The organism is Methylobacterium sp. Leaf104 (genome assembly GCF_001422885.1).
In the GTDB taxonomy this organism is placed as follows: Bacteria; Pseudomonadota; Alphaproteobacteria; order Rhizobiales; family Beijerinckiaceae; genus Methylobacterium.
Genome location: NZ_LMMZ01000034.1, coordinates 111,628 through 167,423, shown reverse-complemented (window position 1 = coordinate 167,423; position 55,796 = coordinate 111,628). Strand labels below are relative to the sequence as shown.

General features: G+C 71.0%; 53 protein-coding genes and 1 tRNA gene (2 of these 54 only partly in view). 31 read left to right on the top strand and 23 right to left on the bottom strand.

Annotated elements, in window-relative coordinates:
- From ASF49_RS16025 to ASF49_RS16015, 3 genes are all read right to left on the bottom strand, one after another.
- Positions 1-300 carry the 5' portion of a GlcG/HbpS family heme-binding protein gene (locus ASF49_RS16025; protein WP_056474923.1) on the bottom strand. Its footprint begins 135 nt before the window's first position, so only the first 300 of its 435 coding nucleotides appear in the window; the start codon lies at positions 298-300; the stop codon falls past the left edge of the window.
- Positions 301-370: 70 nt separating this feature from the next.
- Positions 371-1,354, bottom strand: a complete 984-nt coding sequence (locus ASF49_RS16020; protein ID WP_056474914.1) for an alpha/beta fold hydrolase — start codon at positions 1,352-1,354, stop codon at positions 371-373.
- Between the two features lie 415 nt (positions 1,355-1,769).
- The gene (locus ASF49_RS16015) at positions 1,770-3,644 is read right to left on the bottom strand and encodes an ABC-F family ATP-binding cassette domain-containing protein (protein ID WP_056474911.1); all 1,875 of its coding nucleotides are present in this window, start codon (positions 3,642-3,644) and stop codon (positions 1,770-1,772) included.
- A 183-nt stretch (positions 3,645-3,827) separates the two neighbouring features.
- Between ASF49_RS16015 and ASF49_RS16010 the strand changes: the two genes are divergently transcribed.
- From ASF49_RS16010 to ASF49_RS15995, 4 genes are read left to right on the top strand one after another with little or no spacing between them, the layout of a single operon-like run.
- On the top strand, positions 3,828-4,520 hold the full coding sequence (locus ASF49_RS16010; RefSeq protein WP_055952878.1) for a Crp/Fnr family transcriptional regulator: 693 nt from the start codon (positions 3,828-3,830) through the stop codon (positions 4,518-4,520).
- A 16-nt stretch (positions 4,521-4,536) separates the two neighbouring features.
- Complete coding sequence (locus ASF49_RS16005; RefSeq protein WP_056474908.1) at positions 4,537-5,619, top strand: ABC transporter ATP-binding protein; 1,083 nt, start codon at positions 4,537-4,539, stop codon at positions 5,617-5,619.
- A gap of 2 nt (positions 5,620-5,621) precedes the next feature.
- Positions 5,622-6,509 carry an ABC transporter permease gene (locus ASF49_RS16000; RefSeq protein WP_056474906.1) on the top strand — a complete coding sequence of 296 codons (888 nt, stop codon included), beginning with the start codon at positions 5,622-5,624 and terminating at the stop codon, positions 6,507-6,509.
- Positions 6,506-7,279, top strand: coding sequence for an ABC transporter permease subunit (locus tag ASF49_RS15995; RefSeq protein ID WP_056474904.1), 774 nt, complete (start codon positions 6,506-6,508; stop codon positions 7,277-7,279). Before ASF49_RS16000 ends, ASF49_RS15995 begins: the two co-directional genes overlap by 4 nt.
- A gap of 10 nt (positions 7,280-7,289) precedes the next feature.
- Here ASF49_RS15995 and ASF49_RS15990 read toward each other — a convergent pair whose 3' ends face one another.
- Positions 7,290-9,164, bottom strand: a complete 1,875-nt coding sequence (locus tag ASF49_RS15990) for an AsmA family protein (RefSeq protein WP_056474901.1) — start codon at positions 9,162-9,164, stop codon at positions 7,290-7,292.
- A gap of 348 nt (positions 9,165-9,512) precedes the next feature.
- On the opposite strand from ASF49_RS15990, the gene ASF49_RS15985 reads away from it, so the two are divergent.
- From ASF49_RS15985 to ASF49_RS15975, 4 genes are all read left to right on the top strand, one after another.
- On the top strand, positions 9,513-10,241 hold the full coding sequence (locus ASF49_RS15985; protein WP_056474898.1) for a CoA transferase subunit A: 729 nt from the start codon (positions 9,513-9,515) through the stop codon (positions 10,239-10,241).
- 23 nt (positions 10,242-10,264) lie between these two features.
- A complete protein-coding gene (locus tag ASF49_RS15980; protein WP_056474894.1) occupies positions 10,265-10,924 on the top strand; it encodes a 3-oxoacid CoA-transferase subunit B in 660 nt (219 codons plus the stop codon).
- Positions 10,925-11,073: 149 nt separating this feature from the next.
- The gene (locus ASF49_RS24260) at positions 11,074-11,247 is read left to right on the top strand and encodes a hypothetical protein (protein ID WP_200930070.1); all 174 of its coding nucleotides are present in this window, start codon (positions 11,074-11,076) and stop codon (positions 11,245-11,247) included.
- Between the two features lie 180 nt (positions 11,248-11,427).
- Positions 11,428-11,724 carry a hypothetical protein gene (locus ASF49_RS15975; RefSeq protein WP_056474891.1) on the top strand — a complete coding sequence of 99 codons (297 nt, stop codon included), beginning with the start codon at positions 11,428-11,430 and terminating at the stop codon, positions 11,722-11,724.
- 171 nt (positions 11,725-11,895) lie between these two features.
- Here ASF49_RS15975 and ASF49_RS15970 read toward each other — a convergent pair whose 3' ends face one another.
- On the bottom strand, positions 11,896-12,390 hold the full coding sequence (locus ASF49_RS15970) for an HD domain-containing protein (protein ID WP_056474889.1): 495 nt from the start codon (positions 12,388-12,390) through the stop codon (positions 11,896-11,898).
- A 210-nt stretch (positions 12,391-12,600) separates the two neighbouring features.
- On the opposite strand from ASF49_RS15970, the gene ASF49_RS15965 reads away from it, so the two are divergent.
- A complete protein-coding gene (locus tag ASF49_RS15965; protein WP_056474887.1) occupies positions 12,601-13,014 on the top strand; it encodes a hypothetical protein in 414 nt (137 codons plus the stop codon).
- A 329-nt stretch (positions 13,015-13,343) separates the two neighbouring features.
- Positions 13,344-13,697, top strand: coding sequence for a DUF3140 domain-containing protein (locus ASF49_RS15960; RefSeq protein WP_056474885.1), 354 nt, complete (start codon positions 13,344-13,346; stop codon positions 13,695-13,697).
- 76 nt (positions 13,698-13,773) lie between these two features.
- Here ASF49_RS15960 and ASF49_RS15955 read toward each other — a convergent pair.
- Positions 13,774-13,849, bottom strand: a tRNA-Ala gene (locus tag ASF49_RS15955).
- 121 nt (positions 13,850-13,970) lie between these two features.
- Here ASF49_RS15955 and ASF49_RS15950 point away from each other — a divergent pair.
- Positions 13,971-14,273 carry a YggT family protein gene (locus ASF49_RS15950; RefSeq protein WP_056474884.1) on the top strand — a complete coding sequence of 101 codons (303 nt, stop codon included), beginning with the start codon at positions 13,971-13,973 and terminating at the stop codon, positions 14,271-14,273.
- 92 nt (positions 14,274-14,365) lie between these two features.
- Positions 14,366-15,412, top strand: coding sequence for a MaoC family dehydratase (locus tag ASF49_RS15945; protein WP_056474880.1), 1,047 nt, complete (start codon positions 14,366-14,368; stop codon positions 15,410-15,412).
- 57 nt (positions 15,413-15,469) lie between these two features.
- On the opposite strand, the gene ASF49_RS23810 is transcribed toward ASF49_RS15945, so the two are convergent.
- The 3 genes from ASF49_RS23810 to ASF49_RS15935 all read right to left on the bottom strand — a co-directional run bounded on the left by ASF49_RS23810 (position 15,470) and on the right by ASF49_RS15935 (position 17,166).
- Positions 15,470-15,640 (bottom strand): hypothetical protein, encoded by a 171-nt coding sequence (locus ASF49_RS23810; protein WP_156653054.1) that lies wholly within the window; start codon positions 15,638-15,640, stop codon positions 15,470-15,472.
- A 79-nt stretch (positions 15,641-15,719) separates the two neighbouring features.
- Positions 15,720-16,520, bottom strand: coding sequence for a TSUP family transporter (locus ASF49_RS15940; protein ID WP_056474877.1), 801 nt, complete (start codon positions 16,518-16,520; stop codon positions 15,720-15,722).
- Between the two features lie 73 nt (positions 16,521-16,593).
- Positions 16,594-17,166: a L,D-transpeptidase gene (locus ASF49_RS15935; RefSeq protein ID WP_056474874.1), complete on the bottom strand. Its 573-nt coding sequence runs from the start codon at positions 17,164-17,166 to the stop codon at positions 16,594-16,596.
- Between the two features lie 270 nt (positions 17,167-17,436).
- On the opposite strand from ASF49_RS15935, the gene ASF49_RS15930 reads away from it, so the two are divergent.
- The 3 genes from ASF49_RS15930 (at position 17,437) to ASF49_RS15920 (ending at position 22,678) form a co-directional block, all read left to right on the top strand.
- Complete coding sequence (locus ASF49_RS15930) at positions 17,437-17,862, top strand: hypothetical protein (RefSeq protein WP_056474871.1); 426 nt, start codon at positions 17,437-17,439, stop codon at positions 17,860-17,862.
- A gap of 343 nt (positions 17,863-18,205) precedes the next feature.
- Entirely contained in the window at positions 18,206-19,510 is a 1,305-nt protein-coding gene (locus ASF49_RS15925) for an efflux RND transporter periplasmic adaptor subunit (protein WP_243214573.1), read from the top strand.
- 3 nt (positions 19,511-19,513) lie between these two features.
- Positions 19,514-22,678 (top strand): multidrug efflux RND transporter permease subunit, encoded by a 3,165-nt coding sequence (locus ASF49_RS15920; RefSeq protein WP_056474867.1) that lies wholly within the window; start codon positions 19,514-19,516, stop codon positions 22,676-22,678.
- 153 nt (positions 22,679-22,831) lie between these two features.
- Here the strand turns inward: ASF49_RS15920 and ASF49_RS15915 are convergent, their stop codons facing one another.
- From ASF49_RS15915 to sseA, 9 genes are all read right to left on the bottom strand, one after another.
- On the bottom strand, positions 22,832-23,635 hold the full coding sequence (locus tag ASF49_RS15915) for a succinate dehydrogenase iron-sulfur subunit (protein ID WP_056474864.1): 804 nt from the start codon (positions 23,633-23,635) through the stop codon (positions 22,832-22,834).
- Between the two features lie 62 nt (positions 23,636-23,697).
- Positions 23,698-25,518, bottom strand: coding sequence for a succinate dehydrogenase flavoprotein subunit (gene sdhA, locus ASF49_RS15910; RefSeq protein WP_056474860.1), 1,821 nt, complete (start codon positions 25,516-25,518; stop codon positions 23,698-23,700).
- 29 nt (positions 25,519-25,547) lie between these two features.
- Positions 25,548-25,961, bottom strand: a complete 414-nt coding sequence (gene sdhD / locus ASF49_RS15905) for a succinate dehydrogenase, hydrophobic membrane anchor protein (protein ID WP_056474848.1) — start codon at positions 25,959-25,961, stop codon at positions 25,548-25,550.
- Positions 25,962-25,973: 12 nt separating this feature from the next.
- The gene (sdhC, locus tag ASF49_RS15900) at positions 25,974-26,375 is read right to left on the bottom strand and encodes a succinate dehydrogenase, cytochrome b556 subunit (RefSeq protein ID WP_056474844.1); all 402 of its coding nucleotides are present in this window, start codon (positions 26,373-26,375) and stop codon (positions 25,974-25,976) included.
- A 168-nt stretch (positions 26,376-26,543) separates the two neighbouring features.
- Complete coding sequence (locus ASF49_RS15895) at positions 26,544-27,863, bottom strand: SLC13 family permease (protein WP_200930069.1); 1,320 nt, start codon at positions 27,861-27,863, stop codon at positions 26,544-26,546.
- Positions 27,864-27,963: 100 nt separating this feature from the next.
- Positions 27,964-30,189: a glycosyltransferase family 2 protein gene (locus ASF49_RS15890; RefSeq protein ID WP_056474837.1), complete on the bottom strand. Its 2,226-nt coding sequence runs from the start codon at positions 30,187-30,189 to the stop codon at positions 27,964-27,966.
- Positions 30,190-30,309: 120 nt separating this feature from the next.
- On the bottom strand, positions 30,310-32,115 hold the full coding sequence (gene atzF, locus ASF49_RS15885) for an allophanate hydrolase (protein WP_056474835.1): 1,806 nt from the start codon (positions 32,113-32,115) through the stop codon (positions 30,310-30,312).
- 219 nt (positions 32,116-32,334) lie between these two features.
- Positions 32,335-33,189, bottom strand: a complete 855-nt coding sequence (locus ASF49_RS15880; RefSeq protein WP_056474832.1) for an urease accessory protein UreD — start codon at positions 33,187-33,189, stop codon at positions 32,335-32,337.
- 9 nt (positions 33,190-33,198) lie between these two features.
- Positions 33,199-34,047: a 3-mercaptopyruvate sulfurtransferase gene (gene sseA, locus ASF49_RS15875; RefSeq protein WP_056474829.1), complete on the bottom strand. Its 849-nt coding sequence runs from the start codon at positions 34,045-34,047 to the stop codon at positions 33,199-33,201.
- A gap of 192 nt (positions 34,048-34,239) precedes the next feature.
- On the opposite strand from sseA, the gene ASF49_RS15870 reads away from it, so the two are divergent.
- From ASF49_RS15870 to ASF49_RS15850, 5 genes are all read left to right on the top strand, one after another.
- Positions 34,240-34,521, top strand: coding sequence for a hypothetical protein (locus ASF49_RS15870; RefSeq protein WP_056474826.1), 282 nt, complete (start codon positions 34,240-34,242; stop codon positions 34,519-34,521).
- A 145-nt stretch (positions 34,522-34,666) separates the two neighbouring features.
- Positions 34,667-34,921 (top strand): hypothetical protein, encoded by a 255-nt coding sequence (locus ASF49_RS15865; protein ID WP_243214571.1) that lies wholly within the window; start codon positions 34,667-34,669, stop codon positions 34,919-34,921.
- A gap of 15 nt (positions 34,922-34,936) precedes the next feature.
- Positions 34,937-35,290 (top strand): hypothetical protein, encoded by a 354-nt coding sequence (locus tag ASF49_RS15860; protein ID WP_056474823.1) that lies wholly within the window; start codon positions 34,937-34,939, stop codon positions 35,288-35,290.
- 38 nt (positions 35,291-35,328) lie between these two features.
- Entirely contained in the window at positions 35,329-35,718 is a 390-nt protein-coding gene (locus tag ASF49_RS15855; RefSeq protein WP_056474820.1) for a tautomerase family protein, read from the top strand.
- 203 nt (positions 35,719-35,921) lie between these two features.
- Positions 35,922-36,698, top strand: coding sequence for a prephenate dehydrogenase (locus ASF49_RS15850; protein WP_279292601.1), 777 nt, complete (start codon positions 35,922-35,924; stop codon positions 36,696-36,698).
- Positions 36,699-36,714: 16 nt separating this feature from the next.
- Here ASF49_RS15850 and ASF49_RS15845 read toward each other — a convergent pair whose 3' ends face one another.
- Together ASF49_RS15845 and ASF49_RS15840 are read right to left on the bottom strand one after the other, a co-directional pair.
- Positions 36,715-37,938, bottom strand: a complete 1,224-nt coding sequence (locus ASF49_RS15845) for a GNAT family N-acetyltransferase (RefSeq protein WP_056474816.1) — start codon at positions 37,936-37,938, stop codon at positions 36,715-36,717.
- Complete coding sequence (locus ASF49_RS15840; protein ID WP_056474813.1) at positions 37,935-39,353, bottom strand: lipopolysaccharide biosynthesis protein; 1,419 nt, start codon at positions 39,351-39,353, stop codon at positions 37,935-37,937. The genes ASF49_RS15845 and ASF49_RS15840 overlap by 4 nt, the downstream gene beginning before the upstream one ends.
- 400 nt (positions 39,354-39,753) lie before the next feature.
- On the opposite strand from ASF49_RS15840, the gene ASF49_RS15835 reads away from it, so the two are divergent.
- From ASF49_RS15835 to ASF49_RS15820, 5 genes are all read left to right on the top strand, one after another.
- A complete protein-coding gene (locus ASF49_RS15835; RefSeq protein ID WP_056474811.1) occupies positions 39,754-41,244 on the top strand; it encodes a DEAD/DEAH box helicase in 1,491 nt (496 codons plus the stop codon).
- Between the two features lie 160 nt (positions 41,245-41,404).
- Positions 41,405-41,590 (top strand): YegP family protein, encoded by a 186-nt coding sequence (locus ASF49_RS15830; protein WP_056474807.1) that lies wholly within the window; start codon positions 41,405-41,407, stop codon positions 41,588-41,590.
- Between the two features lie 149 nt (positions 41,591-41,739).
- Entirely contained in the window at positions 41,740-42,033 is a 294-nt protein-coding gene (locus ASF49_RS15825) for a hypothetical protein (protein WP_056474805.1), read from the top strand.
- A 188-nt stretch (positions 42,034-42,221) separates the two neighbouring features.
- Positions 42,222-42,350: a hypothetical protein gene (locus tag ASF49_RS24750; RefSeq protein ID WP_272481510.1), complete on the top strand. Its 129-nt coding sequence runs from the start codon at positions 42,222-42,224 to the stop codon at positions 42,348-42,350.
- Positions 42,351-42,416: 66 nt separating this feature from the next.
- The gene (locus tag ASF49_RS15820; protein ID WP_243214569.1) at positions 42,417-42,824 is read left to right on the top strand and encodes an acyl-CoA thioesterase; all 408 of its coding nucleotides are present in this window, start codon (positions 42,417-42,419) and stop codon (positions 42,822-42,824) included.
- A 30-nt stretch (positions 42,825-42,854) separates the two neighbouring features.
- On the opposite strand, the gene ASF49_RS15815 is transcribed toward ASF49_RS15820, so the two are convergent.
- A complete protein-coding gene (locus ASF49_RS15815) occupies positions 42,855-44,003 on the bottom strand; it encodes a zinc-binding metallopeptidase family protein (RefSeq protein ID WP_056474802.1) in 1,149 nt (382 codons plus the stop codon).
- A 442-nt stretch (positions 44,004-44,445) separates the two neighbouring features.
- Here ASF49_RS15815 and ASF49_RS15810 point away from each other — a divergent pair, with 442 nt between their 5' ends.
- The 3 genes from ASF49_RS15810 to ASF49_RS15800 are packed head-to-tail and all read left to right on the top strand — an operon-like array spanning position 44,446 to position 51,160.
- On the top strand, positions 44,446-47,730 hold the full coding sequence (locus ASF49_RS15810; protein WP_200930068.1) for a transglutaminase family protein: 3,285 nt from the start codon (positions 44,446-44,448) through the stop codon (positions 47,728-47,730).
- Entirely contained in the window at positions 47,727-50,246 is a 2,520-nt protein-coding gene (locus ASF49_RS15805; protein WP_056474798.1) for a circularly permuted type 2 ATP-grasp protein, read from the top strand. Before ASF49_RS15810 ends, ASF49_RS15805 begins: the two co-directional genes overlap by 4 nt.
- Positions 50,243-51,160 carry a transglutaminase family protein gene (locus ASF49_RS15800; protein WP_056474794.1) on the top strand — a complete coding sequence of 306 codons (918 nt, stop codon included), beginning with the start codon at positions 50,243-50,245 and terminating at the stop codon, positions 51,158-51,160. Before ASF49_RS15805 ends, ASF49_RS15800 begins: the two co-directional genes overlap by 4 nt.
- A gap of 27 nt (positions 51,161-51,187) precedes the next feature.
- On the opposite strand, the gene mntR is transcribed toward ASF49_RS15800, so the two are convergent.
- On the bottom strand, positions 51,188-51,640 hold the full coding sequence (gene mntR / locus ASF49_RS15795; RefSeq protein WP_056474791.1) for a manganese-binding transcriptional regulator MntR: 453 nt from the start codon (positions 51,638-51,640) through the stop codon (positions 51,188-51,190).
- A 105-nt stretch (positions 51,641-51,745) separates the two neighbouring features.
- Entirely contained in the window at positions 51,746-52,633 is an 888-nt protein-coding gene (locus tag ASF49_RS15790; RefSeq protein ID WP_243214567.1) for a LysR substrate-binding domain-containing protein, read from the bottom strand.
- A 78-nt stretch (positions 52,634-52,711) separates the two neighbouring features.
- Here ASF49_RS15790 and ASF49_RS15785 point away from each other — a divergent pair, with 78 nt between their 5' ends.
- The 3 genes from ASF49_RS15785 to ASF49_RS15775 all read left to right on the top strand — a co-directional run.
- Positions 52,712-53,023 (top strand): FtsB family cell division protein, encoded by a 312-nt coding sequence (locus tag ASF49_RS15785; protein WP_056474790.1) that lies wholly within the window; start codon positions 52,712-52,714, stop codon positions 53,021-53,023.
- A gap of 142 nt (positions 53,024-53,165) precedes the next feature.
- On the top strand, positions 53,166-54,260 hold the full coding sequence (gene pdhA / locus ASF49_RS15780) for a pyruvate dehydrogenase (acetyl-transferring) E1 component subunit alpha (protein WP_056474786.1): 1,095 nt from the start codon (positions 53,166-53,168) through the stop codon (positions 54,258-54,260).
- Between the two features lie 100 nt (positions 54,261-54,360).
- Positions 54,361-55,796: the 5' portion of a pyruvate dehydrogenase complex E1 component subunit beta gene (locus ASF49_RS15775; RefSeq protein ID WP_056474777.1), read on the top strand. Its footprint extends 7 nt past the window's final position; only the first 1,436 of its 1,443 coding nucleotides appear in the window; it begins with the start codon at positions 54,361-54,363; the stop codon falls past the right edge of the window.

The window sequence follows — 55,796 nt, the reverse complement described above, 5'->3', positions numbered from 1 at the left end:
CGGCACCGGCACCAGGGCGGCGGGGCCGACGAGATGGCTGACGGCGGCGACGAAGTAGGCCTGTTCCTCGGCGCGCTTGTGGATCGCCCGGCCGCCGAGTCCGAGGGCGAGGCAGCCATTGGCCTTGCCCATCGCCACCTCCGCCCGGCGCAGCGACGTCCCGTCCTCGGCGCCCAGCGCCTTGAGGGCGCCGCGCGCGTCGTAGACCACCACCGCCAGGGGCTTCAGCTTGTGGGCGCGGGCGGTCTCCAAGGCGGTGGCGACGATGGTCTGGGCGGCGGCGAGGGTGAGGTCGGACATCGGGGCTCCGGGTTCTTGTCGAGCGGGCGTGCCCCTCGACTAACCCGGCGCGGTGCGGGCGACCAGGGGCTCAGCGCGCCAGCCCCGCCAGGAAGGCGTCGTAGCGGGCGGCGACCTCGGGCAGGCGCTCGAAATGCGGGAAGGCGCCCGTCTCCAGAACGTCGATGGTCCAGCCCGGATCGCCGCGGAAGCGGTCGGCGTGGCGGTAGTCGACGAAATCGCCCCGGGTGCCGTGGATCATCCAGACCGGCCGGTCGAGGCGGGGATAGACCCGGCCCGTCTCGGTGGCGAACAGGTGTCCGGCCAGGAACGAGAACGGGGCGAACTCCGCTCCGGGCTGGTGGGCCGCGATCTGGTCGTATTCGAGAAGCCCCTCGTCGATGGCGCGCGACCCCCAGGTCTTCTCCAGGAAGAAGCGCATGCTCGGGCGGCTGACGAGGAGGTCGAACAGCGCCCGGCCCCAGAGCGGATAGGCCGCCACCGCCCGGGCCGTGTCGCTGCCGGACGGGTTGCGGCGCTCGAAGCGCTTGTCGAATCCGGTCGGGCTGATCAGGCCGAGGCTGCGATAGTCGCCCGGCCGCGCCAGGGCGGCCCGGGCCAGGAATTCGGACGACAGGGAGAGCGCCACCGCGTCGATGGCGGCGCCCCCGTGCCGGTGCCGGATCTCCGCCGCCATGGCGTGGACCGCCGCCGTCATCAGCTCCGGCGTGTAGACCCGGTCGCTGCGCTCGGAGAAGCCGAAGCCCGGCAGGTCGAGGGCGTAGACCGGGCGCGTCTTCGCGTAGTGGAGATAGAGCGGCCGGACCTCGTAGGCGTTGGCCGCCGCGTTGACGGAGTGGATCAGCAGGAGCGGCACGCCTGCCTCCGGTCCGCTCGCGTAGTAGGACAACCCGCCGGCCTCGCTTCCCAGGCAGGCCTGCCGGCCGGGTAGGGCGGGCGGCATCCGGCGATGATGGTCGATGCCGAGGCGGCTGTAGGCGATCCAGGCCCCGGCGGCGCCGAGCGGCAGCAGCGCCAGCAGGGGCGCGAGCCGGCGACGGTGGGCATCGGGCATCGTCGGGGTCCCCTCGGGTTGCGCGCGGTCGGAAACGCCCCGGGGCGAAGGATGTTTCCCATTCGGGGCCGGCGGTGTCAGGGGGATCGGGCCGGCGCGGGTTCCGCCGCCTGGAGAGCCTTCGATCGGCGCTCCGGCCTTTCCGGGACCAGACCGCGTTCCGTTCCCCCTTGCGGGGAGAGGTCCGGAGTGGGGGTGGTCGGGTGCCCCTCGACCGGGTCAGGCCGGCAGTGCCGCCCCCACCCCCGTCTCCTCCCCGCCAGGGGAGGGAGGGCCGCGTCGCGGTGGACCGGGGGCATGCGAGATTGTTCGGCCCGTCCGCTCCTTGGACGGGAGCCTGCGCCATGAGCCCGCCGAGCGATGGATCATGGCATCGCGGTTCTCCAGCCCTGCCATCATCGCGGCGCGACCGCGCTCAGGCCGTCGCGCCCTCGATCTCGCCGCTGAGCTCGAGCCACTCCTCCTCGGCCGCTTCCAGGGCCGCGGCGGCGTCGGACCGCATCTTGGCGAGTTCGCCGGCCTTGGCCGGGTTCGCCTGGAAGGCGGTGCCGTCGGCGAGCGCCGCGTCGATCTTGGCCATGGCGTCGGTGAGCTTCTTCATCCGCGCCTCGACGCCCTCGAGCTTCTTGCGCAGGGGCGCGAGGGCGACGCGGCGGTCGGCGTTGGAACGGCGCTCCACCGCCTTGGCGCCGCCGGTCGATTCGGGGACGGCCTTCTCGGCCTCGCGCTCCGGCCCGGCGAGCACGTAGCGGCGGTAATCGTCCATGTCCCCGTCGAAGGCCTTCACGCTGCCGTTCGAGACGAGCCAGAGACGGTCGGCGCAGGCCTCCACCAGGAAGCGGTCGTGGCTCACCAGGATGACGGCGCCCTCGTAGTCGTTGATCGCCTCCACCAGGGCCTGGCGGCTCTCGATGTCGAGGTGGTTCGTCGGCTCGTCGAGGATGAGCAGGTGCGGACCGCGGAAGGCCGCGAGGCCCATGAGCAGGCGCGCCTTCTCGCCGCCGGAGAGCTGGGAGACCGGCGTCTCCGACTTCGTGCCCGAGAAACCGAGGCGGGCGGCCGCGGCGCGAGCCTTCGATTCGGGCACGTCCGGCATCAGGTCGCGGACATGGGCGTAGGCGCTTTCGGCCGGGCGCAGCTCGTCGAGCTGGTGCTGGGCGAAGTAGGCGACCTCCATCTTGGAGGAGCGGCGGAGCTCGCCGCTCAGGGGAGGCAGGCGCCCGCCGATGAGCTTGCAGAAGGTCGACTTGCCGTTGCCGTTGGCGCCCAGCAGCGCCACCCGGTCGTCGGGGGCCAGGCTCAGGTTGAGGCCCGAGAGCACGATCCGGTCCGGGTAGCCCGCCTGCACCCGCTCCATCGCGACGATGGGCGGCGAGAGCGGCCGCTCCGGGCTCGGCAGGCGGAAGGCCGGCACGTCGTCCTCGATCACCGAGGCGATGATCTCCATCTTGGCGAGGCGCTTGACGCGGGACTGGGCCTGGCGCGCCTTGGTCGCCTTGGCCTTGAAGCGGTCGACGAAGCTCTGGAGATGCGCCCGCTCGGCATCCTGCTTGGCCTTGGCCTTGGCCTGGAGCACGCGCTTCTCGGCCACCTGCCGGGCGAAGCTGGTGTAGCCGCCCTTGTAGATGCCGAGCTTGCCCCGATCGAGATGCAGGATGTGGTCGACGCACTCGTCGAGGAGGTCGCGGTCGTGGCTGATGATCACGGCCGTGCGGGGATAGCGCTCCAGGTAGTCGTAGAGCCAGATCGTGCCCTCGATGTCGAGGTAGTTGGTCGGCTCGTCGAGGAGCAGCAGGTCGGGCTCGGAGAACAGCACCGCCGCGAGCGCCACGCGCATGCGCCAGCCGCCGGAGAAGTCCGAGCAGGGGCGCCCCTGCGCCTCGGCGTCGAAGCCGAGGCCGTGCAGGATGGCCGCCGCGCGGGCCGGCGCCGAGTGCGCCTCGATGTCCACGAGCCGGGTCTCGATCTCGGCCCGCCGGATGCCGTCCGCGTGCTCGGCCTCGGCCATCAGCCGGGCGCGCTCGGTGTCGGCGGCCAGCACCACCGCGTGCAGGGTCTCGGGTCCGGCCGGCGCCTCCTGGGCCACCGCGCCGATGCGCATGCCCTTGGGCATCGACACCGTGCCGCCCTCGGTGGGCAACTCGCCGAGGATCGCCTTGAACAGGGTGGTCTTGCCGGCGCCGTTGCGCCCGACGAGGCCGACGCGGGCGCGGTCCGGGATGACGAAGGTGGCGCCGTCGAGGATCAGGCGCTCGCCGATGCGGTAGGTGAGATCGTTGACGCGGAGCATGGCGCGCTTTTGCGGGGTCGGCGCCTCACTGGCAAGCGGCCCCGGGCGCCGACCCGCCACCGGGGCGGAACGTTGGCGCGGACTTCGCATCCACGCCTATCGGCGGGCGAGCGATCGGGAACGCTTGACCCAGGAATTGCACGGCGTATCGATCAGCTTCGATTCGCGACGGGGGCAGGACGCGTGACCACAGGACGGCTGACGACCATCCCGTTCTTCAAGGAGCCGGGAATCGAGCTGTCCGTCTACGAGACGCGCTGCCACTGGCGTCGCTTCGACGAGAACGAGGTGCTGGTCGATTACGACGACGTCTCCACCGACGTCTACTTCCTGGCCTCCGGCGAGGTGCGCATCCTCAACCGCTCGCAATCGGGCAAGGAAGTGATCCTGGGCGAGATGCGCGGCGGCGCCTTCTTCGGCGAGCTCGCGGCGCTCGACGGCATCGGCCGCTCGGCCAACGTCACGGCGCTGACCCGCGGCGAGGTCTGCGTCGTGCCCGCGCCCGTGTTCCGGCAGATCATCTTCGCCTCCGAGGCCATCGCCGACCGGCTGTTCCGCCTGCTCGCCAAGCGCGTGCGCGAACTGAACACCCGCCTGATGGAGCACGCGCTCCTCGACCTGCGCCACCGCCTCTATGCCGAGCTGCTGCGCCTGTCGGTGCCCCGCGCTGGCGGCGACGGCGAGCGTGTGGTGACCCCGCCGCCCTACCACCACGTGCTCGCCGCCCGCATCGGCTGCCGCCGCGAGCAGGTGACGCGGGAATTCACCGTGATGGCCGCCGACGGCCTGATCGACCGGACCCGCGGCGCCCTGGTGATCCGCCGGCCCGACCTGCTCGAGGCCCGCGTCGCGGAAGCGTTGCGCGAGGACAGCTGAGATCCCGGCACCCGCGATGGCGTCGACGCATGGCCCCGACCCGGCCGGCCTCCTCACCTGCGCCGGCCTCGGCAAGCGCTTCGGCGCGCACGCGGCTCTGGCCGACCTCGACCTCACCCTGCAGGCCGGCGAGTTCGTCTGCCTGCTCGGGCCGTCGGGCTGCGGCAAGAGCACGCTGCTGCGCCTGATCGCCGGGTTCGAGACCCCGAGCGCCGGCACGATCCGCCTCGGCGGGGCCGACATCACCGCAGACCCGCCGCATCGCCGGCCGGTCAACATGATGTTCCAGTCCTACGCCCTGTTCCCGCACATGAGCGTGGCCGCCAACATCGCCTACGGCCTCTCCGGGCTCAGGCGGGCGGCGCGCCAGGCGCGGGTGGACGAACTCCTGCGCCTGGTGCGCCTCGACGGATTCGGCCCGCGCCCGCCCGACACCCTGTCGGGCGGGCAGCGGCAGCGGGTGGCCCTGGCCCGCGCTCTCGCGCGCTCCCCACGGGTGCTCCTCCTCGACGAGCCGCTCGGCGCCCTCGACCGCGCCCTGCGCGAGGAGACGCAAGGGGAGCTGCGCGCCCTGCAGCGGCGCCTCGGCACGGGCTTCATCGTGGTCACCCACGACCCGGCCGAGGCCCTGGCGCTGGCCGACCGCATCGGCGTGATGGACCGCGGCCGCCTCGTGCAGATCGGCGACGGGGCGAGCCTGTACGAGCGCCCGGCCAACCGCTTCGTCGCCGGGCTCCTCGGCGACGTGAACCTGATCCCGGGCCGGGTCTCGGCGCGCGACCCGGCCGGCCTCGCCCGCCTCGACACCGCCCTCGGCCCCCTGCGCGCCGGCGGCGCGGCCGAGGGGGAGGGGATCATCGCCCTGCGGCCCGAGCGGATCGCGCTGGCCCGCGTCCCGTCCGAGGATGGCCCCGACCTCGCCGGGCAGGTGGTCGAGACGACCTTTCTCGGCGACCGGATCCGGATCCAGGTCCGGCTCGCCGACGGCACGGTCTGGCGGGTGAGCGCGCCCACCGACGCGGACGCGCCCGCCGTCGGAGAGACGGTCCACCTGTCGTATCCGCCGGAGCGGGCCTGGCTGATGCCGGCGGAGGCGTGAGCATGCGGCGCCTGCTTCCGGTCCTGCCCGCCCTCTGGCTCGCCGCCTTCGTGCTGCTGCCGGTGATCCTGACCCTGAAGATCAGCCTGTCGACGCCGGCCACCGCGCAGCCGCCCTACCTGCCCGTGCTCGACTGGAGCGCCGGGATCGAGGGCTGGGGCAGCTTCCTCGAAGCCCTGGACTTCACCAATTTCGAGACCCTGGCGGGCGACGCCCTCTACCGCGACGCCGCCCTGTCGTCCCTGACGCTCGCGGCCATCGCCACCGCGATCCTGGCCCTGATCGGCACCCCGATCGCCCTGGCGATGGCCCGTGCCCCGGAGCGCTGGCAGCCGCTCCTCGTGGCGCTCCTCATCGTGCCGTTCTGGACGAGCTTCCTGATCCGCATCTACGCCTGGATCGCCATCCTGAAGCCCGAGGGCCTGCTCAGCGCCGGGCTGATCAGGCTCGGGCTGATTTCGCAGCCCCTGGAGATCCTGAACACGCAAGGAGCGGTGCTGATCGGGCTGACCTACGCCTACCTGCCCTTCATGGTGCTGCCGCTCTACGCGGTCCTCGCCAAGCTCGACCCGCGCCTGCCCGAGGCCGCGGCCGATCTCGGCGCCGGGCCGGTGCGGGTGTTCTGGAGCGTGACCCTGCCGCTGGCGCGGCCGGGGCTGAGTGCGGGGGCGCTGCTCTGCTTCGTGCCGATGGTCGGCGAGTTCATCATCCCGGACCTGCTCGGCGGCTCGGACACCCTGATGCTCGGGCGCGTGCTGTGGAGCGAGTTCTTCTCCAACCGCGACTGGCCGCTCGCCTCGGCCGTGGCGATCCTGGTCCTCGTCCTGGTGGTCGGCCCGCTGGTCCTGTTTCGCGAGGACGAGGCGGCCGCACGGGAGGCGGGCCGGTGAGGGCGCTCGACCGCCTCGCCCTGATCCTCGGGCTCGGCTTCCTCTACGCGCCGATCCTGATCCTGGTGGTCTACTCCTTCAACGCCTCCGCCCTGGTCACGGTCTGGGGGGGATTCTCGACCCGCTGGTACGGGGTGCTCGTCGCCGACGTTCCCTTGCGCGAGGCGGCCGGGGTCTCCCTCGCGGTGGCGCTCGCCTCGGCCGCGCTCGCGACGGTCTTCGGGACGCTCGCGGCCCTGGCCCTCGACCGGGGCGGGCGCTTTGCCGGCCGCCGGCTCTTCACCGGGCTGATCTACGCGCCGCTGGTGATGCCGGAGGTGATCACCGGGCTGTCGCTGCTGCTGCTCTTCGTCGGCTTCGGCCTCGATCGCGGCCTCCTCACCCTCGTCGTCGCGCACGCGACCCTCGGGCTCGGATTCGTCGCGGTGATCGTCGGCGCGCGCCTGCGCGGGCTCGACCGGTCGCTGGAGGAGGCGGCGGCCGATCTCGGGGCGCATCCGGGCCGGGTCTTCGCCACCGTCACCCTGCCGCTGATCGCCCCCTCCCTGGCGGCGGCCTTCCTCCTCGCCTTCACCCTGTCCCTCGACGACCTCGTCATCGCGAGCTTCGTCTCCGGACCGGGCGCCACCACGCTGCCGATGCGGCTCTACAGCCAGGTTCGGCTCGGGGTGAACCCGGAGATCAACGCCGCCTCGACGCTCCTGGTCGGCACCGTCACCGCCCTCGTGCTCACGGCCTCCTGGCTGACCGGGCGCAAAGGCGTGGCCTGACCCATCCCGGTCACGGCGCGTAGGCGCGGACCCCGGCGGGAAGCGCCAGCCCGGCAGCCGGCAGGCGCAGGGGATTGGCCGGCGTGACCCTGCCGCCGCGCAGGTCCGGCGCGGCGTCGGGGGCGAGGCTGCGCACGTCGAGGCTGCCGAACGGCCCTGCGATCAGGAAGCGCATCGGGAAGCGCCGGTCCGAGGCCGAGCCCCGGGCGACGACCTCCGCGAGGGTGTCGCAGCGACGGTCCGGCAGCGACAGGGTCCCGCGCAGGGAGGCGGCGAGGATGGTGCCCTCCAGCGCGCCCTCGGTGATCTCGCCGACGCCGTCGCGGAAGCGAAGGTTCAGGGTCGCGCGATCGAAGGCGGTGCGTCCGACTCGCGGGGCCGGCATGCGGCTGCGCAGGGCGGCCTCGGCGAGGTCGATCCCCAGGAGGGTGCCGCCATCGACCGTCATCGCCGCGTGTCCGTCGAGGTGCCGCAGGAACCCGTGCAGGTCGGCCCCGGTCCCCTCGGCCTGGAACTGTCCCTGCGCGCCGCCGAGGACCCAGGTCTCCGGCCGCAGTTCGGCGGGGAGCACCGCGAGGTCGAGCCGGTCGAAGGCGCCCTGGACCTTGGCCTCGGTCACGGATGCGTCCCGCGCCGACGCGGCCAGGGCGAGGCGGCCCTTCAGGGTGCCGCCGCCCAGGGAGGCGCGGTTCAGGGACGCCTCGATGTTGCCGTCCCGGACGAGGACGCTGGCGGCGAGATCCTCGGCCAGGATCGGGCCGAACCGGACCGCGCCCGCCGAGATCCGCAGGTCGAGGTCGCCGCCGGTATAGGGGGCGAGGGCGATGTCACGGGTGCGCCAGTCCGGGGCGCCGGGCCGCGCGGGGGTGACCCCGAAGGTCCTCAGCACGTCCGCCAGCATGGGGGCGAGATTGAGCGTCTCGGCGGCCAGGGTCGCCTGGACGGCCGGGCGGTCGCGCCCGAACGAGACGGCGCCCGCCCCCTCGAGGCGGTTGTCGCCGAAGGCCACCCGGACGTTGGGCAGCAGGAGCTGGCGCCCGTTCATCTCGAAATTGCCGGTCATCCCGAACGGACCGACGAAGGGCGACAGGGCGACGCTGCCCCCGGCCCAGGCCAGGGTCTCGGGCAGGGAGCGGGTGTCGAACTGGCCGAGCCCGGTGAGCGTCAGCCCCTCGGCCCGGACCAGGCCGCTGCCCTCGGCGGTCAGGGTCCCGCCGGTCCAGCTCGCGCTGAGGGAGAAGGGCGTCGTGCCGCCGTCGAGGAGATCGGCCACCCGCAGGCCCGAGATCGCGAAACGCGTCGGCATGGCGCTCCACTGGAAGCTGCCGAAGATCTCGGCCTGGGCGCTCCAGAGGGGCCAGGACAGGGTCAGGTCGAGGTCGCGCGCGGTCTGGGGCGAGCCGTCGCGGGGGTCGAGGCCCGTGGCCGTGGCCCGCGACAGGGTGATGCGGCGCGGATGCGAGCTGCCGTCGGCGCCGAGCCGCGCGTTGAGGAGGCGGATCGGCTCGGCCCAGCGCGTGTCGTCCTCGCCCGAAGCCAGGTGCAGGGTCGCGCCGTCGAGGCCGAGGGCGCTCACGTCGATGCGTCCGGTGAGCAGGGCGATCAGGCTGAGCTGGAGCGAGAGCGCGCCGCCCTCGGCCAGGACCGGCCCGTCCCGGCGTCCCGCGGTGAGCCTGACCGCGCGGAAGCCGAGGCGGGGCAGCGGCAGCAGCGTGATCTCGGTCGGTCCCTCGGCGGTCATGGCCAGCCCGTAGGTGCGGGCGAGTTCGCGCGCGACGGCGCTCCGCAGGCGCGGCGTCCCGACCGACCAGGGCAGGCAGGCGGCCCAGAGGGCGGCGACGAAGGCCCCGAGGCTCAGGAGCGAGAGGAGGCGGCGCAGCGGCATTCCACTCCGTCCGGCGGGAGGGACGCGCGGCGGAGCGCGCGATCGACGATGGGATGGGCGCGTCGGGCCCCGGCGGCCGCGACGCGCGGAAGAACCGGCGACCCATCCCTGATAAGCCTCGGCGCCCGGCTTGTCTCCCCGGCCCCTCGGGTGCACCCCGAGCCATCCACGGCCCGTCGCGGCGGATCGCTCACGCGGACCCTGGAGTGTCCGGCCCGCTCGGGCCGGCCCGGGGCTGTGCCGCGCAGTGCAAAATGTAACGGCCGCATCGCGACAAGGGCTTGGCAGGACGCCGCTTTCGCGTGACGGTCGCGCCGACCAAGAACAGAACCATACAGGAGGGCATCCATGAAGAAGGTTTATCCCGACGCCACGGCGGCGCTGGCCGGCGTGCTGAAGGACGACATGATGATCATGTGCGGCGGCTTCGGCCTCTGCGGGATCCCCGACGCCCTGATCGAGGCGATCCGCGCGTCGGGCGTGAAGGGCCTCACCGTGGTGTCGAACAATGCCGGCATCGACGGCGTCGGCCTCGGCAAGCTCCTCGAGACCCGCCAGGTCGCCAAGATGATCTCGTCCTATGTGGGCGAGAACAAGGAATTCGCCCGGCAGTACCTCGGCGGCGAACTGGCCATCGAGTTCAACCCGCAGGGCACCCTGGCCGAGCGCATCCGCGCCGGCGGCGCCGGCATCCCGGCCTTCTACACCAAGACCGGCGTCGGCACCCTGATCGCCGAAGGCAAGGACGTGCGCGCGTTCGACGGCGAGGACTACGTGATGGAGCGCGGCCTCTTCGCGGACCTCGCCATCGTCCATGCCTGGAAGGGCGACACCGAGGGCAACCTGATCTACCGGAAGACGGCGCGGAACTTCAATCCGATGATGGCGACCGCCGCCGCGATCACCGTGGCGCAGGTCGAGCATCTCGTGCAGCCCGGCGAGATCGATCCGGACACCATCATCACCCCCGGCATCTTCGTGAAGCGCATCGTCCACGTGCCGGAGCGCGAGAAGCGCATCGAGCAGCGCACCACCCGCAAGCGCGGCGAGCCCGCCGCGCCCGCCGCCGCCGTCTGAGAGCCGAGCTAAGGAGAACCATCATGGCCTGGACCCGCGAACAGATGGCCGAGCGCGCCGCGAAGGAGCTGCAGGACGGCTTCTACGTGAACCTCGGCATTGGCATCCCGACCCTCGTCTCGAACTACATCCCGGACGGGATGTCGGTGCAGCTGCAATCCGAGAACGGCATGCTCGGCATGGGACCCTTCCCGTACGAGGGCGAGGAGGATGCCGACCTGATCAACGCCGGCAAGCAGACGATCACCGCGCTGCCGACCACCAGCTACTTCTCCTCGGCCGAATCCTTCGGGATGATCCGCGGCGGGCACATCAACCTGTCGATCCTCGGCGCCATGCAGGTGGCCGAGAACGGCGACCTCGCCAACTGGATGATCCCGGGCAAGATGGTGAAGGGCATGGGCGGCGCCATGGACCTCGTGGCCGGCGTCAAGAAGGTGGTGGTGGTGATGGAGCACACCGCCAAGGGCAAGGACGGCTCGGAGAGCCCCAAGCTGCTGGCCGCCTGCGACCTGCCGCTCACCGGCACCCACGTGGTCGACATGGTCATCACGGATCTGGGCGTCTTCACCATCGACAAGAAGGGCGAGGGCGGCATGACCCTGGTCGAGCTCGCCGACGGCGTCACCGAGGACGAGGTCCGCGCCAAGACCACGGCCCGCTTCACCACGCAGCTCGCCTGAGGATCGCCGCCGGGCGGCGCCCGCGCCCCCCGCTCGGCGAAACCGAGACCCGCCCGGCTCCGGCCGCGGCGGGTTTTTGCTGCCCCGAGGGTCCCCGCCGGCCGGCGCCGCCCTACCGTAAGGCGCGGGTCCTCACGGGAGCGAACGACATGGCAGTGGTATCCAAGCAGGTGATGGAGGAAGGCCGCGCGGCCAAGCAGGCCGGCCAGCCGGATTCCGTCAATCCCTATCCGGCCGGTTCGCAGAACAGCGCGGACTGGCTCGAGGGCTACACCTACGACGAGGACGAGCAGAACACCGACCGCGCCGAGAGCGACACCTGAGCGCCACGCGGGGCCGGCGCTGCTGGCCCTGCACGGATGCGACCGACGTCCATCGCCAGTCAAGCCCCACACGAGCCGGCGTAACACGACCGGCCGGATGGTATTCCCCGAAGAATTTGAACAATCGATCGGGGCTCCGCGTTGGTCGACCAGATATCAATGACTGGGAGACAACGCAGCATGTCTATCAAGATCCTGGCTTTCGCCGGCTCCATCGCCCTGGCCCTCACGGGTTCCGCCTTCGCGCAGACCGGCACCGGTGCCGGTTCGAGCGAGCGCAACATGAACAATCCGGCCAGCGTGAAGAGCAACGGCGAGAAATCGATGGACCGGATGGGCGGCCCCGCCTCCACTGGGTCCACCATGGCGCCGGCCGGCACCTCCGGCGGCCCGAGCACGGCCACGGTCGGCGCGCCCGGCGGCAGCACCGGCGGCAACGGCGTGACCGGCAGCGGCGCGGCTCCCAGCGGCAAGTGATTCTTCGAGACTTCGAGACTAAGTGATTCTTCGAGACCAAGTGATGTCCCGGGACCGAGTGATGTCCCGGGACTGAGCCTCCCGAAGCCACCGCCTCCGGCCGATCGGGCGGGAGGCCGATCCCGAAATCCGAGCCCCGCAGCGACGCTGCGGGGCTTCTTCATGCCCCGCCTACGCCCCGGTATAGCCGAGGCGGCCGGCGGCCTCCCTCAGGCGGCCGAAGGCCAGGGCGTAGCGCTCGCGCAGGGCCTCGCCGCCGGGCAGCGTCCGGTCCGGGCTGAGATTGTCCTCGGTATCGGACATCTTGATCAGCAGCGCCCCGAGGTGATCCTTGGCGATCAGGGCCGAGATCCGCGCATCGTAGGGCACGCGCTCCGCCGGCTTCGTCAGCATCGTCACCATGGCGATCACCGCCTCGGAGAAGCCCTCGGCCCGCAGGGCGATCGGCGTGGTCGGGGTGTCCTCGAGGACGTCGTGCAGGATCGCGGCCTGCATCACCTCCATCGGCTCGATGGCGAGGCGATCCACCGATTTGGCGTGGCCGGCCCGCCCGACCGCCGCGTTGGCGACCCGCTCCAAGTGGCGGATATAGGGTTGCCCGCCCTTATCGATCTGCCCCGCATGCGCGATCATCGCGAAGCTGTGGGCCTCGAAGATGGATGCCATGCCGCGCGTTCCTCTCGGGTCGGGTCTGCCGGCCGGGTAGACCATCCCGAGCCGCGAGTCACAAGCATTTGCGCGCCCGGGCCGGACGGCCCGGAAACGGGACGGCGCCGGCCGGTAACGTTAGCTGCCCGTTAAGCGGAACCGTCGAAATCAGGGGACGTGCCGGGGCGTTCGCCCGGCCGTTCGAGTGCAGCGTGAGGACAGTGGCGTATGGGCAGCGTTCCGGCGACGATGGACAATGTGGTCCCCTTCCGACGCACCCTCCGCCCCCAGCCGTCGGCCGCGGCTCCGTCGGTCCCGCGCGGCGGCCTGGCGGCCCGGCGCAGCGAGCAGCGCGCGCTGATGGATTCGGTCTACGCGACGGGCAGCCTCGCGGTGGCCGCGGGCGACCGGGAGACCAAGCTGATCGCGGCCCGCCTCCAGGTCTACGGCTTCGTGCTGATCGAGGAGATCGGCGCCGACGGCACACCCCGGCGCCTGCGTCCTTCGGAGGCCATCCGCGCCCGGACCGACTCGCCCTGGCGCCTCTCGAAGGCGAGCTACGGCGCGGGCGCCGGCCTGGCGGTGACCATCCCCTCCGTCGACGACTTCCTGTTCGACCAGCCCACCGACCGTCCGGCCTGACCGGGCGCTCCGTCACGGGGCGGCCTGTGGCCGCCGGGAGACATCGGCAGTTTCCTCATCCGGGCCGTAGTTCTGATCATCGAATTCTTAGGCCGGGCATGAGATGAAGGATCTCGTTCCACTCCCGGCCATACCGCCATGCTGACCGCTTCAGAAAACATCGTCATCCAGCACCGTGAGATCGTCGCCGTCCTGGTGACCTACGGGATATTCCTGGCCGGCGTGATGGGCGTGGCCTGGTTGATCGCCTGAGCGGACGCGCCGTCGCGGGGCCGGAACCCCGCGGCCGACGGCCCGGTTTTCCGCCCGAGATTTCGGGAGAGAACCGCATGGCAGCCAAGGCCGACGACCACGCCGAGACCTACGAGGCGTTCCACGATGCCGTGAACATGACCGCGGCCAAGCTGGAAGCCTTCCTGGAGACCGACGAGAGCCAGTCGGTCGGCCAGAAGACGAAGGGCGGCGAAGCGACGGGCCACCGCGAGGGTCGGCGAATCGTGGAACTCCTGCGCACCAAGAAGACCGATCTCAGCGACGACGACTACGCCCACATGGCCAAGGTCGTCGGCTACGTGCATCGTCACCTGAAGCAGGGCGGCCCCAAGGAGGCCGACAAGGTGAAGGATTCGCCCTGGCGCCTGTCGCTGATGAACTGGGGCCACGATCCGCTGAAGGGCGCGTGAGGGGAGCCCGCGCGGGCTCCGCATCCTGTCGGTCGTCCGGATGAAACCACCGGCGTTCCCGCATGCTGGGGAAACCTGGTGGAGCTGAGCGGGATCGAACCGCTGACCTCCGCAGTGCGATTGCGGCGCTCTCCCATCTGAGCTACAGCCCCGTTCCGGGGTGGCGGCCTTTTAGGCTCGCGCACGCCGACCTGTCAATTCCAGAAATCCTGCTGCTTTGCGTGCGCGTGATGCGCCTCGCGGGCGCGGGTCACGAGGACATCGTTTCCGCGCATGAACGCCTTCATCTGGCTCTTCGACACCGTCGTGCAGCTCTACATCTACGTCCTCATCGCCAGCGCCGTCCTGAGCTGGCTCGTGGCATTCAACGTGGTGAATGTCCGCAACCCGATCGTCTCCCAGATCGGCGAGGTGCTCTACCGCCTCACCGAGCCGGTGCTGCGCCCGATCCGCAACATCCTGCCCAATCTCGGCGGCGTCGACCTGTCGCCGATCGTGCTCGTCCTGCTGCTGCTCTTCGCCAGCCGTCTGCTCCACGAATTCGTGCCGACGCAGACCTACGTCTACACGCGCTGAGCCGAGGGGCTCCCGAGGGGCGGGACGCAACGACGACCCGCCCGACACAAGAAACCGACGCGCAACCGCGCCGCCCTGGGAACGAGACCGTCATGAAGACCAATCCCGGCCGCTTCTTCGAGGATTACCGCCTCGGGGAGACCATCCGCCATGCCACGCCCCGCACGGTCACCCAGGGCGACGTCGCGCTCTACACCGCGCTCTACGGCCCGCGCTTCGCCGTGCAGTCCTCCGACGCTTTCGCCCGCGCCATCGGCTATCCGCAGAGCCCCCTCGACGACCTGCTCACCTTCCACGTGGTCTTCGGCAAGACCGTGCCGGACATCTCCCTCAACGCCCTGGCCAATCTCGGCTACGCCGAGGGCGGCTTCCGCCGGCCGGTCTATCCGGGCGAGACCCTCTCGACCGTCTCCGAGGTGATCGGCCTCAAGGAGAGCTCGAACCGCCAGACCGGCGTGGTCTATGTCCGCTCCACCGGCTCGGACGCCAACGGCGAGACCGTGCTGAGCTACTGCCGCTGGGTGCTGGTGAAGAAGCGCGATCCGGAGGCGACGATCGCCCGGGAGCACGTGCCGACCTTCGCCAAGGTGGTGGACCCGGCCGACCTCGCCGGTGCCCTGCCACCCCTGAACGCCGGTGCCTACGACTGCGCGCTCGCCGGCTCGCCACACCGCTTCGGCGACTACGTCGTCGGGGAGCGGATCGACCACGTCGACGGCATGACCGTCGAGGAGGCCGAGCACCAGATCGCCACGCGCCTCTACCAGAACACCGCCAAGGTGCATTTCGACGGCTACGCGGCCAAGGACACGCGCTTCGGCCGCCGGCTGATCTACGGCGGCGTCGTGATCTCGCTCGCCCGGGCGCTGAGCTTCAACGGCCTCGGCAACGCCTTCGCCCTGGCGGGCATCAATGCCGGGCGCCACGTCGCCCCGCTCTTCGCCGGCGACACCGTCTATGCCTGGAGCGAGGTGCTGGAGACCGCCGAGCTGCCGGGCCGCAGCGATATCGGGGCGCTGCGCCTGCGCACGGTCGCCACCAAGAACCAGCCCTGCGGCAACCACCCCGACAAGGTCGGCGACGCCTACGACCCGGCCGTGATCCTCGACCTGGATTACTGGGCCTTCATGCCGCGCTGAGGGGCCTCACCCCGGGACCCGCGGCCGCGACCGGCCGGCGGCTCGGCGACACCCAAGTCAGCGCCGGACGATCTCGCGCAGACCATCGGTCAGGATGGGGGTGCCGATCGCGCCCAAGGCCAGCCCGAACACAGCCTCCGGGGTTCGCGCGAAGCGCTCCCGGATCCGCCGCACCGGTCCGGTCGCGACGGGATCCTCGACGATGTTCGGCTTCGTCCGAAGCCGCACGCCGCGCCTCCGAACGGCCGGCCCCCTTGAAACCAGGAACCGGATGGCGGGTCGTCGCAGGCGGACCGGTGATCGGCGATCAGCCGCCGAACCATCCGAGCACGGCGCGCCGCAGCGGGTTGGCCGGGTCGGAGAGGAGGCGCAGCGCCATCACGCAGGCGATGGTGACGAGGAGGGGGCGGATCAGCCGCGCGCCCATGCGGATCGCCAGGCGCGAGCCGATCTGCGCGCCGAGGAAGGCGCCCACCGCCATCGTCAGGCCGATCGCCCAGACCACGTGGCCGCCCAGGGCGAACAGGGCGAGGCTGCCGAGATTGCTCGCGGCGTTGGCGAGCTTGGTGTGGGCTGTGCCCCTGACCACGCCGAGGCCGAGCAGGGTCACGAAGCCGATCATGTAGAAGGCCCCCGCGCCGGGGCCGAACACGCCGTCGTAGAAGCCGACGGCCGGTGCCCAGGTCAGGGCGAACCAGTTCGGCGTGATCCGCGCGGTGGCGTCCTCGTTGCTCATGCGCTTGGCGGTCGCGAAGTAGATCGCGATGGCCACGAGCAGGATCGGCACCGCGGCGTCGAGGACGGCGCGCGGCAGCAGGCTGACGCAGAGCGCACCGGCGACGGAGGCGCAGCCGGCGCTCACCGCGATCTTCCAGGCATCGGGCCAGTGGATCAGGCGGCGGCGCGCGAAGGCGAGGGTCGAGGAGACCGCGCCGGCGCTGCCCTGGAGCTTGTTCGTCGCGATCGCCGAGACGGGATCGAGCCCCGCGAGCAGCAGGGCCGGGACGGTGAGCAGGCCGCCGCCGCCCGCGATCGCATCGACGCAGCCGGCCGCCACCGCGACCGCGAACAGGCCCGCGATCAGGCCGATATCCACCCCGAAGATCATCCCGTCCTCACGTCATGGTCCAGTGAAGACCGACTGGAGGCGGGATGGAGGATGGGAGCGCCGGAGGCGCGGCTCAGTTGCGGACGACGACCCTCGTGCCGACCTTGGCGCGATCGTAGAGGTCGACGATGTCCTTGTTGGTCATGCGGATGCAGCCCGAGGAGACGGCGGCGCCCATGGTCTCGGGCTCGTTCGAACCGTGGATACGGTAGAGCGAGGAGCCGAGGTAGAGCGCCCGCGCGCCGAGGGGGTTGTCCTGGCCGCCGGCCATGAAGCGCGGCAGGTCGGGGCGGCGCGCCAGCATCTGCGACGGCGGGCGCCAATCCGGCCATTCCTTCTTCATGGTCACGCGCTTCTCGCCGGACCACGAGAAGCCCTGGCGACCGACGCCGACGCCGTAGCGCACGGCCTGGCCGGCGCCGAGCACGTAGTAGAGCCGGCGCTGGCTGGTCGAGACCACGATCGTGCCGGGCTTTTCCGTGCCCTTCCAGGCGACGGTCTCGCGGGGGATCGCCTGCTCCTTGAAGATGTTCATGAAGTCGGCGATGGGCCCGCTGTCGAACGGGTTTCCGGCGAAGGCCGGTCCGGTCGATACGGTCAGGGCCGCCGCCAGGGCGGATGCGGCGAGAACGCGGCGCGTCTGCATGGTCTGTCCTCCTGCCGTGAACCGGCAAAGGGCGGGCGCGGAGGCCCGGCTTTCCCGGAGGCATGTGGTCGGGGGCGAGAGCCTTGGCGGGATGGAGCGGGGTGGTCAACCGAGCCTCGGCGGAACGGGCCGCCCCTGTGTGATCCCGGCAACGCCTCGGATCCGCGGGTCCCGGGGAACGGCCCGGGGCACCTGACACAATGCCGCAGGAACTTGCGGCCCAGGCTGGCCAGCCCCAGACTCGTGACCGTGAGCAGCCCAACAAGCCATATGGCCAGTGCCGCCGATGCGGGTCCGTCCGCCTGTGCCGATCCGGCGCGGGCCGGCCGGCATGGGCTCGGTCGTCATGGGCTCGGCTGTGCGCTCGGCACGGCGGTGTCGGGTCTCCTCGCCCTGCTGTTCCTCGTCTGCGCGATGCTGCCCCTCCTGCAGGGCTCGGGCGACGCCCCACGCGGGTTCGAGCGTCACGCCGCGATGGCGGCGACGACGGTTCCGAACGCCCCCGACCTGCTGGCGCGGATCTCCGTCGGGATGGTCGACCTCGACGAGGCGGCCGGCAGCGTCTCCCAGCAGCGGATCGTCCCGATCGGCCGGCACGAGCCGAAGCGCCTCGGCCTGCCGCGCGCCGCGGTGGACTGTGAGACCCGCGCGATCTCGCCCCTGGAACGCCCGCCGCGGCGTGACCTCCTGATCTGAGCGGGCACCGGATCGCTCACGTTTGCGTGCGTCCGGACCGCACTTCGCGTGCCGGTGGTGCGCGTGTCGTCGGATCGCCCAGATTGTAGGCTAGGCGAGGATCGTCCCGGGCGATCCGGCCGCGGAGCGATTCGGCATGATCCAGCCTCGGCCAGATCCGGCCGCTCCCGCGCTCGCCGAAGTTGCAGCAGATCCCGATCCCGTCACGGCCATCCCGACATGGCCCGACGATTGCCACGGCCCGGCCCGCTCGCGGTGCATGAGGGCCCTGGACCCTGAACGCGGCGATGCCGGCCCCGGGGCCGAGCGCCTTTTGCCGAACTTTCGCAGGAGCGAAACGATCGTGACGTCCTTGAACCACCGCCTGTTCCGAACCCGGCCGACCGCGCTGGCGGCAGGCTTCGTGCTGGTCGCCCTCTCGGCCTGCAATCAGAAGCAGCAGGCGTCCGCGCCGGTCCCCGGGCCGGTCCCGGAGGTCGGCATCGTCACCGTCCGCGAGCAGCCGATCCCCTATCTGCGCGACCTGCCGGGCCGCGTCGCTCCCCTGCGGATCGCCGAGGTGCGCTCGCGCGTCTCCGGCCTCGTGGTGAAGCGCACCTTCGAGCAGGGCAGCCTCGTGAAGGAGGGCGACCTCCTCTACAAGATCGATCCGGCGCCCTTCGCGGTCGAACTCCAGAGCGCCGAGGCGGCACTCGCCCGCACGGAGGCCGCCCAGGTCCTCGCCAGCCAGCAGGCCGACCGCCTCGAGCAGCTGCTGTCGCGCCAGACCGCGAGCCAGGCCCAGTACGACAGCGCCTATGCGAGCCTGAAACAGGCCGAGGCCGAGGTCGCCGGCGCCAAGGCGACCCGGGACCGGGCCAAGCTCAACCTGAGCTGGACCGACGTCCGCGCGCCGATCTCGGGCCGCATCGGCCGGGCGCTCCTCACCGAGGGCACCCTGGTGGAGCAGGGGGGCGCGGCCAACCTCGCCACCATCCAGCAGCTCGACCCGATCTACGTCGACATCACCCAGTCGGTGGGCGAATTGAACAAGCTGCGCCGGGACCTCGCCAGCGGCGAGCTCTCGCGCCTCTCGGCCGACACCGCGAACGTGCACCTGATCATGGATGACGGCTCGCTCTACGGTTCGGCCGGCAAGCTGCTGTTCTCGGACGTCACCGCCGACCCCAGCACCGGCCAGGTGACCCTGCGCGTGCTGTTCCCGAACCCGCACGACGAATTGTTCCCCGGCATGTATGTCCGCGCCCGCATCAAGCAGGGCATCGACACCGACGCCCTGGCGGTGCCGCAGCAGTCGATCCAGCGCACCAGCGACGGCAAGGCCGAGGTCTGGGTCGTGCGGGACGACAGCAAGGTGATGCTCCAGCCCGTGGAGGTCGGCTCGGTGGTCGGCAACCAGTGGATCATCCGCTCCGGCCTGAAGGCCGGCGACCGGGTCGTGGTCGAGGGCGTGCAGAAGATCGTCGCCGGCCAGGAGGTGAAGACCGTCGAGCTCAAATCGGCCACCGAGGACCACGAGCCGAAGCCCCGCGACACCGACACGGCGGATGCCGATGCCGGCGCCAAGCCGGGCGAAGCGAAGGCCGATCCGACCAAGACCGATCCGAGCAAGGCCGGCGCGGCCAAGCCCGTCTCGCAGGTGCGCTGACCCATGGCTCGTTTCTTCATCGACCGGCCGGTCTTCGCCTGGGTCGTCGCCCTCTTCATCATCCTGGGCGGCGTGCTCTCGCTGCCCCTGCTGCCGGTGGCGCAGTACCCCGTGATCGCGCCGCCCTCGATCGCCCTTTCCACCGCCTTCCCGGGCGCCTCGGTGGAGAGCCTCTATACCGGCACGACCCGGCTCATCGAGGATGAGCTGAACGGTGCGGCCAACATCATGAGCTTCGAGTCGACCACCGACTCGTTCGGCTCGATCAACATCACCGCGACCTTCCTGCCGGGCACCGACCCGGCCCTCGCCTCGGTCGAGGTGCAGAACCGCCTCAAGCGCGTCGAGGCGCGGCTTCCCGCCGAGGTCCGACAGCAGGGCATCCTGGTCGAGGAGGCCTCGGCCGCGACGCTCAACATCATCACCCTGGTCTCGACCGACGGGAAGATGGACGAGATCGGGCTGGGCGACTTCCTCATCCGCAACGTGATCAACGAGATCCGGCGCGTGCCCGGCGTCGGCCGCGCGACGCTGTACTCGACGGAGCGCTCCCTGCGCGTCTGGGTCGATCCCGACAAGCTGCGCGGCCTGTCCCTGACGCCCGAGGACGTCACCGACGCGATCCGCAACCAGAACATCCAGATCGCGTCGGGCGCGGTCGGCGCCCAGCCGAGCCCGAGCAACCACCCGGTCTTCGCCCCGATCGTCGTGAAGGGCCAGCTCAACACCGTCGAGGATTTCGGCGCGATCGTGCTGCGGGCGAATTCCGACGGCTCCAACGTGCGCCTGCGCGACGTCTCCCGGATCGAACTGGGCGGCGACGCCTACCAGTTCTCGACCCGCCTCAACGGCGGCGAGGCGGCGGGCATCTCCGTCACCCTGGCGCCCGACGGCAACGCCCTCGAGACCGCCCAGGCCATCCGCGCCAAGATGGAGGAACTGTCGCAGTTCTTCCCGCCCGGTCTGAAGTGGGACATTCCCTACGACATCACCCCGGCCGTGAAGGCCTCGATCAAGAAGGTCCTGATGACCCTGGTCGAGGCGGTGGTGCTGGTGTTCGTGGTCATGTTCCTGTTCCTGCAGAACATCCGCTACACCCTGATCCCCACCATCGTCGTCCCGATCGCGCTGCTCGGCACGGTCACGGTGATGCTGCTGGCGGGGTTCTCGATCAACGTGCTGACCATGTTCGGCATGGTGCTGGCCATCGGCATCCTCGTCGACGACGCCATCGTGGTGGTCGAGAACGTCGAGCGCATCATGAACGAGGAGGGCCTTCCGCCCAAGGAGGCCACCCGCAAGGCGATGGGCCAGATCACCGGCGCGATCATCGGCATCACCCTGGTGCTCGTCGCGGTGTTCATCCCGATGGCCTTCTTCCCCGGGTCGGTGGGCATCATCTACCGGCAGTTCTCCATCGCGATGGTGACCTCGATCGGCTTCTCGGCCCTGCTCGCCCTGTCGCTGACCCCGGCGCTCTGCGCCACCCTGCTCAAGCCGATCGAGAAGGGCCACGGCCACGCCAAGGGCGGCTTCTTCGGCTGGTTCAACCGGATCGTCGACCGCGAGACGGCCCGCTACGGCCGCGGCGTCGCCGGGCTGATCAAGCGCTCCGGCAAGGTGATGATGCTCTACCTCGCCCTCTTGGTCGGGGTCGGCTTCGCCTTCCTGCGCCTGCCTGAGGGCTTCCTGCCCGTGGAGGACCAGGGCTTCTTCACCGTCGACATCCAGACGCCGCCCGGCGCCTCGTTCAACCGCACCCAGACGGCGGTGCGCGAGGTGGAGCAGTATCTCCTGGCCCGGCCCGGCGTGGCCACCGTGACGATGCTGAACGGCTTCTCGTTCTCGGGCCAGGGCCCGAACCTGAGCCAGGCCTTCGTCACCCTGAAGCCCTGGAGCGAGCGCGACGCGGCCAATTCCGCCAGCGCCCTCGTGGCCGACACCAACGCGGCCCTGGCCGGCTACCGCGACGCCATCGTCGACGCGCAGGAGCCGCCGCCGGTGGACAACCTCGGCAACGCCGCGGGCTTCTCGTTCCGTCTCCAGGACCGGGCGCTGCGCGGCTACTCGGCCCTGACGGCGGCCGAGTCGCAGCTGCTCACGCTCGCGAAGAAGAGCCCCATCCTGCAGAAGATGAAGATCGAGGGCCTGTCCCCGACCCCGCAGGCGGAGCTGATCATCGACCGCGAGAAGGCCGCCGCCCTCGGGGTCAAGTTCGAGGACATCAACAGCACGATCCAGGTCAATCTCGGCTCGGTCTACACCAACGACTTCCCCAACCAGGGCAAGATGCAGCGCGTCTACGTCCAGGCCGAGCAGCTGCAGCGCATGCAGGCCCCTGACCTGCTGAACTACGGGGTGAAGAACGCCACGGGCACCATGGTGCCGATGTCGTCCTTCGCCGAGTTGAAATGGGGCGTCGGTCCGTCGCAGATCGTCGGCTTCAACGGCTACCAGTCGGTCCGCTTCACCGGCGAGCCGGCCGCCGGCTACACCTCGGGCGACGCGATCGAGGAGATGGAACGCCTGATGCAGCAGCTGCCGAAGGGCTTCGGCTACGCCTGGACCGGCCAGTCGCTGCAGGAGAAGCAGGCGGGCTCCCAGGCCTCGCTGCTCCTCGGCCTCTCGATCCTGATCGTGTTCCTGTGCCTCGCCGCCCTCTACGAGAGCTGGTCGATCCCGTTCTCGGTGCTGCTGGTGATCCCGCTCGGCATCATCGGGTCGGTGGCGGCGGTGTACCTGCGCGGCCTGCCCAACGACGTCTACTTCAAGATCGGCATCATCACGATCATCGGTCTCTCGGCCAAGAACGCGATCCTGATCGTGGAATTCGCCAAGGACCTGTGGAAGCCCGGCAAGTCCCTGGTCGACGCCACCATCGAGGCCTCGGCCCTGCGCTTCCGCCCGATCGTGATGACCTCGCTCGCCTTCATCTTCGGCGTGGTGCCGTTGGCCATCGCCACGGGCGCCGCCTCGAAGAGCCAGCAGGCGATCGGCACCGGCGTGCTCGGCGGCATGATCTCGGCCACCATCCTGGCGGTGCTGTTCGTGCCGGTGTTCTTCGTGGTCGTGATGCGGATCTTCCGCCGAAAGGACGCCACCGAGGGCATCCAGCCCGAGGCGGAGCCCGGCGCGGTGCACGTGCCGCATCACGCGCCGGCCGAATAGGCCGGCGCAAGGGGCGCTCCCGCGGGGAGCCCCGGTGAATGCAGGCTTGACGCACAAGAAAAGGGGCGCGCGGTCCGATCGACCGCGCGCCCCTTCTTTCGTCCAGCCTCGACCGCGGGGGCCGAGACCGGGTTCGCCGAACCGCAGTTCGGCTCAGACCTCGCGGGCGATCATCATCTTCTTGATCTCGGCGATGGCCTTGGCCGGGTTCAGGCTCTTTGGGCAGGTGTTGGCGCAGTTCATGATCGTGTGGCAGCGATACAGCCGGAAGGGATCGTGCAGGGCGTCGAGGCGCTCGCCGGTGTTCTCGTCGCGGCTGTCGATCAGCCAGCGATAGGCCTGGAGCAGGGCCGCCGGGCCGAGGAAGCGGTCGCCGTTCCACCAGTAGCTCGGGCAGGAGGTGGTGCAGCAGGCGCAGAGGATGCACTCGTAGAGGCCGTCGAGCTGCGCCCGATCCTCCGGCGTCTGCTTCCACTCGCCCTCGGGCGCCGGCGTCTCGGTCTGGAGCCAGGGCTCGATCGAGGCGTGCTGGGCGAAGAAGTTCGTCAGGTCGGGGACGAGATCCTTCAGCACCGGCATGTGCGGCAACGGGTAGATCCGCACCGCGCCGGTCTTCTTGCCCTTGGCGTGCTCCTGGCATTCGTCGATGCCCATGGTGCAGGCGAGCGCGTTCTGGCCCTCGATGTTCATGGCGCAGGAGCCGCAGATGCCCTCGCGGCAGGAGCGCCGGAACACCAGGGTCGAGTCGACCTTGCTCTTGATCCAGAGCAGGGCGTCGAGGACCATCGGGCCGCAATCGTCCCGGTCGACCTGATAGACGTCGACGCGCGGGTTCTTCCCGTCATCGGGATTCCAGCGGTAGATCCGGAATTCCTGCAGGTTGTTCGCGCCGGTCGGCCGAGGCCAGGTCTTGCCCTCGGTGATCTGGGAGTTCTTGGGAAGATTGAACTGAGCCATGGTTTGGCGTGCCTAAATCCGTCTCGTGAGAACCAATCCGGGGAACGACGCGGGTCGTTGCCTCAGTACACGCGCGCCTTCGGCTCGATGTACTGGATCTCGTTCGACATCGTGTAGGTGTGGACCGGACGGTAATCGATGCTGACCTGCTTGGAGGTGTCGTCCATCCAGGCCAGCGTGTGCTTCATCCACTCCTTGTCGTCGCGGTCCGGGAAGTCCTCGCGGGCATGGGCGCCGCGGCTCTCCTTGCGGTTGGCGGCTGATTCCATGGTGACGACGGCCTGGCCGATCAGGTTGTCGAATTCCAGGGTCTCGAGGAGGTCGGTGTTCCAGATCAGCGAGCGGTCGTTGACGTGGATGTCGGGAATGCCGGCGGCGACCTTGTGGATGAGGGTCTTGCCCTCCTCCAGCACCTCGCCGGTGCGGAACACGGCGCAGTTGTTCTGCATCGTCTTCTGCATCTCGGCGCGCAGCTGCGCCGTCGGCGTGCCGCCGCTGGCGTAGCGGAAGCGGTCGAGGCGGCCGAGGGCCTTGTCGGCGGAGTCCTTCGGCAGCTCCATCTGGCGCGCGCCGGCCTCGACGATCTCGGCGCAGCGCAGGCCCGCGGCCCGGCCGAACACCACGAGGTCGATCAGCGAGTTCGAACCGAGGCGGTTGGCCCCGTGCACCGAGACGCAGGCGGCCTCGCCGAGCGCCATCAGGCCCGGCACCACCGTGTCGGGGTTGCCGTTCTTCAGGGTCAGCACCTCACCGTGATAGTTCGTCGGGATGCCGCCCATGTTGTAATGGACCGTCGGCAGCACCGGGATCGGCTCCTTGGTGACGTCGACGCCGGCGAAGATCTTGGCCGATTCCGAGATGCCCGGCAGGCGCTGGTGCAGGATCGCCGGATCGAGGTGGTCGAGGTGCAGGTAGATGTGGTCGCTGGACTTGCCGACGCCGCGACCGGCCCGGATCTCCATGGTCATCGAGCGGGAGACCACGTCGCGCGAGGCGAGGTCCTTCGCCGACGGGGCGTAGCGCTCCATGAAGCGCTCGCCCTCGGAATTGGTCAGGTAGCCGCCCTCGCCACGGGCGCCCTCGGTGATGAGGCAGCCGGCGCCGTAGATGCCGGTGGGATGGAACTGCACGAACTCCATGTCCTGCAGGGGCAGGCCGGCGCGCAGCACCATGGCGTTGCCGTCGCCGGTGCAGGTATGGGCGGAGGTGGCCGAGAAGTACGAGCGCCCGTAGCCGCCGGTCGCCAGGATCGTCATCTGGGCGCGGAAGCGATGGATCTCGCCCGACGCTTGGTCGATGGCGATGACGCCGAGGCAGCGGCCCTCCTCGTCCATGATGAGGTCGAGGGCGAAGTACTCGATGAAGAAGTTGGTGTGGTTCTTCACCGCCTGGCCGTAGAGCGTGTGCAGCATGGCGTGGCCGGTGCGGTCGGCCGCCGCGCAGGTGCGCTGGGCGGTGCCCTTGCCGTAATCGGTGGTCATGCCGCCGAACGGACGCTGGTAGATCTTGCCCTCTTCCGTGCGGGAGAAGGGCACGCCCCAGTGCTCGAGCTCGTAGACCGCGGCCGGCGCGTTGCGCACGAGGTACTCGATGGCGTCCTGGTCGCCAAGCCAGTCGGACCCCTTCACGGTGTCGTACATGTGCCAGCGCCAGTCGTCCGGCCCCATGTTGCCGAGCGAGGCCGAGATGCCGCCCTGCGCCGCCACGGTGTGGGACCGGGTGGGAAACACCTTCGAGATGCAGGCGGTGCGCAGGCCGGCCTGGGAGCAGCCCACGGTGGCGCGGAGGCCCGCGCCGCCGGCGCCCACCACCACCACGTCGAAGGTGTGGTCGTTGATCGTGTAGGCGGGAGCGCCGTTGCCGTTGGTTCCGTTGGTGGCCATGGGCTGATCCTTCGGGTTCGGGGTGCGGGTCAGACGAGCTTGCCGAGGCTGACGCGCAGGATCGCGTACAGGCAGGCCACGGCGACGACGACCGCGTAGAAATTATTGGCGAGCAGGCTCAGGAGCTTGAGCGTCCTGTCGTGGACGTAGTCCTCGATGATGACCTGCATCCCGATCCTCATATGGGCCGTGACCGAGATCACGGCGAGGATCAGGACCAGGGCCACCACCGGGTGCGACATCAGCGCGATGGCCTCCGGGTAGGGCCGGTTCGCCATCAGCGCGACGATGACCACGAAGGCCAGCATCAGCGGCGCGTTGGCGGCGGCGGTCAGGCGCTGGGTCCAGAAATGGCCCGCGCCGTGGCCCGAGGCCCCGAGGCCCTTCACCCGGGCGCGGGGCGTGCGCATGGTGACGTTGGTGTTCTGGCGGTTGTCGACCATCGCTCGGTCTCCTCAGCGCAGGGTCAGGGCGAGCGCCCAGATCAGGACGGTCAGGATCACGGAGCCGATCAGGGTCGCGCGGGCGAGGCCCATGCGCTGGGCACGGTCGAAGCCGTAGCCGAGGTCCCAGATGAAGTGGCGCAGGCCGCCCAGCATGTGGTGCATCAGGATCCAGGTGTAGACGAACAGCACCAGGCGGCCGACGATCGAGCCGAAGAACCACGAGACGGTGCCGTAGGCGGCCGGACCCGACGCGAGGGCCACGAGCCAGATCGCCACCAGGGCCGAACCGCCGTAGAGGGCCGTGCCGGTGATGCGGTGGAACACCGACATCGCCATGGTCCAGGTCCAGCGGTAGATCTGGAGATGGGGCGAGAGCGGCTGGGCGACCGTGGGACGGACGGTTGGAGCCATCGTGCTGAAGGTCCTCGACTGGGCGGCGCACCGGTTTTTGACAGGGCACCAAGAAAAATTTGGATCGTCTCTAAAGTGCTAGCGGGCAGGCGCCAATGCGCAACCCCGCTTCGCCGCAGCGCACATGCGACACAGGCGTCAAATCGTCATTCGGTTCGTGCCGCCTCCTCACAGCCACCCGAGGGCGCGCCACCAGAGATAATCCAGGGGTGCGACGACGAGGAGAGAGAGGAAGCCGGTCACCAGGGTCAGCTTGGTCGCCGCGCGGAGCGGCACCTTCCCGAGATCGACCGCGAGCACGATCGGCGGGGCCTGGTAGGGCAGGAACAGGGTCGAGTAGCCGACGACTTGGATCATCACCACAGCCATCAGGTCGAGGCCGCTCGCTCGCGCCATCTCGCCGGCCAGCGCCGTGTAGAGCGCCGGGGCACCATTGGCGGTGACCGCGACCGTGAGGATCGCCGCCAGCCCTGTCAAAATCCCGAAATTGTATCCCGGCGCGTCCGGCGTCAGCGGCGCGACGTGGAGGAGGGCGTGGCCCAGGCTGGCGCCGAGGCCGGTCTCGTTCACGGTGGCCACGAGGCCGAGGAGGGCGGCGACGTAGAAGCAGGTGCGCAGGTTCACCGCGCCGAAGGCCTCCGCCGGCAGCACGCCGATGCGGGGCATCAGGCAGAGGATCGCGGCGACGAGCCCGACCCAGGCCGGGGCGATGTGATGCAGGCTGTCGGTGACCCAGAAGGCGAGGGTGGCGGCCAGGATCACGGCAAGCCGCCGCGCCTCCGGGCGCAGGGGCTCCTTCGCGAGGGCGGCGCCGTTCTCCCCGCGGTCGAGCCGGTCGGGAAACAGCCGGATGATCGCCAGGACGAGGAGGACTCCCTTCACCAGGGCGAGCACCGGTGCGTGCAGCAGGAGATAGGGCAGGTAGGCGATGTGAAGGCCGTACTGCGTCTCGGCGGTGCCGGCCATCACGAGATTCGGCACGTTGGCGGGCAGGATCGCGGCCGAGAGGATCGGGGTGGCGAGGCCCACCGCCAGGACGGCGCCGTGCCGGCCCGGGCGCCCGGCTTCGAGGCCGAAGGCGTCGCAGAGGGCCAGCACCACGGGAACCAGCAGGGCGATCCGCCCGAGATTGGACGGCATCACGAAGGCGACGCCGAAGGACAGGGCGACGATGCCGGCGATGAAGGCCGGATAGGAGGCCGAGAGATGGCCCGACAGGCTTCGCGCGAGGCGGTCGCCGAGGCCCGAACGTGTCATGGCGAGGCCCACCACCATGCCGCTGAGGACGAGCCAGAACGCCGAGGAGGCGAAGCCCGAGAACACGGTCGCGGGGGGCGCGAGGCGAAACAGCATCGCCCCGGCGAAGAACAGCATCGCGGTGACGATCTCGGCGATGAGGCCGCTGGCCCAGAGGCCCATGCAGAGCACGAGCAGGAGCCCGGTCACCACGACCGTCGCCTCCCCGCCCATGAACGCCCCTGCCGGCATCGCCCGATTCCAATCCGCCCGTCCGGCGGGACAATGATCCTACCTTGGAGCCGTTCGCAATTCGGAGTTTTCCGATTCAGCCTTCGCGGGCTACGAAGGCTCAGAAGCGGGCCGGGTCGAGCTCGAAGGTCGGGGGCAAGGCCTCGAACCATTCGCCGTAATAGGGATCGCGCGGGAGCTTCTCCGCCCAGCGATCGCGAAAGCGCTGGTGCTCGGCCGGGTCCACCGTGCGGGCCCGGTTGCGGCTCTCGTAATGGTAGAGGCTCGCCTGGGCGCAGTAGACGCTGCGCAGGCCGCGCTCGCGCAGCCGGAGACACAGGTCGACGTCGTTGTAATTGACCGCGAAGCCCGCATCGAAGCCGCCGATGGCAACGAAATCGGCGCGGCGCACCATCACGCAGGCGCCGGTCACGGCGAGGTAGTTGCGGCTGCCGACCGTGGAAAAGAAGTGCCCGGGATCGTCGCCGGGATAGCCGCGGCGGACATGGTCTGGGGTGGCGTCGACGATCGAGACACCAGCATGCTGGATCTCTCCGGTCTCAAACAGGAGCTTGGGGCCGACGGCGCCGACGCCGGGGATCTGCAACTGCGCCAGCATCGCCTCGATCCAGTCGGGGGTGATGACGGCGATGTCGTCGTTCAGGAAGACCAGCACCGCGCCGCTCGCCTCGGCCGCGCCGAGGTTCATCTTGGCGGCCACGTTGAAGACCGGCTCGGACCAGGTCACGCGCCGGGCGCCGTGGCGGGCGAGGGCCGCCTCCGTGTCGGGGCGCAGATCGCCGTTGTCCACCACCACGAACTCGATCTCGGCATAGGTGCTGGTCGCGGCCACGCTGTCGAGGCAGGCGGCGAGGAGATCCACCGTCCGGCCGCCGACGGTGCTGTCGCGCCCGGCGGTGGGGATCACGATGGAGACGCGCGGGCGCTCGGTGAGCTTGCGCCGCATCTCGAAGCAGCCCTTGAACAGGCTGGAGCGGGCGAAGTCGAGTGCGCCGGTGCGCCGGGCGCGGTCCTCGAGGCCGCGGATCGCCGCGGCGACGACGTAGTCCTTGTTGTCCATGGTCTGGGCGGTGGAGCCCGGGATCGCGCGCCAGTGATAGAGCACCTTCGGCACGTGGACGACGTTGCGGACGTGCTCGGTGTAGCGCAGGACGAAGTCGTAATCCTGCGCGCCGTTGCATGCGTCGCGAAAGTCGCCGATCCGCGCCACGATGTCCCTGCGGTAGAGCGCCAGGTGGGCGGTGTACATGCAGGCTTCGAGGGCTTCGGGCGACCAGTCCGGCTTGAAGAACGGATCGTAGCGCACGCCTTCGATCGAGATCTTGTCCTCGTCGGAATAGATGAAGTCGACGGTCTCGTCGGCGTTGAGGATGCGGACGAACTCGTAGAGCGCGTTGTCGGGAATCGCGTCGTCGTGGTCCATCAGGGTCATGTAGTGGCCGGTCGCCAGCGCCATGGCGTCGTTCGTGGCGGCCGAGATGCGCCCGTTCGTGGTACGGCGATGGAGCTTGATGCGCGGGTCCTCCGCTGCGAAGGCCTGGAGCAGCGGCCAGATCTGCGGGTCCGGCGAGTTGTCGTCGCAGAGGCAGAGTTCCCAGTCGGGATAGGCCTGGGCCTGCACCGAGGCGATGGCGGCCTTCAGCCAGCGATGGGGGGTGTCGTAGACCGGCATGACGATCGAGATGCGCGGGCGCAGGCGAAAGCCCGCGATCTCGGCGCGCATGGCCGCGACTCCGAGGCGGCCGGGCGTCTCCACCTTGTCGATCCAGGCCGTGTAGGAGGCCGGCACCGGGCGCGGCCGGGCGCTGGCGCGGAAGTCCCGCCACGACTCGGCGGCGCCCTTCTCGCGCCAGGCGGAGCGGATGCGCGCGAGGATCCGGGCCGGCGCGCGCTCGGCCTCGGGCAGCGTGTTCACGAGGCGGCGGGCGGTCTCGGCCACGGCGCCGACCGGTCCGAGATAGGTCAGGGAGACGTCGCCGAGGCGGAAGCGCCCGGCGCCGCTCATCGGATCGAGGCGCAGGCCGCGGACCCGGCGGGGCAGATGCACGAGATTGTCGATGCCGGCGGCGTCGGCCTCCAGCGGAATGGTCAGCGTCTCGCGAAAGCCCTTTCCGTCATCGACGTAGAGGATCGGGACGAGCTTGGTGCGGTCCAAGGAGGTGAGGTCGGCGCGCAGGCGGACCCAGCCGCCGCGATGGCGCCGGCGTCCCTTCGGCGGCCAGAGGCGGAAATACGGGTCGGACCCGGTCGCGCGCCACGTGTCCGGGCTCCCGTCCGCCTCGATCTGGCTGAAGGCGTCGAGGCGACAGCGTAGGGTGCGCGGCAAACCCGGATCCTCTTCGATGCGGGCTCGGGGCCTGCCGAGCCGGCCGGCCGGTCGCCGGACCCGCAGCGCCCGGGGTTTAGGGCAAGGCCGCCGGCCCTCGCAAGGGCAGGCGGGTTCGCCTCAGGCGCGGCCCGCTGCGAGATAGGCGCGCCAGCCCCCGTGCCGGGTGATCTCCGGTGCGCCCGCGACGGCATGGGCCTCGCACAGGAAGCCCGAGACGGCTTCGCCGTCGGCGAGGGCGATCTTGCCGATCCCGAGGGGCGCGGGGATCGCGGCGGCGAAGCGCCCGAAAGCCGCCGGATCGAGGCCCCAGACCTCGACCTCCAGGCCGGGGCCCGCGAAGCCGGGCTCCCGCACGAGGCCGGGCTTCGGCGGCACGGTGCCGGGCAGGGCGTAGAGCCTATAATCGGGCGCCGTACGGGTCGCGCGCAGGAAGGTCGCGCCGAGCTCCCGGAGCTGGTGATTGAGGGTAAGGCCGGTGAGATGGGCGCCGACCACCACCAGGGGAATCTGCCCGGAGGCGCCCGGGGCGACACGGCTCTCCTCCGGCAACATGCCGGCCCGATCGACGCCCATGCCGCCGCCGAGGGTCCGATGCAGGGCATCGGCCCAGGGCGCCAGGGCCTCGTCGCTGAAGCCGGGGCCGACCAGCATCACCCCCGCCGGAAGGCCGTCCCGGCGGAACCCGGCCGGCACCGCGATGGCGGCCATCCCGAGCAGGTTGGCGAAATTGGTGTAGCGGCCGAAATGGCTGTTCCGGACGATGGGCTCGGCCTCCATCTCGGCCACCGAGTAGGTGGTCGGGGAGGTCGGCAGCAGCAGGACGTCGATCTCGGCCAGGATCGTGTCGGTGCGGCGCTTGCAGGCCTCGAACGCGTAGCGGCCGCGGAAGGCGTCGACCGCGCTGTAGCCGCGCGCCGATTCGGTGATCGCGCGCACGCTCGGATCCATCGCGGCGGCGTGGTCGGCATGGAACGCCTCGAGGGCGGCCAGCCGCTCGGCGACCCAGGGGCCGTCGTAGAGGAGGGCGGCGACCGCGCGGAACGGCGCGTAGTCGAACGGCACCGCGACCCCGCCGAGGCGCTCCAGCCGGGCGATGGCGGCGTCGTAGAGGGCCGCCGTCTCGGTGTCGCCGTAGAACGCACGCTCGGCCGGCGTCAGCACGCCGAAGCGCAGGCCCGCCGCCGGGAGCGGATGCGGGACCGCCCGACGCGAATAGGGATCGGCCGGGTCGAAACCCTCGGCGATCCGGCGCACGGCGACGCCGTCCCCGACGGTGGCAGCAAAGACGGTGATGCAGTCGAGGCTGCGGCAGGCCGGCACGAGCCCAGTGGTGCTCAGCGCCCCCGGCGTCGGCTTGATCCCGACGATGTTGTTGAAGGCCGCCGGCACGCGGCCAGAGCCGGCGGTGTCGGTGCCGAGGCTGAAACAGGCGAGCCCGGCCGCCACGGCCACGGCCGAGCCGGAGCTCGACCCGCCGGAGACGTAGTCGGCGTCGAAGACGCTGCGCGGGGCGCCGTAGGGCGAGCGGGTGCCGTTGAGGCCGGTGGCGAACTGGTCGAGGTTGGTCTTGCCGGTCACCAGGGCGCCCGCCGCCTTCAGCCGCCCCACCACCTCGGCGTCCCGCTCGGGCGTGTAGGCGAAGGCCGGGCAGGCGGCGGTGGTGGGCAGGCCCGCCACGTCGATGTTGTCCTTGACGGCGAAGGGCAGGCCCCAGAGCGGCAGGGAGTTCGGCTCCGGATGGGCCGCCATCAGGGCGCGGGCCGACGCGATCAGGTCGGCGCGCGCGACCGGCGTGATGAAGATCGCCGGGTCCGGCGAGGCCGCCATCCGCTCGGCAACGATCTCGGCGAGGCCGACCGGATCGAGGCGTCCGGAGGCGAAGGCCGCCCGCAGGCTCGCGATGTCCAGGATCGTGGGCAGCATGGGTTCCGGTCTCCTCGATCGCCGCGACGCGACACCATCGCCCCAGGGTCAGGCCGGGTCGGACCCGGCCTCCGCGTGCGAACACCCCCGAGCTCGCATTCTCCGTGCCGTGAGGGAACGCCCCGCGGCCGGTGCGCTCGCACGGCTCTGCGCGCGTCCGCCCCCGCCGCACCGAGCCGCCCGCGCACGAGCGCCCGGCGCTCTTCCGCCCATGGGGCCTCAGGTCTGCCAGACGCGGGGCAGGGGCCGCCCGCGATAGGCGGTCAGGGCGCGCTGCGCGACGGCCCGCAGGGCGTCCGGATCGCGGCCGAGAAGGCGCAGGACGAGGTGGCCGTTCCAGGCGCTGGCCGCGGCGGCGACGCCCGCCGCGCCGGTCGCGTCGAGGATGGCGCGGACCTCCTCCAGCCGCCCCTCCGCCGCGGGCGAGACGTCGAGCATCGTCGCCATCGCGCGGGCGCCGTTGCCGATCGCTGCGCGGGCGAGCTGGTCCGACAGGGCGCCGTCGAGGCGCAGGGTGTCGGCGTAGGCGAGCCGTCCGTCGCGGCGGATGCGCCAGGTGTCGCTGAGGTGGCCCCGCGTCATCGGCTCGTTGCGGGCGGTGCGCCCGAAGGTGATCGCCTCGAAGGCGAGGAGATGGGCGCCCGGCGCCAGATCCGCCTCGAACCGGCGGGCCAGGGCGGCCCGGTCGAACAGGATCGTCTCCTGCGGCAGGTGCGCGAGGCGGCCCCCGGCCCCCACGGTCACCGCGGTGGCGACGCGGCTCACCGGGCCGTCCGAGCGATAGACCTTCTCGGCCGCCGTGGTGGTCAGGGTGAGGTCGGCACCCGCGCCGACATCGGCCGTGACGCGGAAGGCATCGCCGCAGGCGATCCCGCCGGCGGTGTTCAGCAGGACCGCCTCGCAGGGACCCTTCGGGCGACGCGGCAGGCGCAGGCGCAGCGGGCCGCCCTCCGCGATGTCGAGGATGCGGGTGTCGTGCCCGTCCGCGCAGGCGACGCGCAGGTGGATCCGCCCCTGGGAGCGCTGGCGCTCCGGCGCGGCGACGGGGAGCGCCGGAGGGTCGGGGTTCGGCAAGGCGGCGTGTCAGGCCGGGCCGGTGGCGACCGGACGTTCGGGATCGGAACCCCATTCCGACCAGGAGCCGTCGTAGAGGGCGCGGGGCGGCCGCCCCAGGGTCTCCAGCGCCAGCCCGACGATGGCGGCGGTGACGCCCGAGCCGCAGGTGGTGAACACGGGCCTGCTCACGTCGACGTCGTTCTCGGCGAAGACCGCCCGCAAGGCCGGCTCGTCCTTCAGTCGGCCCTGGCTCTGCAGCGCGGCGTAGTGGACGTTGCGGGCACCCGGCATGTGGCCGGGCCGGACACCGGGGCGGGGCTCCGCCTCCTCGCCGCGGAAGCGCGCTCCGGAGCGCGCATCGACGACCTGGGCATTGCCCAATTCGAGGGCACGGGCAATGTCGCCGGCATCGGCCACCGCGCCGTGGTCGAGACGCGCGGTGAAGTGGCGGCGGGCGCGCGGGCGTCCCTCGCCCTCCTCGACGGGATAGCCCGCCGCGACCCAGGCCGGGAATCCGCCTTCCAGGATCTCGACGTCGCGGACGCCGAAGGTCTTGAGCATCCAGCGCACCCGCGGCGCCGAGAACAGGCCCATCCCGTCATAGACCACGATGTGGGCCCCGTCGCCGACGCCGAGGGCGCGCATGCGGGAGGCGAAGACCTCCGGGCGCGGCAGCATGTGGGGCAGGGGCGAGGTCTCGTCGCTCATCGTGTCGATGTCGAACCGGATCGCGCCGGGTATGTGCCCGGCGAGGTACTCGGCCCGGGCATCGCGGCCCTGGGCCGGCAGGTACCAGGACCCGTCGAGGATCACGATATCGGGCGCGCCGAGGCGGGCCTGGAGCCATTCGGCCGTGACAAAGGGCGTCGTCGCCATGGATTTCTCTGTTCGATGGGCCGGAGAGGGTCCGGCCGGGAGTCGCGTTCGGGCGGTGCGGCCACCAAACCACATCCCGCCGCGGCTTGCACCCTGCCCGGACGGGAATGCGATCTGAACCGGCCCTTCCCGAGCCGCGTTGGTCCCCGGAGACGATCCTTCGCAATCCCTTTCCGTCAGGAGACCGGTGCCATGCGCATTCCGACCCTCATCCTCGCCAGCACCGTCGGCCTCGCCCTGGGCGGCGCGGCGCAGGCCCAGACCTCCGTGACGGGGGGCGGCGCCAGCACGATCAACGGCTCCGGCAGCAGCATCGGCAGCAGCACCTCGGGCTCGCCCGCGACCACCGGCACGGCGCCGGGTGCCGGCGCCGTGCGCAACCCGAACGCCGCCCCCCTGCCGAGCGCGGGCCGCGCCATCGCGCCCGGCACCACCGCGCCGGGTCCGGCGCATTCCGGCGCATCGTCACGCTGAGTCGCGATCCACGCATTCGGAAGGCCGGGCCGCGATGCCCGGCCTTTTTCGTCGCAACCAGGCCCGCCGTGGTGCCGAGGGTGATGCCAAGGCGCGCCGCCTGCGGCTATGGATGGTCGGACCATGCCAGCGTGATGGAGCCGCCGTGAAGCCGCGCGAGACTTACCACATCGAAGTGCTCGCCTCCGAGGACGAGGCCGGCGCGCGCGGCGAGGACACGGTGAGCCAGCGCATCTCCGTGCGCACCTTCACCGTCGAGGCCGCCAAGGAGCGCGCCCTGACCCTGTTCGCCCGGGCGCGCGCGCCGCAGCGCAGCGGCGCCCCGGCCGAGGCCGTGCGGGTGATCGACGGCGCGGGCACGGAGGTGTTCCGCTGGAGCCGGTTCGACGAGCCGGCCTGACGGAACGAGCACGCCATGCGCGCCCTGATCCTCCCCGGCCTCGTCCTGCTCTTCGCGGCCCTGTTCGTGCGCAGCTACACGGTGCCCCCGGCACCGGACCGGCGCGGCGGCACCACGGTGTCGCTCGCTTGGCCGAACCGGCCGGTCTTCGGCAGCCCGCGGGCCGACTGCATCGGCCTCCCGGCAGGCGATTCGGTGATCGCCTGCCTGATCGGATCGGTGTCCCGGGCGCGCGCCGACGGCATTCCGCTGATGCAGCTCGGCTTCTGCCCGACGTGCTACTCCCTATCGCAGCGCGCCGCCGCCCTCGGCCGCGACGAGGCCGCCGTGCAGGCGCGCCTCGGCGAGATCGCCCGCTTCGGCTGGTGAGGCCGGATGGGCCGACGCAAGCCAGCCTGGAGACCGCGATGCCCCTCGTCCGCATAGACCTGAACCGCTCGGCACCGCCTGACCGTGCCCGGATCGTGGGCGACGTCGTGTATGCCGCGATGCGTGCCGTCGCGAACGTCCCCGAGAACGACAAGTTTCAGATCGTCACCCGCCACGAGGCGGGGGAGATCGTCGCGCCGGAGGCGGGCTACCTCGGCGTCACCTACACGGACGACCTCGTCATCATCCAGATCACCTGGAACGCCGGACGCTCGGTCGAGGTCAAGCGCGCCCTCTACCGGCAGATCGCCGACGGCATCGCCGAGAGGGCGGGCATCCGGCGCGAGGACGTCTTCGTCAATCTCGTCGAGGTGGTGAAAGAGAACTGGTCCTTCGGCAACGGCGAGATGCAGTACGCGCCGGCCTGACGGGGCCCCCGCATTGACGCCGAGGCCGCTGCGCCCCTAGAGAGGCGCCACCATGACGACCGTCCTTCGCCCCACCTCGTATCCGGCGCCGCATCCTTAGCGGCGCGGGGCTCGTCATGTCTCAACCGCTGCGTCGTCGGCGGTTGCTCTCTCTCCAGGACTCGACCGTCGACGGCCCGGCTTCCACCGAGGTCGCGTCCGTGCTGTCCCATCCCTGTGTGAATTCCCGTCCCGGCCTCGGCCTGATCGGCTACGGCGCCTTCGGCCGCCTCGTGGCGCATCATCTCGCGCCGTTCTTCACCGTTCACGCCTACGATCCGGCGATGCCGGCCGAAGCGGAGGCCGGCGTGGTCGCCGGCTCCCTGCGCGCCGCGGCCGGCTGCCCGGTCGTGATCCTGGCGGTGCCCGTCCCGGCGATTCCCGGCATCGTCGCGGAAATCGGCCCGCATCTCCGCCCGGGCGCCCTCGTCCTCGATGTCGGCTCGGTGAAGGCGGTCGCCGCGGCGGCGATGCGCGACGGACTGCCGGAGCACGTCGCCATCGTCGCGACCCACCCGTTGTTCGGGCCGCAGAGCGCCCGCGACGGGATCCGGGGCTTGAAGATCGCGCTCTGCGAGGTCCGCGGCGGCCGGACCCGCGACGTCGCCGCCTTCCTGCGCCGATGCCTCGGCCTCGACGTCATCCTGACGACGCCGGAGGCCCATGACCGGGACGCCGCGGCGGTCCAGGGCCTGACCCACCTCATCGCCAGGGTGATGGTGCGGATGGAGCCACTCCCGACGCGCATGACCACCCGGAGCTTCGACCTCCTGATGCAGGCGGTGGAGATGGTGCGCCACGACGCGCCGGAAGTCTTCGACGCCATCGAGCGATCCAATCCCTTCGCGGGCTCGGTCCGCCGCCGCTTCGTCACCGAGGCGGCCCGGCTCGCCCAGGACCTGTCGGAGGAGGGGAACGGTTCGGCGGCGCGGGCGGCCTGAGGCGGCGCGGGCACCGTCAGGCGTCCGGGTCGGGGGCCCGCTCGGCGGCCTTGCCCGAGACGCGGGCGCGCAGGCGGTCGCGCCAGGCCTTCAGGCGCAGACTGGCCTCGGCTCGCCAGCCTTCGAGGCGGGCCGCGAGGGGAAACAAGCGGTCGCCGCCCGGCGCCTCCACGAGGATATGGGCGAGGGCCAGGCGCTCCGTCCAAAAGGTCTCGGGCAGGGGATAATGCGGCGGCGCGCAGGAATCCGCGCGGGTCAGGGCCGGGTCGGCGACGACGGCCTGGGTCAGGCGATGAAAGGCGAGGGCGCCGGGCGAGTGCCGGGCGACGGCGGAATCGTAGGAGATCTTCAGGCTCCAGAGCTGCCCGCGCGTGGTGAAGCTGACGACGGCGGCCAGGGTGCGGCCCTCCCGGCGCAGGCGGTCGATGCGAACGGCGCCGCGCGCGCCGAAGCGGGCCGTGAAGGCCCGCATCATCCGGGTCTGGATCGCGTCGTCCGCGATGGCGGTGCCGCGCGCGCCCTTCCAGCCGGCGCCCTCCAGGGCGATGTAGTCGTCGATGGCCGCCGGCAGCGCCGCCGGATCGCGGATCGTCTCGAAGGTGACCGGGCCGTCCGCGCTCAGGCGGTCCCAGGCCTGGCGTAGCTTGCGCTGCTTGCGGGAGGACAGGTGCCCGAGATAGGTCGCGCGCCCGTCCGCGTCCCGGTCGGTCAGGTCGAGGAAGGCGCGCTCATGCGCCCAGAAGCGGGCATGGCGCAGGGCGTGGCGGTCGAGCCAGTCCGACAGCAGGTCCGCGAAGGGGCCGGCGGTCGGCACATGGGTCAGCATCAGGCGCGGGCCGACGAGGCGGCGTAGGCCGAAGACCAGCGCGTCGAGGGCGCGCGCCGGCTCGGCTCCGTCGAGGAGCGGCGCGCCGAAGATGCCGAAATCGTGCATCCAGCCCATCGCCAGCAGGAGGGGCAGGCCCCAGCGCCAACGCCTGACCTGGACGGGCCAGACGCCGAGCAGCCGCAGGCCCGGCTCCTCCGGGAGCCGGTCGCCGACCAGCGCGACCTGCACGTCCCGGCCGAAGGCGTCGGCGGCCGGCAGGGCGTAGTCGGGATCGTAGAACAGGTTGTCGAGGAGGGGCCGGCGGCCGAGGTCGTGCCAGGCCGCGACCCAGGGCGCATCGGCCTGCAGAGGGCGCAGGGCGACGACGAGGCCGTCGGGCGTCACGATGCTGCGCGCGGCGGTCCTGGTCACGAGGCGGCTCGCTTGAAGCGGCGGGCCGCGAGGTCGGCGACACCGAGGATGTTGAACGCCCAGGCCGTGCCGGCCGAGACCGCGGCGAGGCAGGCGAGGCGCAGGCCGAGGCTGAGGCCCGGTGCGAGGGGAAGCCGGTCGAGCCCTGCGATCGCGGCGGCGCAGGCCAAGGCCAGACCGGCGATCACCGCGAGGTCGCGCAGGGGGACCGGCATGCGGAAGCGCTCCCGGGAACCGAGGACGAAGACCAGGCAGGCCAGGCCCTGGCCGGTCGCCATGGCGATGGCCGCGCCCTCGACGCCATAGCGAGGAATGAGCACGGCCGAGAGGCCGCCGATCGCCACGAGGAGCGTCACCGAGGCGACCGCGTCGAGGTGGCTCTTCTGGGTGAAGTAGATCACCTGTCCGAAATAGTACGACCGGAACATCTGCAGGATGCTGGCCGCCACCAGCAGCGGCGCCACCCGCAGGGCGGTCTCGCGGTAATCCGGCCCGAGCAGCAGGGTGACGAGGATGCCGTCGAAGGCCAGGAAGAACACGGCGCCGAAGGCCGCGATCACCGTGAGGAGGCGGATGGCATCCTCCAGCACCGGGCGGGCCGCCGCGATGCCGCCGTCCCGGGCGTCCCGCTTGGCGATGGAGATCAGCGCCAGGGCGACGCTGTCGCCGAAGACGACGAAGCTCTGGCGCAGGAAATCGGCGAAGGCGCCGTAGGCGCCGAGTTCCGACACGCCGATGCTGGCGCCGATGACGAGGCGGTCGGCGGTCTGCGCCAGGGCGGCGGCCCCGAAGGACAGCACCAGGGGCCAGCCATAGGCGAGGAGGCCGCGCGCCTCCGCCCAGCTGCCGCCGCCCCGCAGCAGGCCGCGGATGACGGAGAGGGTGGGCAGGGCGGCGACGATGTTGGCGCCCGCGGTGGCCAGGAGCAGCGGGATCGCGCCGCCGCCGAGGAGGAGGGCGGTGCTGCCGAGAGCCAGGACCAGGCTGGCACGCAGCACCACCGACAGGGCGACCGCGCCGACCTCGAGCCGCGTCCGCGCGATCTCGGCGGCGCCCTCGAAGGCCATCATGCCGAAGACGGCGATGAAGATGGCGAGCGCCGCGAGCGGATCGAGGAGCCCGAGGCCGGCCGCGCCGGCCGCGATCACCGCCGCCAGGGTCACCATGGCGCCGAGGAGACGCACCACGGTGCCGACCTGCAGGATCGCCCGGTCCTCCGCGTAGAGGGCGAAGAACGAAAATTTCGGCCACTGGCAGGTGGCGCTGTAGAGCACCAGCGCCCAGGACAGGGTGAGCAGGTAGAGCCCGAACACGTCCGTGGGCGCGAGCCGGGTGAACACCGCGAGGGCGCCCATGTTCAGGCCGGCGGCGACGCCCCGCGAGCCGACATAGGTGAGGGTGTGGCGCGCGATCATCCGGACCCGTGAAGCGCCGGGCGGCCCGGCTCCCGGCACGACGTAACACGCCAGTGTTGCCGCGGCGTCAATCCATTCGCCGGGCCAACGCCGCGACCGGACGGCGACGACCCGCGCCCCGCGCATGTCCTCGACCGCGGCCATTGACTTCGCAGGCGCGAAAGCTCATATCGCAAGTGCAGCGTCAGCGGCCGTCATGGTTCCGCTTGAGAGGGCTGCGTGACGGATTGCCGGATCGCTTCTGCGGGCCCCGCGCGACCTGAGCCCCTCTCTTCAACGTGCATGCACCCGGACTGCCCCGGCACGCGGGCGGCTCCAGCTCAACGGACCGACCAATTTCTCGACGATTTCCCTCGCCACGAGGGCGTCCGGCGCGGTCCCGCTGCCTGAAAGTTACTCCTTGACCCAATTCACCGATTTCGGCCTCGCCCAGCCCGTGCTGCGCGCCCTGGAAGAGGCCGGCTACAAGAGCCCGACCCCGATCCAGGCCCAGGCCATCGCTCCCGCCATGCAGGGCCGCGACCTCTGCGGCATCGCCCAGACGGGCACCGGCAAGACGGCCGCCTTCGCGCTGCCGATCCTGCACCGCCTCGCCGAGACCCCGCGCCGGCCGATTCGCCGCGGCTGCCGCGTGCTGGTGCTCTCGCCCACCCGCGAGCTCGCCAACCAGATCGCCGAGAACTTCTCGGATTACGGAAAATACCTCTCCTTCACCAATACGGTGGTGTTCGGCGGCGTCACCATCTCCCGCCAGGAGAAGGCGCTGGCCAACGGCGTCGACATCCTGGTCGCGACCCCCGGCCGCCTGATGGACCTCATCGAGCGCCGCTCGCTGACCCTCGAGGCCGTCGAGATTCTCGTCCTCGACGAGGCCGACCAGATGCTCGACCTCGGCTTCATCCACGCCCTGAAGCGCATCGTGAAGATGCTGCCGAAGGAGCGCCAGAGCCTGTTCTTCTCGGCCACCATGCCGAAGAACATCGCCAGCCTCGCCGACCAGTACCTGCGCGATCCCGTTCAGGTCGCCGTGACCCCCGTGGCCACCACGGCCGAGCGCGTGACCCAGGAGGTCATCTTCGCCCATACCGGCGCGAAGCAGGCCCTCCTCAACCACATCCTGCGCGATCCGGCGATCGAGCGCGTCCTCGTCTTCACCCGGACCAAGCACGGCGCCGACCGCGTCGTCCGCGGCCTGGAGAAGGTCTCGATCAACGCCTCGGCCATCCACGGCAACAAGTCCCAGCCGCAGCGCGAACGGGCGCTGGCCGCCTTCAAGGACGGCTCCTGCCGCGTGCTCGTCGCCACCGACATCGCCGCCCGCGGCATCGACGTCGAGGCGGTAAGCCACGTCATCAACTACGACCTGCCGAACGTGCCGGAGAGCTACGTCCACCGCATCGGCCGCACCGCGCGCGCCGGGGCGAACGGGCTCGCGATCTCGTTCTGCAACGACGAGGAGAAGGCCTACCTGCGAGACATCGAGCGCACCACGCGCCAGAAGATCCCCGTGGCGGGCTTCCCCGAGGGCTTCAGCCCGCCGTCGCGCCAGGAGGCGGCGGACAACGCCCAGGCCGAGGAGCGCCGTCCGGCGCCGAACGGCCAGCGTCCCGGCCAGCGCCAGGGCCAGCGTCCGAGCAGCCGCCCCGGCGGCCGTCCCGGCCAGGGCCGCGGCTTCGAGGGTCGCGGCGGTGAGAATCGCGGCTCCGGTCGCCCGAGCCGTCCCGACGGCGCCGCCCGTCCCCAGGAGGGTCGCGGCGACCGCCGTCCCGCCGGCGGCCAGGGCGAGAACCGCGCGGAGCCCCGCGGCGAGCAGCGTTCCCGCGGTCCGCGTCCGCAGGGCAGCGGCGAGGGTCGCGCCATCGGCTGGCTCGATCGCGGCCCGCGCTCCTGAACCCATTCGCTTCCGCTGAACGTCGCGCCGTCCCGGATCTCCGGGGCGGCGTTTTCGTGTCCGCCTTCCCTCGACGTCGCCGGGGCATTGCCAGGGCGACGCGCAGAGCCATCTCAAGGCGGTGCGGACGGCTGGTCCGGCAGCTTCGGAGGCGAGGGCGATGCGGTTTGAACTCTTCCGGGATTCCGCCGGCGGCTGGCGGTGGCGCCTCCGGTCCCAGAACGGCAACGTCGTCGCCGATTCCGCCGAGGCCTATGTCCGCCGCGAGGATTGCGAGCACGGCATCAGCCTCGTGAAGGGCAGCGCCACGGCGCCGACCGTCGACATGACCCTGAAGATCGCCTGACAGGGCGGGGCAGGGCTTCGTTGACCATGAGCGGAACCTTGGCCGCCATCGGGGAAACGCTTTCGGCCCTCGTGCGTTTGCTGCATCCGGGCCTCGCGACGAGGGATACCGGTGTGTCGAGACTCGACAGAATTCAGGGAGTTGAGAACGTGCTGAGGAAACTCGTGCTGGCCGCGCTGCTGGCCCTAGGCTTCGCCGCCACCGCGCCACAGGGCGCTTCGGCCGCCCCCATCGGCCCCGCCCTCGCCCTCCAGAGCGAGGCCGCCCCGGCCACCGTGCAGACGGTTCAGTATTACGGCTACCGCCGCCGCTTCTACGGCCCGCGCCGGTTCTACGGCCCGCGCCCCTTCTATGGCCGCCGCTTCTACGGCCCGCGTCGCTTCTACGGCCCGCGCCCCTTCTATGGCCGCCGCTACTACGGCCCGCGTCGCTTCTACTACTAAGGTCTCGGCGGCGTCCGCCCACGGACGCGCCCTTACGCTCGGCCCGGCCCTCGTCGCGACGAGGGCCGGGCCGTTCGCGTTGATGGCACTAAATTTCTGTCCGATGGCTGTGAAGCTCCGGCACCATGCGATAAGTTGCAAGGAGCGAGACGGCCGGCGCCAGATCGGTCCGCTCCGGAGGACACGTCATGAAGGCTCTCGCGGCCCGCCACGCGCCATCGCCCGCGCTCTGGGAATCGATTCCCCTCGAAGTCTTCCTCTCCGCCTTCGCGGTGATCCTCGCCGGCGCCCTCAGCTATGTCGGCCTGATGCCCTGACGGCTTGGCGATACCTCGGCAACGCGCCCGGTATCGTCCTAGAGTGGAATCGGTGGGGGACGGGACATGAGCGGGATCATGGCGGAGATGGACGAGGCGCGGCGCCCGAGCGGCGAACTGACGGTACGCACCATCGCGATGCCGGCCGACACCAACGCCAACGGCGACATCTTCGGCGGGTGGGTGATGTCGCAGATGGACCAGGCCGGGGGAATCGCGGCGGTCGAACGCTCGCAGGGGCGGGCGGTCACCGTGGCGGTCAATGCCATGACCTTCATCCGGCCGGTCCGCGTCGGCGACGTGCTCTGCGTCTACACCCGGATCGACCGGGTCGGACGCAGTTCGATGAAGATCGAGGTCGAGGCCTGGGCCCGGCGCTTCCGCACCCAGTTGCGCGAGCAGGTGACCGAGGCGACCTTCACCTTCGTGGCGATCGACGACGAGGGACGACCCCGCGCCATCGCGCCGATCTGAGCGTCCCGGCGCCCTGCAGGGCTGGGACGTTCAGGCGTTGGGGGCCGCCACCTTCTGGCGCAGGCCGGTGATGACCGCCTTGAGGATGTCGGCATCGGCGTCCGGGCTGGCCATGCAGCGGACGGATTCGATCCGCTCATGCACGAAGGACAGCTTGGCGATCACCGCCGGGGTCAGCTTGAACGGGAACAGGGCCGGCTGGCCCATGCTGCGGCTGAGCGAGTTCACCGCGTAGGTGAGTGGCAACCATGCCTCCACGATCCGGCTGAAATCGGTCATCCGATAGGGATCGAAATCGATCACCACGGGTTCCGCTGGGCCGTGGCGCAGGCGTGGGCGGACATGCATCTCGAAGGTGCTGGCGGTCTCCAGCGTGTCGACGATGTGGAGATACTGCGCCCAGGTCTCCGCGAAATCCTCCCAGGGATGAGCGGTGGCGTAGGCGCTGACGTAGCTCTCCTCCCAGTCCGGCGGCGCGCCCTGCGCGTAGTGGCGCTGCAGGGCGCCCGAGTAGTTCAGCCGCTCGTCGCCGAACAGGGACCGGAAGGTCCACAGGCTCTGGTCGAAGCGCACCAGAACGTTCCAGAAGTAATGCCCGATCTCGTGGCGGAAGTGGCCGAGCAGCGTCCGGTAATACTCGCCGAACAGCATCCGGCGCCGCTCGCGCTCGACGTCGTCGGCCTCGGCGATGTTCAAGGTGATCAGGCCGCTGCGGTGGCCCGTGAGCACGGGCGGGCCGATCTGGTAGCTCTCGGACGGATCGACCAGGAAATCGAAGGCGAGGCCCGTGGCGGGGTTCTCGTCCCGGGTCATCAGCGGCAGGTCGAGGCGGAGCAGCGAGTAGAACAGCCGGTGCTTGGCCGCCTCGATCTGGCGCCAGCGGGTCAGGTTCCAGGCGATCGAAAGGTCGGGCACCACGTGATTGTGCCGACAAGTGACGCAGTAGCGATTCGGCGAATCCTCGGGCACCAGCCAGTTGCAGGCGTCATGGTCGGCATTGGCGCAGAAGCGGTACCTGCGCCCGGGATTGGCATAGGCGTGCCAGAGCCCGCCCACCGGCTCGACGGCCGACATCTCGTGAAGGTCGCAGACATAGCCCAGCCGGCGCTCGCAGCTCTCGCAATGGGTGCTCTCGAAGCTGATCGGCTGGTCGCAGGCCTGGCACTGGAAGATCTTCATGGAGCCGTCGCGGGACGCCTTTCCTGTCTGTCCGCCGTGCGTCGCATGCCGCCCGTGACGAAACCGTCATAGCCTATCCGCGCGCGACAAGGTGGCAAAGCACGGGACGCCGACGAAGTTCCGGGCGTGGAACCGCCGGCGGGGATGGGACGGGCGCCCGCATCGCCCGCATCAGAGGCCGGGCATCCGGGCCGGAGCACGAAACTTGCAGGCCCGACCCCGTCGTACACGTCCTGGCTGCCTTCCGGCGCAAGGGCGGGCGACGCCGAGCGGACGGCCTTCCGGGCCGCCGCGCGCAAGGGCATCGCTTGCGGGTCTCCGTTGGCGTATGTCTCTGGTGAAGCTTTCTCCGGGACACCGCAGGGTGGTGCCCCGTCCCTCCGCCGCCGGCGCGTGCCCGACCGCACGCCCGGCGCCCTGTCCAGCTACAGCGGGAGCCCCCGTGTCGATCAAAGCCGCCCTGCACCACGTCACGCACTACACCTACGACCGGCCGATCACGCTCGGTCCGCAGGTGATCCGCCTGCGCCCCGCGCCGCATGCGCGCACCGCCGTGCCGGCCTACTCGCTGAAGGTTCTGCCCGAGAACCACTTCATCAACTGGCAGCAGGACCCGAACGGCAACTGGCTCGCCCGGCTGGTCTTTCCCGAGAAGACCACCGAGCTGAAGATCGAGGTCGACCTCACCGCCGACATGTCGGTGATCAATCCATTCGATTTCTTCGTCGAGGACTATGCCCAGGCGCGCGGCTTCGCCTACGCGGACGATCTCACCGCCGAGCTGAAGCCCTACCTCGTCCTCGACGACGCCATGGCCCCGGAGGTGGATGCGTTCCTGGAGCGGCTGCCGGCCGAGCAGAACACCGTGCTCTTCCTGGTTGCGCTCAACGCCCAGGTGGCAGCCGAGATCACCTACGGCGTGCGGATGGAACCCGGCGTCCAGACCGCGGCCGAGACCCTGACCCTGAAGAGCGGGTCCTGCCGCGACTCGGCCTGGCTCATGGTGCAGATCCTGCGCCGGCTCGGCATGGCCGCCCGCTTCGTCTCCGGCTACCTGATCCAGCTCGTCCCCGACACCACCGCCGTCGACGGACCGGCCGGCACCACCACCGACTTCACCGACCTGCACGCCTGGGCCGAGGTCTACCTGCCCGGCGCCGGCTGGATCGGCCTCGACGCCACCTCCGGCCTCCTCTGCGGCGAGGGCCACATCCCCCTGGCGGCGACGCCGCACTACGCCTCGGCGGCGCCGATCTCCGGCCTCGCCGAACCGGCCGGCGTCGAGTTCGGCTTCGAGATGACGGTGACCCGCGTGGCGGAGGCGCCCCGCATCACGAAGCCGTTCTCCGAGGAGGTCTGGGCCGCGATGGACGCCCTCGGCGACCGCATCGACGCCGACCTCGCCGAACAGGACGTCCGCCTGACCATGGGCGGCGAGCCGACCTTCGTCTCCATCGACGACTTCGAATCGCCCGAGTGGAACGCCGCCGCCGTCGGGCCGACCAAACGGGGGCTCGCCGACAAGCTGATCCGGCGCCTGCGGGACCGCTTCGCCCCCGGCGGCATGCTGCATTACGGCCAGGGCAAGTGGTACCCGGGCGAGAGCCTGCCGCGCTGGGCCTTCGCCCTGTACTGGCGCCGGGACGGCGTGCCGGTCTGGAAGGACGCCGACCTCATCGCCGCCGAGGACGGGCCGCGCGACGCGACCATCCAGAAGGCCAAGGACCTGATCGACGCCGTCGCCCAGCGCATCGGCCTCGGGGCCTACGTGTTCCCGGCCTTCGAGGATCCGGTCTACTGGACCGAGAAGCGCGACGAGCTGCCCGTCAACGTCACGACGTCCGAGCCGCGCTACCCCAACCCGGAGGCGAATGCGCGGATGGCGCGGGTGTTCGCCCGCGGGCTCGGCGAGGCCGCGGGCTATGCCCTGCCGCTGGCGAGCCTGCCGGTCGGCAAGGACGGCGATTCCGACCGGCTCTGGATCTCCGAGCCCTGGGAGTTCCGGCGCGGCCACGCCTTCCTGACGCCGGGGGACTCGCCGGTGGGCTACCGCCTGCCCCTGTCCTCGCTGCCCTTCGTGCCTCCGGAGCACTACCCCTACTATCAGCCGCAGGACACCCTGGAGGAGCGCGACGCGCTGCCCGAGGGCCATCCCGGCGCCAAGACCGTCAACGGCTCCGGCGTGACCGGCGTCGCCGTGCGCACCGCCTTCGCGGTGGAGCCGCGCGACGGCATCCTCCACGTCTTCATGCCACCGCTGCAGCGGGTGGACGAGTATCTCGAGCTCCTCGGCTACCTCGAGGAAGCGGCCGCCGCACTGAAGCAGACGCTGCATATCGAGGGCTACGAGCCGCCCTTCGACCCGCGCCTGAACGTGATCAAGGTCACGCCCGATCCCGGCGTGATCGAGGTCAACGTGCATCCCGCCTCGACCTGGCGCGACGCGGTCCGCATCACATCCGACCTCTACGAGGATGCCCGGCAGATCCGGCTGGGCGCGCAGAAGTTCATGACCGACGGCCGCCATACCGGCACCGGCGGCGGCAACCACGTGGTGCTCGGCGGCGCGACCCCGAACGACTCGCCCTTCCTGCGCCGGCCCGACCTCCTGAAGAGCCTGGTGCTGTACTGGCAGCGCCACCCGGCGATGTCCTACCTGTTCTCGGGACTCTATATCGGCCCGACGAGCCAGGCCCCGCGCATGGACGAGGCGCGCCACGACGGGCTCTACGAGCTCGAGATCGCGATGGCGCAGGTTCCCAGGCCCGACGAGCCCAACATCCCGCGTTGGCTCGTGGACCGCATCTTCCGCAACATCCTGGTGGACGTGACCGGCAACACCCACCGCTCCGAGATCTGCATCGACAAGCTCTACTCGCCGGACGGCCCCACCGGCCGCCTCGGGCTGCTGGAGTTCCGCTCGTTCGAGATGCCGCCGGACCCGCGCATGAGCCTCGCGCAGCAGCTCCTCTTGCGCGCCATCGTCGCCTGGCTCTGGCGCGAGCCGCAGGCGGGCGGCTGTGTCCGCTGGGGCACGGGCCTGCACGATCGGTTCATGCTGCCCCACTTCCTGTGGGCCGACTTCCTGGGCGTGCTGGAAGACCTTCGGGCCGCCGGCTACGACTTCGACCCGGCGGCCTTCGTGGCGCAGCGCGAGTTCCGCTTCCCGGTCTTCGGGACGGTGGAGCAGGGCGGCGTGACGCTGGAGCTCCGCCAGGCCCTCGAACCCTGGCACGTGCTGGGCGAGGAGGGCGCCATCGGGGGAACCGTGCGGTACGTGGACTCGTCGGTTGAGCGGCTGCAGGTGAAGGTCGAGGGCTACGTCCCCGGCCGGCACATCATCGCCTGCAACGGGCGCCGCCTGCCCATGACCGGCACCGGAACCTCCGGCGAGGCGGTGGCGGGCCTGCGCTTCAAGGCGTGGCAGCCGGCCTCCTCGATGCACCCGACGATTCCCGCCCACTCGCCGCTGACCATCGACATCCTGGACGCCTGGAGCGGCCGGTCGCTGGGCGGCTGCCGCTACCATGTCAGCCATCCGGGCGGGCGCAACTACGAGACCTTCCCGGTCAATACCTACGAGGCGGAGGGGCGTCGCCTCGCCCGCTTCCAGGCCCACGGCCACACCCCGGGCCGGATCGCGATGCCGCCGGAGGAGACCAACCGCGAGTTCCCGATGACGCTCGACCTGCGCACCCCCGCACCCCCGGGCTCCACGCCCCAATGAGCGAAGCGGCCGCAGCGGACGTTCGGGGACGGGCCGAGCGCCTCGCGCGCTGGACCTCCGCATACCGGCCGCAGCGGGGCGTGCCCGACGAGTTGATGGACGCGGACGGCCGGACCAAGGGCGCCTGGCCCCGCTTCCTCGACCAGCTCGGCGGGATGGACGAGGTCGAGATCGGCGCGCGCTTCGTCTCGGCGGTGCGCCGCATCCGCGACACCGGAATCTCCTACCGGATCTACGGCGACAAGCGCGAGCATGCCTGGCCGCTGGGGTCTCTGCCCCTCGTGCTCGAACAGGGCGACTGGGAAACGCTCAGCGCCGGCATCGTCGAGCGCGCCGAATTGATGGAGACGATCCTCGCCGACCTCTACGGCGCGGGCCGCCTCGTGGCCGAGGGCCTGCTGCCGGGCGCCGTCGTGGCGGGCAGCCCGGAATTCATGCGGCCCCTCGTGGGCGTCACGCCGCCGGGCGGCCGCTTCCTCAAGCTCTACGCCGCCGACGTGACCCGCGGTCCCGACGGACGCTGGCGGGTGCTGGCCGACCGGACGCAGTCGCCCTCCGGTCCAGGCTACGCTCTCGAGAACCGCCTCGTCCTCACCCGCGCCTTTCCGGACCTCCACGCCGACCTTCAGGTCGAGCGCCTGGCCGCCTTCTTCCAGGCCTTTCGGGATGGCCTCGCGGTCGGCGCCCAGCGCAGCGACCCGCGCATCTGCCTGCTGACGTCGGGGGTCTTCAGCTCGACCTATGTCGAGCAGGCCGCACTCGCCCGCTACCTCGGCCTGCTCCTGGTGGAGGGCGACGATCTCGTGATGCAGGACGGCGCCCTGCACATCCGCACGGTGTCCGGCCTGAAGCGGGCCGACGTGCTCTGGCGCCGCATCGATTCCGACTACATCGACCCCCTCGAACTGAACCCGGCCTCCCGCCTCGGCGTCCCCGGCCTCGTGGAGGCCCTGCGCAACGGCAACCTCGTCGTCGGCAACATGCCGGGCTCGGGAATCCTCGAAGCCGGCGCCCTCGCGGCCTACCTGCCCGGGATCGCCCGGCGCTTCCTCGGGCGCGATCTCCGGCTCGCCGGCCCGAAGACCTGGTGGTGCGGCGATCCGGAGGCCCTGGCGGAGATCCGCGACAGCCTCGACGGCCTGAGCCTGCGCCCGGTGGCGACGCCCCCGAAGGGCGCGGTGCGCGACGCCATCCTGGCTCCCCACGCCCTCGATGCCGAGCGCGACCGCCTGCGCGCCGCCCTGCGCGACCGCCCCTTCGACTACGTCGCCCAGGAAGCGATGCCGCTCGCCACCATGCCGGCCTGGGACCGCACCGGCGGCACCCTGCGCCTCGTGCCGCGCCCCTTCGTCCTGCGGGTCTTCGCGGCGGCGACGCCCGACGGCTGGCGGGTGATGCCGGGGGGCTTCTGCCGCATCTCGGAGCGGCCCGACGTCGAGCCCCTGGAGATGCGCGCGGGCATCAAGTCGGCCGATGTCTGGATCCTGTCGCGCGATCCCGTCGAGGCGGTGTCGCTGATCCAGACCGGGCCGGCGCGGGTGCGCCGCATCGCCGGGCATCTGCCCTCGCGGGCGGCCGACAACCTGTTCTGGTTCGGGCGCTACGTGGAGCGGGCCGAGGCGGTGATCCGCCTCGTGGTCGCGCATCTCGGCAGCGTCGGCTCCGCGGTGATGGCCGACATGGCGGGCGACGCCAAGGCCCCCACGGCCCTGCGCATCCGCGCGCTCCTCGACGAGTGGGGTGCCATCGAGGCCCCCGACCTGCCCACCGCCGCCCTGGCCCAGCAGGCCCTCGGCGGACCCGACGCCTACGGCTCGGCCCTGCGCCACAGCTTGTCGGCGCGGATCAACGCTGCGACCTTGCGCGAACGCCTCTCGGGCGAGGCCTGGCGGGCGCTCGCCGACCTTAAGGAGGTCCTGGAGATCGATCCCGGACAGGCGTTGCCGGAAGCGCAGCTCCTTAGCCTCGCGGAGCGCGCCCTCAGCCACATCGCGGCCCTGTCGGGCCTCGCCCAGGAGAACATGAACCGCACGGCCGGCTGGCACTTCGTCGATCTCGGCCGGCGGATCGAGCGCGCGATCAACACCCTGACCTTCGCGACCCGCTTCGCCGGCGACGGCGCCAGCGCCGCGGATCTCGGGGTGATGCTGTCCCTGTGCGATTCGCACGTTTCGTTCGGGGCGCGCTATCTTCAGGGCGTGGCCCTCGACCCCGTGCGCGACATGGTGCTCCTCGATCCCTTCAATCCGCGCTCGGTGGCCTTCCAGCTGGAGGCGGTCACCCGGCATCTCGGCCAGCTCCCGGTGCTGCGCGCCGACGGACTGCCCGAGCCGCACCAGCGCGTCGCCGCCAAGCTTTCGGCCGAATTCGCCATCGGCGAGGCGGCGGAGTTCGACGGGGCCGCCCTGACGCGCCTGGAAAACGAGGTCGAGGGCCTCGCCGACGCCATCGCGACCCGCTACTTCCCCAACGGGCCGCACGCCCTGCGCCCGGAAAAGCTCGTGGGGCTCGCGTGATCTATACGCTGCGCCACCTCACCACCTACCGCTACGCCCGCCCCGTGCGCTTCGCCCGCTGCGCCCTGCGCCTGCATCCGTGCGACGGCGAGGGCCAGACGGTGCTGGAGAGTGGCCTCACGATCTCGCCCGATCCGCGCACCCGCATCGTCCGACGCGACTATTTCGGCCTCGACGCCACCGTGGTGACGATCGACACGCCTCATACCGAATTGCGGGTGGAAGCGCTGTCGCGCGTGCGCGTCGAGCGCGATCCGCTGCCGGCACCGGAATCCGGGCGCCCCTGGGAGCAGGTGCGCGACGAGGCCGTGAACGGACGCGGTCTCGGACCGCACCTGCCGGTGCATTTCCAGTTTCCGAGCCTGCGCGTGCCCCTGGCGCCGGAGGTGACGGACTATGCCCGGGCGAGCTTTCCGCCGGGGCGCAGCGCCTATGGCGGGGCCTTCGACCTGATGAAGCGCATCCGCTCGGACTTCAGATTCGATTCGAAGGCGACCACGGTGCACACGCCGCTCGCCGAGGCCTTCGCCCTCCGGGCCGGGGTCTGCCAGGACTTCACCCACATCATGATCGCGGCCCTGCGGGGGCTGGGGGTGCCGGCCGCCTATGTCAGCGGCTACCTGCGGACGATCCCGCCCGCCGGGCGCCCGCGCCTGCGCGGCGCGGATGCGAGCCATGCCTGGGTCTCGGTCTGGTGCGGCGAGAGCTGGATCGGCCTCGACCCGACCAACGGGATCGGCATGTGCGACGACCATATCGTGGTGGCGCGCGGGCGCGACTACACCGACGTCTCGCCCATCGACGGCATGGTCTCGGCCTCCGGCCCGCAGAAGCTCAAGGTCGAGGTCGACGTGGTGCCGGACGGCGAGCCGATGCCCGAACACGCCGCAACACCCCAGACGGCCTCCGCCTGACCGGAGCCCGCTCGCCGTGGCGCTGCGTCAGGCGGATCGGGCGGTGAACAGCCGGAACGCCTCCAGGGTCTCGGCACTGACGTGGTGCTCGATGCCCTCGGCGTCGCGGCGGGCGATCTCGGGGCTGACCCCGAGGGCGCAGAGGAACTGCTCGACGATGCGGTGGCGCTCGCGGCTCTGCACCGCCAGGGCCTGCCCAGCCTCGGTGAGGAACACGCCACGGTAGGGCCGCTGCTGCACCAGCCCGTCCTCGGCCAGGCGCTTCAGCATCTTGGCGACCGTCGGCTGGGCCACCCCGAGGCGGGCCGCGATGTCCACTTGGCGCGCCTCGCCGCCATCGCCGATCAGGTCGGCGATGAGCTCGACGTAATCCTCGACGAGTTCGAGCCGGCGCGCCTCGCGGGCCTGCCGAAAGCTCTCCACATGGACGTCGGGATCGACCAGGGCGGTGTCGGGCGCGGAGGACGTCGAATCCTGCATGTGGCCGGCGAACTCCCCCGAACGATGGCACCCCGAACAGGGACCCGAGCCGGTTTGTACCGAAGCTGCGCCCCGGATGGGAGCCCCCGGGGTGCGAAAGCGGGTTCAGCCGCGCAGGTGAGCCACAAAATCCCGCGTGAACCGCGGCAGGTCGGCGAGCGACCGCAGGCAGATCGTGAGGTCGCGCAGGGCCCAGGCATCCTCCAGCGGGACGATGGCGAGCGGCATGGTGCGGGCCGCCCGGGCCGCGGTGGTCTCGGGCACGATGCCGAGGCCCACGTCGCAGGCCACGAGCCGGCAGATCGCATCGAAGCTGCGCAATTGTACCCGCAGCCGCATCGGCGGGCGGCCCGTGCGCGCGGCCTTGTCGGCGAGGAAGCGGGTCAGCGCGCTGGTCCGGTCGAGGCCGACGAGCGGGTGCTCGATCACCTCCGCGAAGGCCACCGACCCCCGCGCCGACAGGGCGTGCCCGGTCGCTGCCACCATCACGAAGCGGTCCTGCCGGAAGGGGTAGGTCTCCAGGGCGCCGGTATCGACGGTGCCGGCGACGATGCCGAGATCCGCCGAGCCCTCGGCCACCAGCCCGACGATCTCGTCCGAGGTCCGTTCCTCGATGTCGACGCTCACCCCGGTCTGGCGGGCGAGGAAGGCGCTCAGCACCTCGGGCAGGAACTCGGTGAGGGCGTTGGTGTTCGAGACGAGGCGGATCTGCCCCACCGTGCCGCCCGAGAAGGCGGCGAGATCCTCCTGCATCCGGTCGATCCGGTCGAGGAGCCCGCGCGCATGGGCCAGGAGCGACCGCCCGGCCGGCGTCGGCACCACACCCTGGCGCCCGCGCGTCAGCAGCGCCGCCCCGAGAGTCTCCTCCATCGCGCGGATGCGCACGGAGGCTGCGGCCAGGGCGAGGTTGGCGCGCGCGGCGCCGTGCGTGATCGATCCCGCCTCCACCACGTGCCGGAACAGCGAGAGATCGACGAGGTCGAAGCGCATCATCGGCCGGATTCCTTCCGCAGGGCGGCCGGCACCCGCGGCGTCAGCACTTCCTTAACCCTGTGCGTGCATCGTGCCGGCATGGTGGTCCGTCGTCGCGTCCGTGCTGTCCTGATGCCCCTCGGCCTCTACGCCGTGTCGGGCCTCGTCGTGGGCTTCTTCGTGCATCAGGCCGAGAGCGGCAACCGCGGACTCGAGGCCAAGCGCGCCCTCAAGGTCCAGGCGCGGGCGCTCAACCAGGACCTCGCCGCCGCCAAGGCCGACCGCGCGATCTGGGAGCATCGGGTCGCCCTGCTGCGCAGCGACCAGATCGACCGGGACCTCCTCGAGGAACGTGCCCGCGTGATGCTCGGCCGCGTCCACGCCAACGACGTGGTGATCATCGATCCCTGAGGCGGCCCGAAGGCGAAAACCCTTCGTCGGCTCAGCCGCTTCGTAGCTGACAACTTGCCCGTTCTGTCGGGCCGGCGGCCTCGCTTTCCCCCAAGGCGTGTCCTAGAACCCCGGGTGAACAGATGTTCCCGGGGAGTTGCCGATGGATGCCGCGAAGGATGCAGGCCAAGCCGCTTCCGACACTAGCCGGGCAGGGGCGAAGCGATCCGGCGGCGGGAAGTCCGCGGGCGCGACCGAAATCCACGCGCCGGCCCCGAACGCCCCTCAGTTCACCCGCGAGGAAGACCTCCACGCCTATCACGAGATGCTGCTGATCCGGCGCTTCGAGGAGAAGGCCGGCCAGCTCTACGGCATGGGCCTGATCGGCGGCTTCTGCCATCTCTACATCGGCCAGGAGGCCGTCGTCATCGGCATGCAGATGGCCTCGGTCGACGGCGACCAGGTCATCACCGGGTACCGCGATCACGGCCACATGCTGGCCTGCGGCATGGACCCCAAGGGCGTGATGGCCGAGCTCACCGGACGGCGCGGCGGCTACAGCCGCGGCAAGGGCGGCTCGATGCACATGTTCTCCCGCGAGAAGCAGTTCTTCGGCGGCCACGGCATCGTCGGCGCGCAGGTGTCGCTGGGCACCGGCCTCGCCTTCGCCGACGCCTACCGGAAGAACGGGAACGTCAGCCTGACCTACATGGGCGACGGCGCGGCCAACCAGGGCCAGGTCTACGAGAGCTTCAACATGGCGCAGCTGTGGAAGCTGCCCGTGGTCTACGTGATCGAGAACAACCGCTACGCCATGGGCACCTCGGTGGCCCGGGCCTCGGCCCAGACCGACTTCTCCAAGCGCGGCATCTCCTTCGGCATTCCCGGCGAACAGGTGGACGGCATGGACGTCCGCACCGTGCGCGAGGCCGCGACCCGGGCGATCGCCCATGCCCGCTCGGGCGAGGGACCCTACATCCTCGAGATGCAGACCTACCGCTACCGCGGCCACTCGATGTCCGACCCGGCCAAGTACCGGACCAAGGACGAGGTCTCGAAGATGCGCGAGGAGCACGACCCGATCGAGATGGTGCGCAAGCGCCTGATCGAGATGCACGGCGTGCCCGAGGCCGAGCTCAAGGCCACCGACGCCAAGGTACGCGAGACCGTGAACGAATCCGCCGAGTTCGCCACGCATGATCCCGAGCCGGATCCGGCCGAGCTGTGGACCGACATCCTGCTGGAAGCCCGCGCCTGAACCCCCTCATGCGCCGGAGACGGGGGCCGCGCGCCGCGCCCGCGGCCGTGTCCCCGCCTTCGACGGGCTGACCGCCTCATCCTCGATCGACGAGTATTCCATGGCGACCGACATCCTGATGCCCGCCCTCTCCCCGACCATGGAGGAGGGCAAGCTCTCGAAGTGGCTGAAGAAGGCGGGTGATCCGGTCAAATCCGGCGACGTGCTGGCCGAGATCGAGACCGACAAGGCGACGATGGAGGTCGAGGCCATCGACGAGGGCGTGCTCGCCAAGATCCTCGTCGAGGAGGGCACCGAGGGCGTGAAGGTCAACACGCCCATCGCCATCATCGCCGCCGAGGGCGAGGACGTCTCGGCGGCCTCCGCCGGCAACGGCGCGCCGAAGGCCGCGTCGTCCGCGCAGCCGGCCCCGGCCCCCGACATGCAGGCCGAGGGTCAGGCCGAGAAGCCGGCCCCGAACGCCAAGACCGGCGACGACGCGCCGAAGGCCCCGGCCGCCCCCGCCACCATCACCAGCAAGGCGCCCGCGCCCGTGATGGAGGAGTTCCCCGAGGGCACCGAGATGGTCTCGACCACGGTGCGCGAGGCCCTGCGCGACGCCATGGCGGAGGAGATGCGCCGGAGCGAGGACGTCTTCGTGATGGGCGAGGAGGTCGCCGAGTATCAGGGCGCCTACAAGATCACGCAGGGGCTGCTGCAGGAATTCGGCGCACGCCGGGTGGTCGATACCCCGATCACCGAGCACGGCTTCGCCGGCATCGGCGTCGGCGCCGCCTTCACGGGCCTGCGCCCCATCGTCGAGTTCATGACCTTCAACTTCGCCATGCAGGCAATCGACCACATCATCAACTCGGCGGCCAAGACCCTCTACATGTCCGGCGGCCAGCTCGGCTGCCCCATCGTGTTCCGCGGTCCCAACGGCGCGGCCGCCCGCGTCGGCGCCCAGCACAGCCACGACTACTCGGCCTGGTACTCCAACGTCCCCGGCCTCAAGGTCATCGCGCCCTACACCGCCTCCGACGCCAAGGGCCTGCTGAAGGCGGCGATCCGCGACCCGAACCCGATCATCTTCCTCGAGAACGAGATCCTCTACGGCCAGACCTTCCCGGTGCCGAAGCTCGACGACTTCGTGCTGCCCATCGGCAAGGCGCGGATCCATCGCCCGGGCAAGGACGTGACGATCGTGTCCTTCTCGATCGGCATGACCTACGCCCTGAAGGCGGCGCAGGCGCTCGCGGAAGAGGGCATCGAGGCGGAGGTGATCGACCTGCGGACTTTGCGCCCGATGGACACCGACACGGTGGTGGAATCGGTGAAGAAGACCGGTCGCTGCGTCACCGTGGAGGAGGGTTTCCCGCAATCGGGCATCGGCGCCGAGATCTCGGCCCGCCTGATGGTCGATGCCTTCGACTACCTCGACGCCCCCGTCCTGCGCGTCACCGGCAAGGACGTGCCGATGCCCTACGCCGCCAACCTCGAGAAGCTGGCGCTGCCCAACGTCGCCGAGGTGATCGAGGCGGTGAAGGCGGTCTGCTA

Excerpts from the sequence above, each read along its gene's own strand:
- atzF (WP_056474835.1), bottom strand. The coding sequence starts at position 32,115 with ATGCTGCCCACGATCCTGGACATCGCGAGCCTGCGGGCGGCCTTCGCC.
- sdhA (WP_056474860.1), bottom strand. The coding sequence starts at position 25,518 with ATGGCCACCAACGGAACCAACGGCAACGGCGCTCCCGCCTACACGATC.
- ASF49_RS15965 (WP_056474887.1), top strand. The coding sequence starts at position 12,601 with ATGGGCAGCGTTCCGGCGACGATGGACAATGTGGTCCCCTTCCGACGC.
- ASF49_RS15815 (WP_056474802.1), bottom strand. The coding sequence starts at position 44,003 with ATGAAGATCTTCCAGTGCCAGGCCTGCGACCAGCCGATCAGCTTCGAG.
- ASF49_RS16000 (WP_056474906.1), top strand. The coding sequence starts at position 5,622 with ATGCGGCGCCTGCTTCCGGTCCTGCCCGCCCTCTGGCTCGCCGCCTTC.
- ASF49_RS15935 (WP_056474874.1), bottom strand. The coding sequence starts at position 17,166 with ATGCAGACGCGCCGCGTTCTCGCCGCATCCGCCCTGGCGGCGGCCCTG.
- ASF49_RS15785 (WP_056474790.1), top strand. The coding sequence starts at position 52,712 with ATGGTGGTCCGTCGTCGCGTCCGTGCTGTCCTGATGCCCCTCGGCCTC.
- ASF49_RS15985 (WP_056474898.1), top strand. The coding sequence starts at position 9,513 with ATGAAGAAGGTTTATCCCGACGCCACGGCGGCGCTGGCCGGCGTGCTG.
- ASF49_RS15980 (WP_056474894.1), top strand. The coding sequence starts at position 10,265 with ATGGCCTGGACCCGCGAACAGATGGCCGAGCGCGCCGCGAAGGAGCTG.
- ASF49_RS15975 (WP_056474891.1), top strand. The coding sequence starts at position 11,428 with ATGTCTATCAAGATCCTGGCTTTCGCCGGCTCCATCGCCCTGGCCCTC.
- ASF49_RS16015 (WP_056474911.1), bottom strand. The coding sequence starts at position 3,644 with ATGCTCCGCGTCAACGATCTCACCTACCGCATCGGCGAGCGCCTGATC.
- ASF49_RS15930 (WP_056474871.1), top strand. The coding sequence starts at position 17,437 with ATGGCCAGTGCCGCCGATGCGGGTCCGTCCGCCTGTGCCGATCCGGCG.
- ASF49_RS15855 (WP_056474820.1), top strand. The coding sequence starts at position 35,329 with ATGCCCCTCGTCCGCATAGACCTGAACCGCTCGGCACCGCCTGACCGT.
- ASF49_RS15820 (WP_243214569.1), top strand. The coding sequence starts at position 42,417 with ATGAGCGGGATCATGGCGGAGATGGACGAGGCGCGGCGCCCGAGCGGC.
- ASF49_RS15830 (WP_056474807.1), top strand. The coding sequence starts at position 41,405 with ATGCGGTTTGAACTCTTCCGGGATTCCGCCGGCGGCTGGCGGTGGCGC.
- ASF49_RS15840 (WP_056474813.1), bottom strand. The coding sequence starts at position 39,353 with ATGATCGCGCGCCACACCCTCACCTATGTCGGCTCGCGGGGCGTCGCC.
- ASF49_RS15860 (WP_056474823.1), top strand. The coding sequence starts at position 34,937 with ATGCGCGCCCTGATCCTCCCCGGCCTCGTCCTGCTCTTCGCGGCCCTG.
- ASF49_RS15915 (WP_056474864.1), bottom strand. The coding sequence starts at position 23,635 with ATGGCTCAGTTCAATCTTCCCAAGAACTCCCAGATCACCGAGGGCAAG.
- ASF49_RS15920 (WP_056474867.1), top strand. The coding sequence starts at position 19,514 with ATGGCTCGTTTCTTCATCGACCGGCCGGTCTTCGCCTGGGTCGTCGCC.
- ASF49_RS24260 (WP_200930070.1), top strand. The coding sequence starts at position 11,074 with ATGGCAGTGGTATCCAAGCAGGTGATGGAGGAAGGCCGCGCGGCCAAG.
- ASF49_RS16005 (WP_056474908.1), top strand. The coding sequence starts at position 4,537 with ATGGCGTCGACGCATGGCCCCGACCCGGCCGGCCTCCTCACCTGCGCC.
- ASF49_RS15945 (WP_056474880.1), top strand. The coding sequence starts at position 14,366 with ATGAAGACCAATCCCGGCCGCTTCTTCGAGGATTACCGCCTCGGGGAG.
- mntR (WP_056474791.1), bottom strand. The coding sequence starts at position 51,640 with ATGCAGGATTCGACGTCCTCCGCGCCCGACACCGCCCTGGTCGATCCC.
- ASF49_RS15895 (WP_200930069.1), bottom strand. The coding sequence starts at position 27,863 with ATGCCGGCAGGGGCGTTCATGGGCGGGGAGGCGACGGTCGTGGTGACC.
- ASF49_RS15990 (WP_056474901.1), bottom strand. The coding sequence starts at position 9,164 with ATGCCGCTGCGCCGCCTCCTCTCGCTCCTGAGCCTCGGGGCCTTCGTC.
- ASF49_RS15870 (WP_056474826.1), top strand. The coding sequence starts at position 34,240 with ATGCGCATTCCGACCCTCATCCTCGCCAGCACCGTCGGCCTCGCCCTG.
- ASF49_RS15950 (WP_056474884.1), top strand. The coding sequence starts at position 13,971 with ATGAACGCCTTCATCTGGCTCTTCGACACCGTCGTGCAGCTCTACATC.
- ASF49_RS15790 (WP_243214567.1), bottom strand. The coding sequence starts at position 52,633 with ATGATGCGCTTCGACCTCGTCGATCTCTCGCTGTTCCGGCACGTGGTG.
- sdhD (WP_056474848.1), bottom strand. The coding sequence starts at position 25,961 with ATGGTCGACAACCGCCAGAACACCAACGTCACCATGCGCACGCCCCGC.
- ASF49_RS16020 (WP_056474914.1), bottom strand. The coding sequence starts at position 1,354 with ATGCCCGATGCCCACCGTCGCCGGCTCGCGCCCCTGCTGGCGCTGCTG.
- ASF49_RS15940 (WP_056474877.1), bottom strand. The coding sequence starts at position 16,520 with ATGATCTTCGGGGTGGATATCGGCCTGATCGCGGGCCTGTTCGCGGTC.
- sdhC (WP_056474844.1), bottom strand. The coding sequence starts at position 26,375 with ATGGCTCCAACCGTCCGTCCCACGGTCGCCCAGCCGCTCTCGCCCCAT.
- ASF49_RS15805 (WP_056474798.1), top strand. The coding sequence starts at position 47,727 with ATGAGCGAAGCGGCCGCAGCGGACGTTCGGGGACGGGCCGAGCGCCTC.
- ASF49_RS24750 (WP_272481510.1), top strand. The coding sequence starts at position 42,222 with ATGAAGGCTCTCGCGGCCCGCCACGCGCCATCGCCCGCGCTCTGGGAA.
- pdhA (WP_056474786.1), top strand. The coding sequence starts at position 53,166 with ATGGATGCCGCGAAGGATGCAGGCCAAGCCGCTTCCGACACTAGCCGG.
- ASF49_RS15960 (WP_056474885.1), top strand. The coding sequence starts at position 13,344 with ATGGCAGCCAAGGCCGACGACCACGCCGAGACCTACGAGGCGTTCCAC.
- sseA (WP_056474829.1), bottom strand. The coding sequence starts at position 34,047 with ATGGCGACGACGCCCTTTGTCACGGCCGAATGGCTCCAGGCCCGCCTC.
- ASF49_RS15970 (WP_056474889.1), bottom strand. The coding sequence starts at position 12,390 with ATGGCATCCATCTTCGAGGCCCACAGCTTCGCGATGATCGCGCATGCG.